The 57,671-nt window shown below is 45.3% G+C and carries 51 protein-coding genes and 1 riboswitch (1 of these 52 only partly in view); of the genes, 46 read left to right on the forward strand and 5 right to left on the reverse strand.

Features of this window, described 5'->3' with window-relative positions:
• A protein-coding gene (locus Ami103574_RS03080) for a 3-phosphoglycerate dehydrogenase family protein (protein ID WP_163065228.1) crosses the window boundary here: on the reverse strand, nt 1–383 show its beginning. 781 nt of this gene lie to the left of the window's left edge; the window shows 383 of its 1,164 coding nt (coding positions 1–383); the start codon lies at nt 381–383; the stop codon falls past the left edge of the window.
• Between the two features lie 186 nt (nt 384–569).
• On the opposite strand from Ami103574_RS03080, the gene serC reads away from it, so the two are divergent.
• The 37 genes from serC to Ami103574_RS03265 all read left to right on the forward strand — a co-directional run bounded on the left by serC (nt 570) and on the right by Ami103574_RS03265 (nt 37,535).
• Nucleotides 570–1,667, forward strand: coding sequence for a 3-phosphoserine/phosphohydroxythreonine transaminase (serC, locus tag Ami103574_RS03085; protein WP_163065229.1), 1,098 nt, complete (start codon nt 570–572; stop codon nt 1,665–1,667).
• Nucleotides 1,668–1,811: 144 nt separating this feature from the next.
• Nucleotides 1,812–3,083: a cofactor-independent phosphoglycerate mutase gene (locus Ami103574_RS03090; RefSeq protein ID WP_163065230.1), complete on the forward strand. Its 1,272-nt coding sequence runs from the start codon at nt 1,812–1,814 to the stop codon at nt 3,081–3,083.
• A gap of 19 nt (nt 3,084–3,102) precedes the next feature.
• Nucleotides 3,103–4,506: a D-alanyl-D-alanine carboxypeptidase family protein gene (locus tag Ami103574_RS03095; protein ID WP_163065231.1), complete on the forward strand. Its 1,404-nt coding sequence runs from the start codon at nt 3,103–3,105 to the stop codon at nt 4,504–4,506.
• A 2-nt stretch (nt 4,507–4,508) separates the two neighbouring features.
• Nucleotides 4,509–6,389: an excinuclease ABC subunit UvrC gene (uvrC, locus tag Ami103574_RS03100; protein ID WP_163065232.1), complete on the forward strand. Its 1,881-nt coding sequence runs from the start codon at nt 4,509–4,511 to the stop codon at nt 6,387–6,389.
• A 99-nt stretch (nt 6,390–6,488) separates the two neighbouring features.
• A complete protein-coding gene (locus Ami103574_RS03105) occupies nt 6,489–6,806 on the forward strand; it encodes a DUF1292 domain-containing protein (RefSeq protein ID WP_163065233.1) in 318 nt (105 codons plus the stop codon).
• 444 nt (nt 6,807–7,250) lie between these two features.
• Nucleotides 7,251–8,636: an NAD(P)/FAD-dependent oxidoreductase gene (locus Ami103574_RS03110; RefSeq protein WP_163065234.1), complete on the forward strand. Its 1,386-nt coding sequence runs from the start codon at nt 7,251–7,253 to the stop codon at nt 8,634–8,636.
• Between the two features lie 273 nt (nt 8,637–8,909).
• Nucleotides 8,910–8,992, forward strand: a riboswitch (cyclic di-GMP riboswitch).
• A gap of 400 nt (nt 8,993–9,392) precedes the next feature.
• Entirely contained in the window at nt 9,393–9,863 is a 471-nt protein-coding gene (gene flgC, locus Ami103574_RS03115; protein ID WP_163065235.1) for a flagellar basal body rod protein FlgC, read from the forward strand.
• A gap of 151 nt (nt 9,864–10,014) precedes the next feature.
• Nucleotides 10,015–10,374 carry a flagellar hook-basal body complex protein FliE gene (fliE, locus tag Ami103574_RS03120; protein WP_246213185.1) on the forward strand — a complete coding sequence of 120 codons (360 nt, stop codon included), beginning with the start codon at nt 10,015–10,017 and terminating at the stop codon, nt 10,372–10,374.
• 22 nt (nt 10,375–10,396) lie between these two features.
• The gene (gene fliF / locus Ami103574_RS03125) at nt 10,397–11,971 is read left to right on the forward strand and encodes a flagellar basal-body MS-ring/collar protein FliF (protein ID WP_163065236.1); all 1,575 of its coding nucleotides are present in this window, start codon (nt 10,397–10,399) and stop codon (nt 11,969–11,971) included.
• On the forward strand, nt 11,964–12,977 hold the full coding sequence (fliG, locus tag Ami103574_RS03130) for a flagellar motor switch protein FliG (RefSeq protein WP_163065237.1): 1,014 nt from the start codon (nt 11,964–11,966) through the stop codon (nt 12,975–12,977). Before fliF ends, fliG begins: the two co-directional genes overlap by 8 nt.
• On the forward strand, nt 12,961–14,460 hold the full coding sequence (locus tag Ami103574_RS03135) for a FliH/SctL family protein (protein ID WP_163065238.1): 1,500 nt from the start codon (nt 12,961–12,963) through the stop codon (nt 14,458–14,460). The genes fliG and Ami103574_RS03135 overlap by 17 nt, the downstream gene beginning before the upstream one ends.
• A gap of 12 nt (nt 14,461–14,472) precedes the next feature.
• Nucleotides 14,473–15,777: a FliI/YscN family ATPase gene (locus Ami103574_RS03140; protein ID WP_163065239.1), complete on the forward strand. Its 1,305-nt coding sequence runs from the start codon at nt 14,473–14,475 to the stop codon at nt 15,775–15,777.
• Nucleotides 15,778–15,817: 40 nt separating this feature from the next.
• The gene (gene fliJ / locus Ami103574_RS03145) at nt 15,818–16,261 is read left to right on the forward strand and encodes a flagellar export protein FliJ (RefSeq protein WP_163065240.1); all 444 of its coding nucleotides are present in this window, start codon (nt 15,818–15,820) and stop codon (nt 16,259–16,261) included.
• Nucleotides 16,262–16,344: 83 nt separating this feature from the next.
• Complete coding sequence (locus Ami103574_RS03150) at nt 16,345–17,562, forward strand: flagellar hook-length control protein FliK (protein WP_163065241.1); 1,218 nt, start codon at nt 16,345–16,347, stop codon at nt 17,560–17,562.
• A 16-nt stretch (nt 17,563–17,578) separates the two neighbouring features.
• The gene (locus Ami103574_RS03155) at nt 17,579–18,139 is read left to right on the forward strand and encodes a flagellar hook capping FlgD N-terminal domain-containing protein (protein WP_163065242.1); all 561 of its coding nucleotides are present in this window, start codon (nt 17,579–17,581) and stop codon (nt 18,137–18,139) included.
• A gap of 45 nt (nt 18,140–18,184) precedes the next feature.
• Nucleotides 18,185–18,613 (forward strand): TIGR02530 family flagellar biosynthesis protein, encoded by a 429-nt coding sequence (locus Ami103574_RS03160; RefSeq protein WP_163065243.1) that lies wholly within the window; start codon nt 18,185–18,187, stop codon nt 18,611–18,613.
• A 133-nt stretch (nt 18,614–18,746) separates the two neighbouring features.
• Nucleotides 18,747–19,748: a flagellar hook-basal body complex protein gene (locus Ami103574_RS03165; protein ID WP_163065244.1), complete on the forward strand. Its 1,002-nt coding sequence runs from the start codon at nt 18,747–18,749 to the stop codon at nt 19,746–19,748.
• 90 nt (nt 19,749–19,838) lie between these two features.
• Nucleotides 19,839–20,060, forward strand: coding sequence for a flagellar FlbD family protein (locus tag Ami103574_RS03170; protein ID WP_163065245.1), 222 nt, complete (start codon nt 19,839–19,841; stop codon nt 20,058–20,060).
• A 194-nt stretch (nt 20,061–20,254) separates the two neighbouring features.
• The gene (fliM, locus tag Ami103574_RS03175; protein ID WP_163065246.1) at nt 20,255–21,256 is read left to right on the forward strand and encodes a flagellar motor switch protein FliM; all 1,002 of its coding nucleotides are present in this window, start codon (nt 20,255–20,257) and stop codon (nt 21,254–21,256) included.
• Between the two features lie 15 nt (nt 21,257–21,271).
• Nucleotides 21,272–22,369: a flagellar motor switch phosphatase FliY gene (fliY, locus tag Ami103574_RS03180; RefSeq protein ID WP_163065247.1), complete on the forward strand. Its 1,098-nt coding sequence runs from the start codon at nt 21,272–21,274 to the stop codon at nt 22,367–22,369.
• A 67-nt stretch (nt 22,370–22,436) separates the two neighbouring features.
• On the forward strand, nt 22,437–22,799 hold the full coding sequence (locus tag Ami103574_RS03185; protein ID WP_163065248.1) for a response regulator: 363 nt from the start codon (nt 22,437–22,439) through the stop codon (nt 22,797–22,799).
• Between the two features lie 6 nt (nt 22,800–22,805).
• On the forward strand, nt 22,806–23,165 hold the full coding sequence (locus Ami103574_RS03190; RefSeq protein WP_163065249.1) for a FliO/MopB family protein: 360 nt from the start codon (nt 22,806–22,808) through the stop codon (nt 23,163–23,165).
• Between the two features lie 12 nt (nt 23,166–23,177).
• Complete coding sequence (gene fliP, locus Ami103574_RS03195) at nt 23,178–23,834, forward strand: flagellar type III secretion system pore protein FliP (protein WP_163065250.1); 657 nt, start codon at nt 23,178–23,180, stop codon at nt 23,832–23,834.
• 54 nt (nt 23,835–23,888) lie between these two features.
• The gene (locus Ami103574_RS03200; RefSeq protein WP_163065251.1) at nt 23,889–24,155 is read left to right on the forward strand and encodes a flagellar biosynthetic protein FliQ; all 267 of its coding nucleotides are present in this window, start codon (nt 23,889–23,891) and stop codon (nt 24,153–24,155) included.
• A gap of 1 nt (nt 24,156) precedes the next feature.
• Nucleotides 24,157–24,933, forward strand: coding sequence for a flagellar biosynthetic protein FliR (locus Ami103574_RS03205; protein ID WP_163065252.1), 777 nt, complete (start codon nt 24,157–24,159; stop codon nt 24,931–24,933).
• A gap of 6 nt (nt 24,934–24,939) precedes the next feature.
• Nucleotides 24,940–26,013 carry a flagellar biosynthesis protein FlhB gene (gene flhB, locus Ami103574_RS03210; protein WP_163065253.1) on the forward strand — a complete coding sequence of 358 codons (1,074 nt, stop codon included), beginning with the start codon at nt 24,940–24,942 and terminating at the stop codon, nt 26,011–26,013.
• Nucleotides 26,014–26,016: 3 nt separating this feature from the next.
• Complete coding sequence (locus Ami103574_RS03215; protein ID WP_163065254.1) at nt 26,017–27,435, forward strand: hypothetical protein; 1,419 nt, start codon at nt 26,017–26,019, stop codon at nt 27,433–27,435.
• Entirely contained in the window at nt 27,422–27,688 is a 267-nt protein-coding gene (locus tag Ami103574_RS03220; protein ID WP_163065255.1) for an EscU/YscU/HrcU family type III secretion system export apparatus switch protein, read from the forward strand. Before Ami103574_RS03215 ends, Ami103574_RS03220 begins: the two co-directional genes overlap by 14 nt.
• A gap of 207 nt (nt 27,689–27,895) precedes the next feature.
• On the forward strand, nt 27,896–28,207 hold the full coding sequence (locus tag Ami103574_RS03225) for a hypothetical protein (RefSeq protein ID WP_163065256.1): 312 nt from the start codon (nt 27,896–27,898) through the stop codon (nt 28,205–28,207).
• Between the two features lie 201 nt (nt 28,208–28,408).
• Nucleotides 28,409–28,909, forward strand: coding sequence for a flagellar export chaperone FlgN (flgN, locus tag Ami103574_RS03230; protein WP_163065257.1), 501 nt, complete (start codon nt 28,409–28,411; stop codon nt 28,907–28,909).
• 18 nt (nt 28,910–28,927) lie between these two features.
• The gene (locus Ami103574_RS03235; protein ID WP_163067905.1) at nt 28,928–31,720 is read left to right on the forward strand and encodes a FlgK family flagellar hook-associated protein; all 2,793 of its coding nucleotides are present in this window, start codon (nt 28,928–28,930) and stop codon (nt 31,718–31,720) included.
• Nucleotides 31,721–31,751: 31 nt separating this feature from the next.
• Complete coding sequence (locus Ami103574_RS03240; RefSeq protein ID WP_163065258.1) at nt 31,752–32,774, forward strand: flagellin N-terminal helical domain-containing protein; 1,023 nt, start codon at nt 31,752–31,754, stop codon at nt 32,772–32,774.
• A 98-nt stretch (nt 32,775–32,872) separates the two neighbouring features.
• Nucleotides 32,873–33,478, forward strand: a complete 606-nt coding sequence (locus tag Ami103574_RS03245; protein ID WP_163065259.1) for a DUF6470 family protein — start codon at nt 32,873–32,875, stop codon at nt 33,476–33,478.
• Between the two features lie 12 nt (nt 33,479–33,490).
• Complete coding sequence (gene fliW / locus Ami103574_RS03250; protein WP_163065260.1) at nt 33,491–33,937, forward strand: flagellar assembly protein FliW; 447 nt, start codon at nt 33,491–33,493, stop codon at nt 33,935–33,937.
• A gap of 3 nt (nt 33,938–33,940) precedes the next feature.
• The gene (locus Ami103574_RS03255; protein ID WP_163065261.1) at nt 33,941–34,192 is read left to right on the forward strand and encodes a carbon storage regulator; all 252 of its coding nucleotides are present in this window, start codon (nt 33,941–33,943) and stop codon (nt 34,190–34,192) included.
• A gap of 162 nt (nt 34,193–34,354) precedes the next feature.
• Complete coding sequence (locus Ami103574_RS03260) at nt 34,355–35,845, forward strand: flagellin N-terminal helical domain-containing protein (RefSeq protein WP_163065262.1); 1,491 nt, start codon at nt 34,355–34,357, stop codon at nt 35,843–35,845.
• 286 nt (nt 35,846–36,131) lie between these two features.
• Nucleotides 36,132–37,535, forward strand: coding sequence for a Kelch repeat-containing protein (locus Ami103574_RS03265; RefSeq protein WP_163065263.1), 1,404 nt, complete (start codon nt 36,132–36,134; stop codon nt 37,533–37,535).
• 96 nt (nt 37,536–37,631) lie between these two features.
• Here the strand turns inward: Ami103574_RS03265 and Ami103574_RS03270 are convergent, their stop codons facing one another.
• The 4 genes from Ami103574_RS03270 to Ami103574_RS03285 are packed head-to-tail and all read right to left on the reverse strand — an operon-like array spanning nt 37,632 to nt 44,533.
• Nucleotides 37,632–39,866 carry a cell division protein FtsA gene (locus Ami103574_RS03270; protein ID WP_163065264.1) on the reverse strand — a complete coding sequence of 745 codons (2,235 nt, stop codon included), beginning with the start codon at nt 39,864–39,866 and terminating at the stop codon, nt 37,632–37,634.
• A 20-nt stretch (nt 39,867–39,886) separates the two neighbouring features.
• On the reverse strand, nt 39,887–41,044 hold the full coding sequence (locus Ami103574_RS03275; protein ID WP_163065265.1) for a protein-glutamate methylesterase/protein-glutamine glutaminase: 1,158 nt from the start codon (nt 41,042–41,044) through the stop codon (nt 39,887–39,889).
• A gap of 12 nt (nt 41,045–41,056) precedes the next feature.
• A complete protein-coding gene (locus tag Ami103574_RS03280) occupies nt 41,057–41,866 on the reverse strand; it encodes a CheR family methyltransferase (protein ID WP_163065266.1) in 810 nt (269 codons plus the stop codon).
• 30 nt (nt 41,867–41,896) lie between these two features.
• The gene (locus Ami103574_RS03285; RefSeq protein WP_163065267.1) at nt 41,897–44,533 is read right to left on the reverse strand and encodes a chemotaxis protein CheW; all 2,637 of its coding nucleotides are present in this window, start codon (nt 44,531–44,533) and stop codon (nt 41,897–41,899) included.
• Nucleotides 44,534–44,877: 344 nt separating this feature from the next.
• On the opposite strand from Ami103574_RS03285, the gene Ami103574_RS03290 reads away from it, so the two are divergent.
• The 9 genes from Ami103574_RS03290 to Ami103574_RS03330 all read left to right on the forward strand — a co-directional run bounded on the left by Ami103574_RS03290 (nt 44,878) and on the right by Ami103574_RS03330 (nt 57,639).
• Complete coding sequence (locus Ami103574_RS03290) at nt 44,878–49,428, forward strand: S-layer homology domain-containing protein (protein ID WP_163065268.1); 4,551 nt, start codon at nt 44,878–44,880, stop codon at nt 49,426–49,428.
• 210 nt (nt 49,429–49,638) lie between these two features.
• Nucleotides 49,639–50,028 (forward strand): flagellar basal body rod protein FlgB, encoded by a 390-nt coding sequence (gene flgB, locus Ami103574_RS03295; protein WP_246213186.1) that lies wholly within the window; start codon nt 49,639–49,641, stop codon nt 50,026–50,028.
• 104 nt (nt 50,029–50,132) lie between these two features.
• Nucleotides 50,133–52,199: a flagellar biosynthesis protein FlhA gene (gene flhA, locus Ami103574_RS03300; RefSeq protein WP_163065269.1), complete on the forward strand. Its 2,067-nt coding sequence runs from the start codon at nt 50,133–50,135 to the stop codon at nt 52,197–52,199.
• Nucleotides 52,200–52,232: 33 nt separating this feature from the next.
• A complete protein-coding gene (locus Ami103574_RS03305) occupies nt 52,233–53,012 on the forward strand; it encodes a sigma-70 family RNA polymerase sigma factor (protein WP_163065270.1) in 780 nt (259 codons plus the stop codon).
• 36 nt (nt 53,013–53,048) lie between these two features.
• A complete protein-coding gene (gene flgF / locus Ami103574_RS03310) occupies nt 53,049–53,807 on the forward strand; it encodes a flagellar basal-body rod protein FlgF (RefSeq protein ID WP_163065271.1) in 759 nt (252 codons plus the stop codon).
• Nucleotides 53,808–53,829: 22 nt separating this feature from the next.
• Nucleotides 53,830–54,546 carry a flagellar hook-basal body protein gene (locus Ami103574_RS03315; protein WP_163065272.1) on the forward strand — a complete coding sequence of 239 codons (717 nt, stop codon included), beginning with the start codon at nt 53,830–53,832 and terminating at the stop codon, nt 54,544–54,546.
• Nucleotides 54,547–54,597: 51 nt separating this feature from the next.
• Complete coding sequence (locus Ami103574_RS03320) at nt 54,598–56,469, forward strand: FapA family protein (RefSeq protein WP_163065273.1); 1,872 nt, start codon at nt 54,598–54,600, stop codon at nt 56,467–56,469.
• 65 nt (nt 56,470–56,534) lie between these two features.
• Nucleotides 56,535–57,161: a chemotaxis protein CheC gene (locus Ami103574_RS03325; RefSeq protein WP_163065274.1), complete on the forward strand. Its 627-nt coding sequence runs from the start codon at nt 56,535–56,537 to the stop codon at nt 57,159–57,161.
• Nucleotides 57,154–57,639 (forward strand): chemotaxis protein CheD, encoded by a 486-nt coding sequence (locus tag Ami103574_RS03330; protein ID WP_163065275.1) that lies wholly within the window; start codon nt 57,154–57,156, stop codon nt 57,637–57,639. The genes Ami103574_RS03325 and Ami103574_RS03330 overlap by 8 nt, the downstream gene beginning before the upstream one ends.
• Nucleotides 57,640–57,671: the final 32 nt, after the last annotated feature.

Genomic DNA, 57,671 nt, shown 5'->3' on the forward strand with positions numbered 1-57,671 from the left:
AATTGGCTCTTGCCCTTTTCTACCGCTTTGGCAGCATCCTCATTGCCTACCAGACCATAGGACCAAGTAATGGCATCCGGAATATTTCGGGAGCCTAGAAAGAGGCCGGCTAAAACCAGTTCCTTTACGGCGTTGGCGTTGGCACCAGGAGTGTTAAATACCACGATGCCTTCTTCTGCGCATCGGTCCACTGGAATATTATTGACACCAGCGCCAGCTCGAGCGATGGCGATCAGATCTTTAGCGAATTCCATGGAAAGCATGTCTTGGCTTCGTACCAACACGCCATGAGAGCCAGCCATGTCTTCTGTAAGAGCATACTGATCAGTCAGGCGATCCAGACCCACGGGAGATATTTTATTTAGCGTTGCAATATTGTACATTTTTGTCACCTCATAACAAATTATATTAGAAAATTTGTGATAAACACATGAAAAATTATCTTGGAGCACATTATATCACTTTACTAGCTGGGAGTAAAGTGGTATAATGACATTTAATTAACATTTAGGCAAAGCTTATATTTTGTTTGCAATAACAAGAAATTAAATGAAAGAGGTGATTTTTTGATGAATCAAAACAATGGCAGGGTATACAACTTTTCAGCAGGACCATCCATGCTGCCTTTAGAAGTTATGGAAAATGTAGCGAAAGAGCTGACGAATTATAAAGGCTGCGGACAGTCCGTTATGGAAATGAGCCACCGTTCTAAAGAGTTTCAGGCAATCATCGACGAAGCAGATAAAAATCTGCGGACTTTGATGAATATTCCAGAAAATTACAAGGTGCTTTTTCTTCAGGGAGGCGGTACCTTACAGTTCTCTATGGTTCCGATGAATCTGCTGAGAAAATCCGGCAAAGCGGATTACCTAGTGACGGGAGCTTGGGCCAAAAAGGCTGCGGCAGAAGCCAAAAAGTTTGGCGATATTAAGATTGTAGCTTCCTCTGAGGAGGCCATATTCTCTTATATTCCGCAAGTAAAGAGAGAAGACTTCCGAGAAGACGCAGACTATGTTCATATTACCTTTAATAACACGATTTACGGAACCCACTTTGGATATATTCCAGACACGGGAGATATTCCGCTGGTAGCAGATATGTCTTCCTGCATTCTTTCCGAGGAAATCGACGTATCTAAGTTTGGGTTGATTTATGCAGGAGCCCAGAAGAACATTGCTCCAGCTGGTGTGACCATTGTCATCATCCGTGAAGACCTGATTGGTTTTGCGGCTAAAGAGATTCCTACTTATTTGGATTATAAGGTTCATGCAGAAAATGGTTCCATGTACAATACTCCGCCATGCTTTACCATCTACGTGGCAGGGGAAGTGTTCAGCCATATTCTAAAAAATGGCGGTATTCCACCCCTTCATCAGCTGGATGTGGAGAAAGCGGATAAGCTGTACAAATATATTGACGAAAGCAAGCTATACAGCTGCCCAGTACAGGAAGACAGCCGTTCTCTGATGAATGTGGTCTTTGTGACGGGAGATGCTGACCTAGATAAAAAGTTCGTGGCGGAAGCGAAGGCGAAGGGTCTGGTGAATCTAGGCGGACATCGGTCTATTGGTGGTATGAGAGCCAGCATCTACAATGCGATGCCGATGGAAGGCGTAGAAACATTAATTGCTTTCATGAAGGCTTTTGAAGCAGAAAATGTAAAATAGAAAAAAACGGAAAAAAATTTCATCACCGAATAAAGAAAAAATATGTTAAAATGTAAAGTGGTAAGGACGGTAGGTTCTTATCACTTTTACGTTTGGTGAAAATTTTAATATTTTAGAAAATAAGGAAAAATGAGGGAGTGTCCTATGAAGTATTTAATCATCGTTCCAGATGGAGCAGGAGATGAAGCCATTGAAGCCTTAGGGGGCAAGACCCCGTTAGAGGCAGCAAACATGCCAATAATCGACGGATTGACGGCCAAGGGAGAAGTAGGCATGGTGCAGACCATACCTGAAGGGGTGGCGCCGGGAAGTGATGCGGCCAACCTGTCTGTTATGGGATATGACCCATCGGTCTACCTGACAGGTCGGTCCCCTTTGGAGGCGGCCAGCATCGGCATCGACATGGCTGATACGGATGTAGCCTTTCGAACTAATATCATCACTTTGGTAGACCCGGCCACAGGTAAACCGGCGGATGCCAGCACCAAGACTGCTTATGAAGACCTAATTATCACGGACCACAGCTCTGGAGATATCACCACTGAAGAAGCAGACCGGCTGATTCAGACCCTTCATGCTGAACTTGGAAATCAGGAAATTCAGTTCTACACCGGGGTCAGTTACCGCCATTGCATGATTGTCAAGGAAGGCTCCACGGACTACCAGCTGACACCGCCCCACGATGTGTTGGGCAAAGCAGTGGGAGCCAACCTGCCAGCGGGAGCAGGCAGCATAGAGGGTGGAGCCGCTCAGCCAGCCAGTTTTATTACCGAGCTGATGAAAAAGAGTTACGACATTCTTCGGGATCATCCTGTAAATCGGGAAAGGCTAGCCAGAGGCTTGAATCCAGCTAATACAGCCTGGATTTGGGGACAAGGAAAGAAGCCTAGCTTATCTTCCTTCTATGATAAGTATCAGATTACCGGCACGGCTATTTCTGCCGTAGACTTGATTAAAGGAATCGCTCTCTGTGCAGGATTGGATTCTGTAGATGTAGAGGGTGCTACCGGCACGCTTCATACCAATTATGAAGGAAAGGCTCAGGCAGCTATCGATGAATTTAAGAAAGGCAAGGATTTCATCTATATGCACTTAGAGGGACCAGATGAATGTTCCCACCAGGGAGACCAGCCGGGAAAAATTCAGTCTTTGGAAGACATCGACAGCCGGATTGCCAAGCCGATTATCGATTACTTGAAGGGTACAGGCGAGGACTTCCGAGTGCTGGTGGTGCCGGATCATCGAACGCCTTTGTGCATTCGAACTCATTCCTCTACCCCGGTGCCGTTCATCCTGTACGATAGCAGGAAGGAACAGGCAGTGGATCAAAGCAGGGCCTTCAACGAGACCTCCGGCATGACAGGCAGTCAGTTTGCCAGTGGATATGAATTAGCAGATTATTTTTTTGAGAAATAGAAATGGGATTTGGGAAAAGATGAAGAAATTAATTACCGTCATGATTTTGCTGGCAGCCCTGACCGGAAATTGGGCACTCAGCGGACTTGTATTTGCTGAAACCAGTGGGAAGGAAACAACGAAGACGTCAGTTATTACAGAAGCGCCATCCATCGTGGGAGAGACAGGGGCTCTCATCGATGCCAAGACTGGCACCGTATTGTACAATAAGGGCATGGACCTCCAGCGGGAACCCGCTAGTACCACGAAAATTATTACGGGTCTGCTGGCCATTGAAAACCTGCCGTTAGACAAGGTGGTCACCATCGATGGGGAGACGCCTTTTACCGATGGCAGCCGAATTTATCTGATAGAGGGAGAACAGATTACAGTGGAAGATTTGCTGTATGCACTCTTTCTTTCCTCTGCCAACGATGCAGCAGTAGCCCTGGCCATTGAAATGGCTGGAAGTGTAGAAGATTTTGCCGTGATGATGAACCAAAAAGCCAAGGAACTGGGGGCTAAGAATACAAATTTTGTAAATCCTAATGGCTTGCATGCAGATGGGCACCTAACCACGTCCTATGACTTGGCTGTGATTGCCAAGGCTGCCATGGAGAATCCTACCTTCCGAAAGTATGTCACCACATATAAGCATACCATTGAGCCGACCAACAAGCAGGAAGAGCCGCGGTATTTGTATAACACCAATCGGCTGCTTTACGACGAAAAGACCAAGGTGTCCGTAAATGGTGTATTGCGCACGGCTAAATATGACGGAGTTACCGGTATCAAAACCGGCTATACGGGTCAGGCCGGGGGTTGTCTGGTGGCGGGGGCCTCCAGGGACGGGACGGAGCTGATTGCCGTAGTTATGAAGTCCACAGATTCAGGGCGCTTTGGGGATTCCATTGCGTTGCTGGATTGGGGATTTGAAAATTATCACACAGTAAAACTCGTGGATAAAGGACAAGAGCTGAGCACTGGCAAAGTAACCAAGGGCGCGGAAAAGACGGTATCTCTGGTGACGGCTAGAGATGGATATGTAACGCTCCCGACCGGTCAGGCTGCGGATCAGATTAAGACGGTCGTTAAAACGGTTGATAAACTGACGGCCCCTTTGGCTAAAGGACAGGAGGCTGGCAGTGCAGACTTTTTTCAGGATGGCGGACTGGTAGGTTCAGTATCCCTGGTATCGGCAGAGGCTGTAAAAGAGGGTGGTCTCTTTACGGGACTGGGGAACTTTGGAAAGGGTCTGGGCAAAGTGGCCGTAGTGGTGCTCATTGCAGCAGCGGCAGTGACTTCAGCAGCAGGGGGGCTTTTGTACATCCGTCATGTGAATATTAAACGGCGGAAACTTCGCAGGCAGCAACGGGCGTTGAGAGCCATGAACCGGGAAAAGGAACAGCTATATTACAATAGAGGAAAATACATGAACAGGTAATTATGTTTGATATAAAAGAGAATCTAAAAAAGCTCCCGGACAGCCCGGGAGTTTATATTCATAAGGATAAGCTGGGGCAGGTAATTTACGTGGGCAAAGCCGTATCGTTAAAAAACCGAGTGCGCCAGTATTTCCAGTCTCCAAAAAACATGCCGGCTAAGGTGCGGGCGATGGTAAGCCACATTGAGGAGTTTGAGTACATTACCACCAACACAGAGATGGAAGCCTTAATCTTGGAATGTACCTTGATTAAACGGTACATGCCGCAGTACAATGTGCTGCTGCGGGACGACAAGACGTATCCCTATATCAAGCTGACTATGAACGAGCCTTATCCAAGATTGGTGAAGACCCGGCGGGTAGAAAAGGATGACGCAAAGTATTTCGGTCCTTACAGCGATGCAGGGGCAGTGAATCAGACTATCGACCTGCTGAACAACATCTTTGTTTTGAAGAGGTGTGCCGTACGGAAGTTCCCGGAAATCGTTAAGCCCTGTCTGAACTATCACATCAATCAGTGCAGAGGGATTTGTACGGGAAAAGTCAGCCGGGAATCCTACATGGAGGATGTGGCTCAGGTGGTGGAGTTTTTAAACGGTAAGATTAAGCCGCTGACGGACCGACTGACCGCTCAGATGATGGAAGAATCGGAGATGCTGAACTTTGAGCGGGCAGCGGAGTTGAGGGATTATATTCAAGCCGCTCAGGTTATCGCAGAGAAACAGCGGGTCGTTCTCTTGGGCGTTAAGGACTTGGACATTGCTCTAGCTATTTCCAGCAGTCAGAAATCTTATGTGGTGCTGTTTTTTGTACGCAATGGTAAGCTGACAGGAAGAGAAAGCTTTGCCATGGAAGGCACGCGGGAGAAGGATGAGCTGGTCAGTGAATTCATCAAGCAGTATTACAGTGAAAATCCCAACATTCCTTATGAAATTTTGGTAGAGCAGGCCTTGGAAGAAGGAGAGCTGATTGAAGGCTTTTTAGGCGATTTAGCAGGCCGACAGGTAAAAATTACTGTACCTAAGCGAGGAGACAAGCGGGACTTATTGCAGTTGGCTCAGAAAGATTCCATTGAGATGTTGAAGACGATCGATGAGCGGGAAAATAACCGCAAAGCCCGCCGGGCAGCACTGTCTAAGGACTTAGGGGATTTGATTCAGCGGATTTTGGGCAGGCTGCCAGAAGAAGAACTTGAACTGACAGAATCGGAGGCGAAAATTCGGGACTATCGAGTAGAGGCCTATGATATTTCTAATACAAATGGGGTGGATTCTGTGGGGGCCATGGTGGTCTTCGATGGATTGAAGCCCAACAAGAAAGAATATCGGCGGTTCCGCATCCGCACCATCGAGGGGCCTAACGATTACGGCAGCATGCAAGAGGTCCTCTATCGGCGGTTTAAGCGGGCGTTGGAAGGGGATTCCGCGTTCAGTACCTTGCCGCAGATTCTGTTTATTGACGGTGGCAAGGGGCAAGTGTCGGCTGTTCAGCAGATTTTGGATGCCATGGGACTGACGGTGGCGGTGGCAGGCATGGCTAAAGATGACAAACATCGGACGAGAGCTTTGGTGTATAAGCCGTATGGTTCTTCGGATTACGAGGAAATTTTGCTGAAAGAGCACCCGTTGTTGTTCAAGTATACGGGTGCAGTTCAGGAAGAAGTGCATCGCTTTGCCATCGATTATCACCGCGGTTTACGGGGGAAGCGGATTCAGGGATCGGCTTTGGATGAGATTGACGGTGTTGGACCTCAAAGGCGCAACTCCCTGCTGGCTCATTTTGGCAGTTTGGAGAAAATCAAGAAGGCAACTGTGGAGGAACTTTCTATGGCCCCGGGCATTACCGAGCAGGTGGCAAAAAATATCCGAGAATATTTTGATTGATAAAGGGAAATGATGGTGGTATAGTATTGGTGACGGTATATGAAAGCTTTATAATACGAAAGATTATGCCAAAACGAATTTTACATGGAGGATTTTAATATGTCAGATAACGAAAAGTGCGCTAGCGGTTGCTGCGGATGCGGCGATCATGACCACGACCACGATCATGACGAAGCAGATTTCTTAACGCTGGAATTTGATGATGGCGTAGAGGTAGAATGCGAAATTATGGGCGTGTTCGATTTTGAAGGAAAAGAGTACATCGCATTAGTTCCGGACGATGAAACGGATGATGTGTATATCTACGGCTATAAGGAAGTTGGCGAAGAAGAGTTTGAGCTGGTGGACATCGATGACGATGCAGAGTTCGAAAAAGTCGTAGCCGAATTCGATAAGCTGACGGCAGAAGAAGAATAAAAGACCGTATAAATTGGGGGGACTGTCCGTAGCGGATGGGGCCCCCAATTTTGATTGGCTCAGCGTAAGAAAAACATTTACGCCAAAAACCAAAAACAGAGAGGAGGCCTCTCTGTTTTTGGTTTTGCTGATTTTTATTTATTTAGGGGAACTTGAAAGGTTGAGTGAATTTTATGGGGATAAAATTCATTCAATTCCCTTAATGGTTTCGAGTATAGTCCTATTAAAAAGCAATGTCAAGAGGCAGTTGCATAATATTGCGGAGGGAAGCTATAAAAACTTATAAATCTGCTATTATCTGACATTACGCAGACATAAATACCAAAAAACATGTATACAATGCGTGAATATCTATATTTAATAGTTGAATTGTCATGTGCTTTCAGCTATAGTAACTATGTGTGGTCTGAATAAGGATCACCAGTTGGAGGAAGTGAAAATAGAATGAAAAAATATGATATTATAATTGCAGGAGCTGGTGCCAGCGGTGTGTTCCTGTCATATGAGCTTACAAAATTAGATAACTCGGCAACGATTTTGATGATGGATAAAGGGGCCCCTTTGGAAAAGAGAGTCTGCCCGATTAAACTGGGAAAGACGGACAACTGCATCAAGTGTGAACCTTGCCACATTATGAATGGCTACGGCGGAGCAGGAACCTTGTCCGACGGAAAATATAATATTACGACGAAGTTCGGCGGCGATCTGCATCGATACATCGGTCAGGATAAGGCTATGAATTTGATGGAATACGTAGATGAAGTGCTTTGCAGTTTTGGAGGCTCTGAAGCTAAGCTGTATTCCACTGGCAACTCCGACCTGAAGACGACGGCCCTGAGAAACAATTTAAATTTGTTGGATGCCAAAGTCCGCCACCTGGGTACTGACCGCAATGTGCAGATTCTTTCAAAAATCTGTAAGCATACAGAAGAGCGAGTGGATATGGAGTTTTACGCTACCATTACAGAAGTGGCACAAGAACCGGATGGAACTTTTATTGTGAAGACCAGCAAGGGGGAGGAATACCAATGTAAAGATTTGGTACTGGCTACTGGACGCTCTGGCTCTAAATGGATTTCTCAGATTTGTCGGCAAATGAAGATTGAACTGGAACAGAATCGGGTGGACATCGGAGTCCGGGTAGAGTTGCCAGCGGAAATTTTCAAACACATTACGGATGAAGTCTATGAGAGTAAGATTGTCTACAAAACGGACAAATATAATGATATGGTGCGGACCTTCTGTATGAATCCATACGGCGAGGTGGTAGCTGAAAATACAAATGGTATTGTTACTGTAAACGGTCACAGCTATGCGGACCCATCCCTGCGAACAGAAAATACCAACTTTGCGTTGTTGGTATCCAATAAACTGACTGCGCCGTTTAAGGATAGTAACGAATATGGCGAATCCATTGCCAAGCTGTCCAACATGCTGGGGGGCGGAGTGCTCATGCAGCGTTTTGGCGACCTGGTAAAGGGGCGGCGGAGCAGTGAGCGGCGTATGGAAAAATGTTTTACCAGACCGACGCTGAAGGCTACGCCGGGCGATTTGAGTTTGGTGCTGCCAAAGAGACAGTTGGACAACATTATCGAGATGATTTATGCCTTGGACAAGATTGCTCCAGGTACAGCCAACGAGGATACCTTGTTGTATGGCGTTGAAGTGAAGTTTTACAATTCCAGAGTGGAGGTAGACGGAAATCTAGAAACCAAGGTGAAGGGCCTGTACGCTTTAGGGGACGGCTCTGGTGTGACTCACTCTCTGTCTCAGGCTTCCGCCAGCGGAATCCACTTGGGCAGGTTACTTGCGGATAAATATAAAAAATAACGAATAATAATTAGGACGGGCAATATACAAATCAAAAAAAGAGGAAGCAAATCAAAAGCAGCCTCTTTTTTTTGCGTGGCTTTATCTATTTTTTCAAAGAAATTCGCCCAAATCGACAAAGAAAACCGGGGAATTTTGTTGAAACTGTGAAAAAATGGTTGATAAAGATAAAAGCTGTGATATAATAAACTAGTTTAATTTTGTTCTTGTATCCGAAAAACCATAATACATTTGTTAAGGTCTTTTGGCAGACAGAACAGAAACCGACTAGAACTAAATCTTGAGCAAAGCAGTTGAAAAGCTGTGACGCAAAGCTATAGGGCCTGAACTCGGAGAGATGGCAGCCAGTTGCACACCTTGAGACTCCTATTATTCTGCACTGGGAGTTTTTTATTGTTGCAGACGCAGCTGCCACCACAACCTCTCTATGAATCTCTCTAAAACTGCGTAGCTTTTCCATATAATTGGTAATTTATAGAAGAATGTGTTTGTACCCCTTGCAATTTCGTAAAAACGCATATTTTTTCTGCGGATAATTTGTGTTTTGTAGGGCAAAGTGATTGCAAAATATGGGGAATCATGTATAATTTAAGAAGAATAAAAAGTGGATAAAAAGATATCCATATTTTTAGAAAAATGGAAATGAATATAAAAAATTGGTAAATAATTTGTAAAAGAATAGTAAAGCAAAAGTTGCTTATATAATCTGTGAAGGAGGAGCTTCTTTACAGCAGAAAAAGAAAGGTGGTATGTACATTGTCATTTTTAAATTCATTGAATATAAGCGCATCTGCTCTGACCGCTCAGCGACAGAGGTTAGATATTATTTCGGAGAACGTGGCTAACATTGACACCACCCGAACAGAAGCCGGGGGTGCGTACCGGAGAAAGCTGGTTGTATTAGAGGATAAGGCCGGCGATTTGTCTTTTAAGGATTCATTGAATCGAGCTGTAGTAGAGAAAGATGCAAATGGCAGGCTGGTTCGGCAGGATTACTCTCCAGGGGTCCGGGTCTCTGCTATTGTGGAGGATCAGAGTGCTCTGAAGACAGAGTACAATCCACAGCATCCAGATGCAGATGCCGATGGATACGTTCAGCGCCCAAATGTAAATATGCTGGAGGAAACCATTGACAGCATGTCAGCTTCTCGGTCCTATCAAGCTAACGTGGTGGTACTCAATGCGGTGAAGCTCATGGCGCAGAAGGCCTTAGAGATCGGCAAATAAAAAAGGTTTTTGCGAGGCGCGCTTCGCTCACATGCGTGCCTGTTTTAATTTGCAGCCTTTTATGATATCGAGAACCTTTTCTTGATATCCTGTCAATATCGCTTTTGGCGATATTTTCTACATAGTAAAAAGCAATATGGAGGGAACTACAATGACGATAGATCCAATTCAGCCGATGCAGGCTATTTCTACCCTTGCAGATGTTACCAAGATTAAAAAGATTGATGGTAATCAACCGAATATTTCTGGGGTAGTGGGTACAGAAGGTACCGAATCGGCTCAGGGTGCCAAAATACCATTTAAATCTTTTTTTGAAGATGCCATTCAGGATGTCATCAGTACGGATCAGCAGGTAAACGTTGATGCGCAGATGCTGGCTACTGGGCAGAGTGACAACTTGCACCAGTACAGCATTGATATTGCAAAAGCCCAGCTATCTATTGACCTATTGGTGGAAATGAGAAACAAGGCGCTTGATTCGTATAGCGAAATTATGCGTATGAGCGTATAGATTAGGATAGGGTGGCAGTACATTGCGAGAACGTATATTAGAACAACTGAAACAAATCCGGGGCAAGCTGGATGAAGTCAATGGTAAGCTTAGCCGAAAGCTGAAGATTATCATCGCTGTGGCAGCGGTGTTGATTATTGCGGTATCCTTTGCGGTAGCTTTGGCTTTAAATACCACCGAGTATGCGGTGCTTTATACGGGCCTGGAAGAATCAGAAGCCATTGAAATTATCAGCGTATTAGATACCCAGCAGGTTCAGTACAAGCATGAAGGCAGCGTGCTCTACGTACCTGATGACATGGTGGACAAGGTGAAGGTAGCCCTGGCGGCAGAAGGTTATCCGAAAAGTGGATTTACCTATGACATATTCAAAGACAACATCGGTCTCATGTCTACGGACTTTGAAAAGTATAAATATGCACAGTTTGAACTGGAAAACCGCATGGCGGCAACAATTAAGCAGTTTGACGGTGTAAAAGACGCTACAGTAGCTATTGCCATGGCGGAGGAACAGAAATACGTTTTGGAAGAAGATAAGACAGATTCTTCTGCTTCTGTAACGGTAACCATGAAAAATGGTGAGTCGCCAAGTGCCAAGCAGGTAAAAGGCATTCAGCGGTTAGTGGCCCGAGGTGTGCCAGGCATGAAGATTGAAAACGTGTCGGTTATTGACGGTAACGGCGTGGAGGTCAGTGCTGATGAGGATCAGACTCAGGAAGGGTCTGCTGCCTTAAAATTGAGTATTGAAAAAGAAATTGAAAATAATATCAAGTCAAGAGTATTGCACGTATTCCAGCCAGTCTTTGGAGAAGACAATATCCGTGTCAGTGTAAACTGCTCGGTGGACCTTGACAAGAAGATTAAGGAGATTATCCAATACATACCTTCTCAGGATAACAAGGGCGTACTGTCCAGCTCCACCTCCTCTTATGAGATACAAGGAGAAGGAGAAGTAACCGCTGGGGTGCCGGGCACGGAAACTAATGCGGATGTTCCGGTCTATCCGGGAGTAACCACAGATGGAAACGACATTTATTTTAAAGATGATAGAGCTCTGGAATACTTAGTAAGTCAAGTAAAAGAACAGGTTCAGAGTGATTCCGCAGAGTTGACGGATACGACGGTCTCTGTGGCAGTGGACAGTGCCAGCTTGACTCCGGCTAAAGCGGGAGAACTGCGGCAAGGGATCGCTATGGCGGCTGGTATCGACCCTGCTTTGGCAGACACGAAGATTGCCATATTCAATGCAGATTTCTACGAACCAGAAACCGAACAGGCATCTGGGCTGGCGGCAGCGTTGGACGCCAATCCAGTGCTGAAAGTTGTCATTCCGGCGGTGCTGGCTTTGCTGATTGCGTTAATTGTGGTGGCGTTGGTCATCATTCGCAAGACCAAAGCGAGAAAACGAGTACAGGAGATGGTAGAGGAGGAAGTGCCGTTGATCGAGGAAATCGAAGATTTGGTACGTTTGGACGAGCTGGGCAAGACGAGAGAAGAAGAACTCAAGAGTCAGATACAGGATTTTACCGATCTCAATCCGGAAATCTCTGCACAGCTGCTTAAGACTTGGTTAAGAGGAGAAGAGGATAATGAGTAAAGACGGAACTGGACTATCTGCCCAGCAGAGAGCGGCAGCGGTCGTCATTTCTTTGGGAGCTGAAAGGGCCTCCAAGATTTATAAATTTTTAGGAGAGGAAGATTTGGAAATCCTCACCCTGGAGATTGCTAAACTGAACCATGTGACCCCTGCTCAGACAGAATCTGCTATGGACGACTTTTATAAGCTCTGCTTAACTCAGAAGGTTATTACAGAAGGGGGCGTAGATTACGCCAAGACCGTGCTGGAAAAGGCTTTTGGACCGCAGACAGCCACCGCTCTTCTGGAGAGGGTGACCCGCAATTTGAAGACCAGAGCATTTGAATTTATTCGTAAGACGGACAGCAAGAATCTATTTGCCATCATTCAACACGAACGGCCACAGACGATTGCATTAATCCTGTCTTATGCGAAGCCAGAGCAGGCCTCGGAAATCATTACGGAGCTGCCAAAAGAAAAACAAGTTCGAGTAGTAGAGTGCATTGCTAGAATGGATAGTGCTTCTCCAGAAACCATCAAAATCGTGGAAAATATCTTGGAGAAAAAATTTGCTTCCGTTCTTTCCTTGGATTTTGCTCAGGTGGGCGGTGTAGATTATATTGCTGAGGTTATGAACAGCATTGACCGCAGCAATGAAAAGTATATCTTTGACGAGCTGAGCAAGAAGGACATTCGCTTGGCAGACGACATTCGAAACAAAATGTTTGTATTCGAAGATATTACCTTACTGGATGACAGAAGTATACAGGAATTCTTGCGCGAAGTTGAGACACAGGATATTGTATACGCCTTGAAGGGCGCCACTCAGGAAGTGGCCAATATGATCTTCTCTAATATGTCCAACCGTATGACGGAAACCGTTAAGAGTGAGTTGGAATTCACTTATAACGTTCGTCTGAAGGACGTAGAAGAAGCGCAGCAGAGAATTGTTGGTATCATTAGGCGTCTGGAAGAGGAAGGCCGCCTGATGATTAATAAGGGCGGAAAGGATGAGATCATTGCGTAAATCCTATGAGACCTTGCAGTTGCAAAGCTCCTTGGAAATGGCGGAAAAGCGGCTCGAAGAAGCTATCGAAGGGCTAAAGAAGGAAAGCAAGTATCAAAATGCCAGAGAGCGAGAACTTCAGCGAGCTGTAGAAGATGCTATGTCGGAGGTGAAAAAGGTTGTTCTGCGAGATAAGCAGGACGATGAAGCCGAAGAAGTTAAGGGGATTAAACCTCTTTATGGATTTGGACCGGAGTTTTCCGGTCGCAGCAAGATTGAAAATACCCTGAAGGACATCGATGAGGAACAAAAAAATCTGGTGGCTAGTATTTTGGGTGAACAAGCTGTGGAAGAAGCAGAGTTGGCAGCTGAAAGGGCTAAGGCGGAGGACTTTTACGAGGGTTTGCTCAGCGAGGAGTTTCATGATGGATATGAAGCGTTGGACCGAATAGCAAAATGGAATCAAGGGATAAATGCTAAGCGGACACAATCACCAGAAGAGCAAATTCTAAGCGAGAGTGAAGAATATGAAATGAAGGCCTTTAACGAAAAAAACGTATTTGACGATGAGACGTATCAATACGAAGCAGATGACATTATGCCTACGAATTTTTATTTGTCTTCTTTTGACGAAGAAGAATCGGAGGCTATTCAGCCCTATGACATAAACGAAGCCTTGGTTTTGGGAGAGGTTATTCCGCCACCCCATGTGGAAGAAGAGCTGTCTGATTTACCGGAACAGGAACTTAGACTGGCGGCAGCGGAGGAGGTTAATCCACCGGCAGAGGCAGACAATGAATTGTCCCTGCTGGATGAAGCCAAGCTGGAAGAGGAACGGGCGGCCATTTTGGCAGAAGCCCGTCAACAAGCAGAGGAACTTTTAGAAGAAGCTTTCAGAGACAGAGAGAAAATTTTAATCGATGCTCAAGCAGAGGCGGATCGAATCCTTCAGGAGACGGTTCAAAAAGCCGAGGAAGAAGCTGCCGAAAAGGGCTATGCTGCAGGCTATGAAAAGGGAAACAACGAAGGCTTCATGGCGGCAGAAAATGCTGTCAACGAAGCGATGATACAGGAAGCCGCCGAGTTTCGCAAGGAATTGGCGGAGGCTATAGAGGATTTTAATACTCAAAAAGATCGGCTGCTGCAGGAAAATCTGGTGGACTTGACGGATTTAGCCGTCAATGTGGCAGAAAAGGTCATCAAGATTACGCTGAAGTCTAGTAAAGATGTTGTGACGAAGATGATTGTAGCTGCAGCAGAAGACTGCCGAGATAAACAGTGGGCTAAGGTTTACATTTCTCACGAAGAAAAAGTCATTGCTATGAACTTGGAGAAAGAACTAATTGATGCGTTGAATCAGATATCCTCTAACGTGAAAGTGGTGGTCATGGAAGCAGAGCCTTCTGGAACCTGCATCATCGAATCGCCAGACCAGATTGTGGATGCCAGTGTCAACACACAGATGGATAATATTCGACAGTTGGTCAGTGACAACAGAAATTAGGAGGAAACAACCTTGCGTTTACAGGAATTATCGGAGCTTATAAAAAATTCGGAAACCTCCGAGCACATTGGCAAGATTGAAAATATCGTTGGTATGAGCATAGAGGCTTCAGGCATCAAAGCGAGTATTGGCGACATCAATGTGATTACCTCTAAGGATGGCAAGCGCAAGGTTAAATCGGAGGTAGTAGGCTTTAAAGGTGAGAAGACCATCCTGATGCCCTATGATTTTATTGAAGGCATGGGCTCTGGCGATTTTGTCCGGAGCACGAAAAGGCGCCTGCGCATTCCGGTGGGTGATTTCTTATGTGGGCGGACCATTAACGCTATGGGGGAGCCTATAGATGGCTTGGGTCCTGTCGACCAATCGGTCATGTGCAGCGTTGAGAATAATTACATCAACCCCTTGAGCAGACCACCTATCGTGGAGCGGATTCATTTCGGTATTAAAGCGTTAGATGGATTTCTCACGGTAGGAAAAGGTCAGCGTATTGGTATATTCGCTGGTAGTGGCGTGGGCAAGAGTACTTTGTTAGGGATGATTGCCAAACAGGCCTCAGCAGATATTAATGTTATCGCTTTAGTAGGGGAACGAGGCCGAGAGGTAAAGGAATTTATTGAACGAGACTTAGGCCCGGAGGGCATGGCTCGTTCTGTGCTGGTGGTGGCAACCTCTGATCAGCCTGCGGTACAGCGGGCCAAGTGCCCGATTGTGGCCACAGCCATTGCGGAATATTTCAAGGATCAGGGAAAGGATGTGCTGCTGATGATGGATTCCCTAACCCGTTTTGCTATGGCACAGCGGGAAATCGGCCTAGCGGTAGGAGAACCTCCTGTGGCTAGAGGCTATACGCCTTCCATCTACGCGGAGATGCCTAAGCTCCTAGAACGGAGCGGGAACTTTGAAAACGGATCCATTACAGGAATATACACGGTTCTGGTAGAGGGAGATGATACCAACGAACCCATTGCCGACACCGTGCGAGGTATTTTGGATGGGCATGTGATTCTCTCCAGAAAGCTGGCAGCTCGGAATCACTTCCCAGCCATTGAGATTGGTGGCAGCATCTCTCGACTGATGGCAGCTATTGTAGATGAAAACCACAAGGCGATGGCTTCAAAGCTGCGGGATATGTTGGCGGTATACGAAGAAAATGCGGACTTGATTTCTATTGGGGCCTATAAAGCTGGGGCCAACGCTAAACTAGATACAGCGGTGGCCAAAATTGATGGGATTAACAACTTTTTAAAGCAGAAAACCAGCGAATTTTTTACCTACGATGAGGAACTGGAGGGAATGACTAGAATTTTGGAATAAGCGTTGAAAAATTAGGGAAAAAGGTATAAAATAAGATATCATGGCGAAGTTTAAGTTTTCTTTAAAATCAGTAGAAAAATATAGAAATATTACGTTGGACGAAGCCAAGGCGCACTATGCTAAAGCGGTAGCTGATGTGGGCCGCCAAGAGCAGGTTATCTCAAAGATTAACGAGGAAATTGCCAATATAAACAGGGAACTCAATGAAAAAAACAGCCAAGGGATTACGATTCTGGAGTACCAGGGATACAAGGTTTATATAAAGATTCAGGAAAACAACTTGAAAAATGAAGAAGAAAAGTTGAAAGGCCTGAAGAAAATTGAGAACAGGCGGAGGCGAGAGCTGATTACAGCTAAGACCGATGTTATGTCTATCGAAAAGCTCCGAGAAAAGCGCTTTGAGGAACATAGGAAGGAAGAGGGCAAGAAGGAAGCGCTGGCCACGGAGGAGTTCATTTCAAATCAGTTATCTAGCCGCAAATAGCGGTTTGATATATAGAGCCTTTTTCTCAAGGCTCAACAAAAATCATAGAACCTTTAAAACTAAATAAGAAAGGAGGTCCTTGAATGAATGCAGGAGTGTATTTTCAAACCATGAACAGCAGTCCTACAGCAAAGATTGCGAGCAGCGGAAGTGCGCAGATGTCTTCTGGAAACAAGTACTCAGGCGAATCTTTTAAAAAAGAGATGGACAAGGCTTTTGACAAACAGCCGAGCAGAGCCGGAGAGTTGGAGAAGGGACATGCGGCGGACAAACGCAATGACAAGGTACAGCAGAAGGAAGAACCACAGAAGCCTGAAGTGGAAGAGGTGACGCCAAAGCAGGAAAGCCCTCAGGAGGAGGTGTCTCCGCCCGCGGAGGTTTTGGCAGCAGTTCAGATGCAACAGACCATTGCTCCGGTTTCTCAGCCAGTTTTGACTATGGCTCAGCCGGATCAGGAACTTCAGTCCAAAGCTGGCATGGTGGCGGCAACTGCGGATTCCAGCGATTTGCTGATGAAGGAGGCCGATAGCACCACGTCCCAGTCCAATGCAGGAGAAAAAGGGGAGATTAAACTGCCGTTTCAGAACAGTGCTGATTTAGTGAAATCCGCTATGCTGCAAAACAGCAAAGAAGGAACACAGGAGGGACTGGCTCAGCGATTTGCTGAAAATCTGAACCAGGAGCAGTTGAATCCATTGCAGGACATGCAAGAAGAGACGGAAGTACAGAAAGTTCCAACCTTCCAGTCAGCGGATACGGCTACCGATGAAACCGGTACCGACGCCAGCGAGCAAGTACTAGAAAACTTGCTTTTGAAAAACAATCAGCTGGACCCGGCTAAGGTAAACATCAAAGTGGCAGAAGCACCAGTTGATACCACCAGAGCAGATGCAGCACAGCAGCTTGCAGACAAGATTACTTACAAGCTCAGTCAAGGTAAGCAGGAGTTTGATTTGGAGCTGAATCCGAGGAACTTAGGCAAGGTCAATATCAAAATGATATTCCAAAATGGCACAGCTGAACTGATTATGACTACATCCAATGCTAAAGCTCATCAACTGCTGGCATCCCATGCTGATACGCTGAGAAGCATCTTAGAGGCCAATACGGGACTGGATAGCACGATTAACCTGAAAGAAGCGGAGAGCAACGACGGTCAGTTTGATCGAGATAATTTCCAGCAGCAGAAGGAAAATCAGCAGCAACAGCAAGAACAGCAGAAAAAGACTGCAACAGAAGGCTTATCCTTTGTAGATCGGTTGAGACTAGGTCTAGTAGAGGATATGGAAGAAGCCGTTTAAGAAAGGAGGAACAAACTTGGCAGATACAACTATCAATGATCAAATACTAAAGTCCTTAAAGTCGTTGACTGCCGATAAGAGCGCCAGCAAATCCCTTCAGAGCAATATTGACTTGCAGACGGTAAATTGGCTGAACCTTTTAGTGGCCCAACTGAAAAACCAGGATATGTATAATCAGACCGACAATGCGGAGATGATGAACCAAATGGCACAGTATTCCCAGATACAAGCGACACAAAGCATGGTAGACATGCAGGAAGACTTGTATGCCATGAACACCACATCCTATGCAACATCCCTTTTGGGGCAAAATGTGACTGCCGCATCCATTGAGACTACTACCGATTCCACAGGAAAGACAGAAAAGCTGGTCACCACCGTAGGGACGGTAACCGGGGTAACCTTGTTTGAAGGAGAACCTGTTGTCTATATCGGAGATAAAGCTTTTTCTCTAAGCCAAATCATGATTGTAGGGAAAGTGGAAACCGGTAAGGAAACCGACAACGGTGGAGACACAGACACAGATCCCGATACGGATGACAATAAAGATGATGGTGCTGTGAACGGGGGCGAATAAGGTTTAACAAGCCATAGATCAATCTGATAGAAAAGGAGGTGCAACATGGCAGACATTAAAGTTGGGACGAACTATCAGAATATTAATCAGCTAGTAGGCAGCAGGAATGTGAATAACCCAGGGCAGGTGACACAAAATACTGGCGTAACTAAAATTGGCGCAGATTTTGGTACTCTTTTGCAGGAACAGCTGGATAAGAACAGCGGAGCTGATAAACGACAAGGTATTCAATTTTCTAAGCATGCTCAGGAACGAGTGCTTCAACGAGGCATTGAATTGACCCCAGAGCTGATGGACGACTTAAACTCAGCAGTGAAAAAAGCAGATGCCAAGGGGGCTAAAGACGTGGTTATTTTCGATTCACTAAACGCCTTTATCGTCAATGTACCAAACAAAACAGTAGTGACCACTATGAGCGGCAACGAGATGCGAGATAATGTGTTCACGAACATCGACGGGGCAGTAATACTGTAAATCGTCAATAGACAATTTAATAAAATGAAATAACTTATTGAAATAAACCGTGACAAAATAACTGGACCATTTATGGAGGTTATGAAATCTGTGGACTGACAGATTTCCTCACGGCACTGAAAGGAGAAAATAAATGGTTAAATCAATGTTCGCTGCGGTAGCAGGTCTGCGGGCTCATCAGGCTAAAATGGACGTTATCGGCAACAATATTGCCAACGTAAACACGTACGGTTACAAAGCAGCCAGAGCTACTTTCCGTGATGTATTCTACGCTACGTCCAGCGGTGCAGGCAACGCTGGTACCGTGTACGGCGGTACCAACCCTTCCCAAGTGGGTTACGGATCTAAGCTAGGCTCTATCGATTCCCTGATGACCAGTGGTGGTACAGCTACTACCGACAGCCCTCTGGACTGCATGATTGTAGGCAACGGTTTCTTTCTGGTTGGACAGATGCCGGAAGAAGCTGCTGGGGTGAGAGAAGGAATCGATGTGGAAAGCGGTTATGAGGATGATGGTTCGAAGAAAGATAATGCGAAGCTGGGTGAAGTAGATCAGACAAAAGTCAGTGCTTTAAGCCTTACCCGCGTGGGCATTTTCAACTTTGACGGTGACGGCAACTTAGTAGATTCCAACGGCCGTCTGGTATATGGATTTGCCAGCGAATATAAGACCGATGGCGGCACAGACGGTAAAACAGCGGGCTACGAATTAAATATGAATGAGATTACAGCTATTCGGCTGCCGAATGCCAGCACAGAGGCAGGGACATACGAGCCTATGACCTTGAAGAAAATTACGGTTGGCCAAGACGGCGGCATAACTGGTACCAACGATAAAGGGGAATCCATCTTGATTGCCAAGATTGCCATCGCCAATGTACCGAACCCAAATGCGCTGGAAAGAGGAGAAAACTCTTACTACACCGCTAAAGCCAACACGGGCACGATTACGGTTAACCCGTCAGGACAGAACTCTACTGGTGAGATTCAGTCAGGTTGTCTGGAAATGTCCAACGTGGACTTGTCCAGAGAATTCACAGATATGATTACCACAGAGAGAGGCTTTCAAGCCAACACAAGAATTATCACTGTGACAGACTCCATGCTGGAAGAGTTGGTAAACTTAAAGAGATAAAGAACACACAAAAGCGTATAAGGTAATATAATATGAGGTATGGAGGAGCTGGCGAGGCCCTCCATACCGTATGATAAAGTGAGTGAACATATGATTAAGCTTACAAAATTAAACGGTACAACATTTCTTCTGAATCATCAACTGATACAGATTATTGAAAAGATACCGGAATCTAAGATTGTCTTGAACAACAAAGAATATTATCTCGTTCAGGAATCCCTTGAGGAAATCCTCGAAAGGATTATCCAATTCGATGCCAAAGTGGCAAATCGACTGGAAGATTTAAAGGAAACATTTAGACAGCATCCATAACGTTGGATATTCATTTTGGGCTTTTAGGCTGGCTCTCTTGGAGGAAAGGCCTGATTGCCTAAAATTTATATAGATAGGCCAGTTGACTTTCGACAGGCATCCCATTACTATTGCATAACAAATCCCCCAAGGGGAGGATTATAGGTTGTTTTAGAACTGAGAAATTAAAAAGAAGGAAACAATAGGAGACTTAGATGGCTGATGTATTATCACAAAGTCAAATAGACGCCCTGCTCAATTCCCTCAACACCTCTTCTGATGAAGAAGAGAAATTGATTGATGAGGAGGAAAATAAAAAAGTAAAGAAGTATGACTTTAAGACTCCTAAAAAATTCACCAGAGACCGGTTAAAGCTAATTTTCAGTGTATATGAAAATTTTGCACGAGTTATGTCGTCCTACCTGACCAGCATGATGCGCCTTTCCTGCCAAGTGGAAATGGTGGACATTGAAGAACAGAAATATTTTGAGTTTAACAATGCGTTGTCGGAAAACGACATCGTAGCCATGGTAGACGGTTCTGTCAACAACGGGAAAGGTGATACGGAGACCTTAATGGCCCAGATGAGCAATGAGGTGATTTATGCCTTGATTGATCGAATGCTGGGAGGAGGCGGAGACGTAGAAGGAGTGGACTCTGACGGGAGTTTTACAGATGTGGAAATTTCTCTCTTTGAAAACGTCATGGTTCGGCTGCTGCCTATCATGGAGGAGTCCTGGCAAAGCTATTTTGATGTGGGGTTTCGCTTTGATAAGATTGAGACCAATCCCCGGCTGATTCAGAGCATTCAGGCGGATGAAGTGGTGGTCATCGTGGTGTTAAATGTGGAAATTAAGGATACCACCGGTACCTTTAATATTTGCATACCGGGCAGCCTCATGGAAGACGTATTTAAGCTGGTAGATCAGACTAACCTGGCTGGCAAGAGAAGGGAGCATACCACGGAGATTGCCAGAGAGGAGATTCTGGAGAGCTTGCGGGATTCTCAGCTGGAGGTACGGGCCTTCCTGGGAGAAGCGAATATGCTTCTGGAAGACGTGTATTCGTTGAAGCCAGGTGATGTAATTAACTTAAGAAAGCCTAAAGACTCAGATGTGGCTATATACGTGGAGGATAAACCATGGTATAAGGGACGTCTGGGTGAGAAAAAAGGCAGTGTTGCAGTTAAGATAACGGGTACGACCATAACCCGATAATAGCAGAGGTGATATATGAACGATAACAATACTTATTTTACCCCCATGGAGATCGATGGTATCGGTGAAATCCTAAACATCAGCTTAGGATCATCGGCCACGGCCATGTCTGATATGTTGGGGAGAAAGGTGACCATCACCACGCCTAACGTGCAGATTCGGGGTTATGATGAATTTGAAATCAGCGAGGTTGAGCCTGCTGTAGGTGTAGAGATTACCTACGTGACTGGTTTAGATGGCAACAATTTGATGCTGCTCAAACGAGATGATGTCCGTAAAATTCTAGAAATCCTTATGTATACGGAGATTGACCCGGATACCTTCGAATTGGATGAACTTTCTTTGAGCGCCGTCTGTGAGCTGATGAATCAGATGATGGGGGCATCCGCTACCGCGATGGCCGATGTCATTGGCACGGTGGTCAATATCTCCACGCCGGTAGCTTTCGAAGTGGAGAATGCGGAAACCTTTAAACAGAAATATTTTAAGTCAGATGAGCCTATGGTGGAAGTGTACTTTAATATTGAGATTGAAGATACTTTTTCCAGTAAGTTTATCACTATGCTGTCGATGGATCTCTGCAAGAAACTGATTGCTTCTTTTGGATTTATGGATGGAAATGAAAAGTCTGAGGGAGAAGCTGCACCAGCACCGATTCCGGACATGGCATCAGCGGCAGCTGCTCCGGCCGCACCAGCACCGATGCCGCAAATGCAGAGTCAGATGGCTCAGCCAGCGCAGATGATGCCGCAAGGCTATCCGCCGCAGATGTATGGACAGCCATACCCGGCAGACCCAAGGCTGATTAACGTGCAGCCGATTTACCACAATTATGAGGTCTCCCCCGCTGAGGCAGGGACGAATCTGGACTTGATTATGAAGGTACCACTGCAGGTATCCGTAGAAATTGGCCGCACAAAGAAGCTGGTGAAGGATATTCTGGAACTGGGACAAGGATCTTTGGTGGTGCTGGATAAGCTGGCAGGAGATCAGGTGGACGTATATGTAAACGGTCAATGCATCGCAAAGGGCGATGTGGTAGTTGTTGATGATAACTTCGGTGTCAGAATCACAGAAGTAATCAAAAAGACTGATATCATTAACAGTCTATAGATGTAAAAATAAGCGTGAAGAGAGAATAATCGGTTTTTCAGGAGCTATTAAAGAAAGAGGTAAAAAGATGGCAAAAATTTTATTAGTTGATGATGCAGCATTTATGCGTATGATGATCAAGGATACTTTGTCCAAGAATGGATACACGGATTTATATGAAGCTGGGGATGGTGCGCAGGCTGTGGAGAAGTACGACGAGATTAAACCAGACTTAGTAATCATGGATATCACCATGCCAAATATGGATGGCCTAGAGGCTTTAAAGGCTATTACAGGCAAGTACCCTGATGCCAAAGTTGTTATGTGCTCTGCCATGGGTCAGGAAGCTATGGTTATTGAAGCTATCAAGCTGGGTGCCAAAGATTTCATTGTAAAGCCGTTCAAGCCGGACCGGATATTGAAGACGGTATCTGCAGTCCTGCCACAGTAAGAGGTGATGAAGATTTTAAGTTCGATTATACCTTTGATGCTGGCTCTGATGGCAGTGGTCGGTGTCATCTATTTAAGCTATGTATTCAGCAAATATGTAGCTCTAGGTGCCAGCAAGATGAGTGGTACCAAGTATATGCGGGTGGTGGATCGGATGCTCTTAGGGCAGGATAAGATGATGATGATCGTCCAGATTGGCGAAAGCTATTATCTAACCGGTGTGACCTCTCAGAATGTCCAGATTATCAAGGAGTTGTCAGAAGACGAATTGGTGGAGATGGAAGGTTCCGCTTCACCGATGGGTCTTCAGCAGATGATGACTTTTAAAAGTGCTCTGCAGAAGCATTTGAATAAAAATAAGGAATAAGGTAATAGGCACATGACTGATTCAATTCTTTCAATAAATGGGACCGGCATGCAGACATTGGAGATTCTGGTCCTTCTGACCTTGATTGCCCTGCTGCCTTCCATTTTAATTATGATGACGTCTTTTACCAGAATCGTCATCGTCTTATCGCTTTTGCGAAATGCTATGGGGTTACAACAGACCCCGCCTAATACAGTTATTATAGGCATCGCCCTGTTTTTATCGCTGTTTATCATGCAGCCAGTCATCACAGACATTAATGAACAAGCGTATCAGCCCTATAAGGCAGATCAAATCACCCAGGAGCAGGCCATCGATACGGCCTCTGTTCCCCTCAAGGAATTCATGCTGAAACAAACGAAGGTAGAATCCTTGAACGTATTTTTAAACTTTGCAGGCCTAGATCGGCCGGAGAATTTAACGGACGTTCCCATGCACGTAGTGATTCCGGCCTTCATGACCAGTGAGTTGAGCCGGGCGTTTCTCATGGGATTTTTGTTATATATCCCTTTTTTAGTCATTGATATCATCGTCGCCAGCGTGCTTATGTCCATGGGTATGGTCATGCTGCCGCCATCTATGATATCTATGCCGTTTAAGTTGTTGCTTTTCGTAGTAGTCAATGGCTGGGAACTGCTCTTCACCACCTTGGTGAGCAGCTTTAACTAAGCCGGGCCGTGAAGGACATCTTTCGCAAGCCAGGCCAAGGGAAAGTGAGGAGAAATGGAAACCTATTCACCTATATTTGATGTACTGCATACAGCTGTGTTGGTTGCAGCAGAGGTGGCATCGCCCATACTTCTGGTCAGTATGGCGGTGGGGCTAATTATTGCCATCTTTCAGGCGGCTACGTCTATACAGGAACAGACCATTACCTTTGTGCCAAAGCTGTTTATCATTGGTATCATCCTGGTGGTGACCGGTTCCTGGATTTTATCCACTCTGGTGGATTTTACAAAGATGATTTTCGATACCATGCTGGAGTTATAACATGCAGTCCTTTTTAGCAATTAATAATTTGACGGTCTTCGGGCTGATTTTGATGAGAATGGTGGGGTGCATTGCCTTAAACCCTATATTGGGAAGAAAAAATGTTCCGCCGATGATGAAAGCAGGCATCTCTTTAATGCTGGCCATCCTAGTTTTCTCGTATACAGATATCTCCACCATAGAGGTTATCGATTCCACGGTTGAATATATCGTCATCGGGGTTAAAGAGTTGGTGGTGGGCTTCGTGGTAGGTTTTGCGGTCAGTTTATTCACTTATGTAATTATACTGGGTGGTGAGGTCATCGACATGCAGATGGGCCTATCGATGTCTAAAGTTTACGATCCAGCCAGCAACGTATCCCTGTCCTTGAATGCAACGTTTTATAATATTTTATTTATTTTTATGTTCTTTCACGTGCAAGGGCATTTGACTTTATTTAAGCTATTTTTAGAGCTGTCGAAGGCTGTTCCTTATGGGCAGACCTTGTTTGGGGAAGACCTAGCCACAGGGATGATTTCTGTATTCTGCCAGTGTACGATTTTGGGTATTAAGCTGGCTATGCCAATGATTGCCCTCCAGTTTTTCGTGGAGATGGCCTTCGGCATCTTAATGAGGAATATACCACAGATTAATGTGATTATGATAAATATACAGGCAAAAATTTTTGCAGGACTGGTCTTTTTGCTCATTCTCTTTACGCCTACTTTGAGTTTCGTGGAGAGTCTGATTGATCAATTATTCAGTGCCATCGTGCAGTTGGCCAAGTTAATGGGGTGATGAGGTTTGTCGCAATCAAAAACTGAAAAAGCCACCTCGAAAAAACGAAAAGACGAACGGAAAAAGGGTAATGTACCTCAAAGTAAAGACGTAACCAGCGTCATCTCTTTGTTAGTCATCTTCTCTGTACTAAAGAAACTTTTTCCCTACATGTATGAGACGTTTGGTTCCTTTTTCTCGTTTATCATGGGAAAGATGGTCAGCGTGGACGTATTCAGCGACGCAGCCAGAACAGAAGTTACTGTAGAAGCTGTTAAGGCTATGGTCATATCCACCTTGCCTCTGTTGTTAATCAGTGCGGGCATTGCCATCCTCTCCACAGGAGCTCAGACCAAGTTTCTGTTTTCTTCAGAAGCCATGAAGCCTAAGTTGAGCAAGTTTAACCCGATCAACGGTATTTCCCGCATGTTCTCCGTGCGCAGCGGAGTAGAACTGATTAAAAACCTGATTAAAATTACTATTATTGTGGTGATTTTGTATAAATTTATTTATGCCCGCTTTACAGAAATGGCGAGGATGCTTTTCTTGGATCCCATGCAGTCTTCTGTTTATGTGCTGGGGGCGGTGGTGAAGATGGCCTATATGGTCTGCATCATTTTCGTCTTTGTAGCCGGTTTAGACTATCTGTATCAACGCTGGGAATACGAGCGCAAGATTAAGATGAGCAAGCAGGAAATCAAGGAAGAATTCAAGCAGACAGAAGGAGATCCTCAGATTAAGGGTAAGATTAAGCAGAAGCAGCGTGAGATGGCCACTTCCAGAATGATGCAGGCCGTTCCCACTGCCGATGTGGTTATCCGAAACCCGACACACTTCGCTGTGGCACTCAAGTATGATTCGGAAACGGACCAGGCTCCGGTGGTCGTGGCCAAGGGCCAGGATGAGCTGGCTTTGCGAATTGTGGCCATCGCGGAACAAAATGGAGTCTATATCTTGGAGGATAGGCCCTTGGCCCGGGCTATTTACGCTACTGCTGAGTTGAAAATGGAGATTCCCTATGCGTATTACAGTGCCATAGCAGAAGTCTTTGCTTTGGTGTATAGCATAAAGAAGAATGATAAGGATATAAAGAGGAACTAGCTTATGGCAGATATACTTCGCGTGACCACTCCCCTGAACGGCCAAGATGCCGCCAGCCGGGTGCGTCCTAATACCAATCAGGATCCCACCACCAACATCAACAATACCATTAACCCCAGTCGGGTGCCCGGTAATGATCGTAAAGACCTGAACAATGATCAGGATACCAATAAATTTTCACCTCATCTGAAATCTAATTTTGATTCCTTTCTAAACAAGCTAGCCAGTACGCCAGGTATGTCTGCGGAGACGGCTAGGCTATTCTTCACCCGGTATGGAAGTATCGTCAGTTCTGGTATGAGCGGCGGTATTGCAGCGGAAATGGCAAAGTACCTGCAAATGATGAAGGTCACGGATGCCGAGCTTTTAAACCTGCTAAAAGGGATGCAAGGCTCTTCTGTAAAATTTACTGGCAGCTTCTTCGACATTATAAGGGATTTGATGAGCAATAAAAATGTGTCTGGGGATGCAAAGGCCCTGATGTTGGAGTTCCTTCGGCGGTATGATGCCATCACGGCCAACGATCACGCCTTGAAAAATATCTTATCTAACTTGAATAATATTGCAGATCGGATGATGAAATCCTCTGGTGATAAGCTGCGGGAGATGGCTGCGAACATCGATACCACTGCAGGAAAAGGTAATGTGTCTGGAAATCTAGCCTTCATGAGGGAAAACCTTATCCCCCTGCTGTCTAATTACATAGCCCAGACCAAAGATTACGGCAGTGTTCGGGATAATATCAGCTTATTCATCCTCAATTTTGCTCGTTATGAGATGGGCGGCAAAGAAGCCTTCTCGGAAGCATTAAACTCCCTGCTAGGCATTCCAGAAATCAGCAGTAAGGTCTCCAACAGCTTGATTGCAGAATTGGCTGACAGTATTTTTGCTGGAGCAAAAGGAGACAAGGCTCATTTGCTTCAGGATCAGCTGGTAAACATTCTGACAAAGGGTCTGGATGGACAGGCTGGATATCAGAATACCCAGGTGTTCCAGAATATTCTCCAGTCTGCCCTACTGAACGAAAGTGTTTACATGCCCCTGCTTCACATGATGTTTCCAGTGGAATACAACGGGCGGCAGATGTTTTCCGAGGTGTGGGTAGATCCGGACAGCGATGAAAGGAATGAAAAAGAGGCCGGCACGGCAGTCAAACTTCTGGTTAAATTTGATATCAAAGACTTAGGTTTCTTCGAGATGATTCTGTTGGTGCAGAATAGCAAGGTAGACATGCAATTTTTCTATCCCGAGGGGCTGGAGCCCATGAAAGGCCAGATAAAAGATAGCATTTTTGCCATCATGGAGAGAAATGAATTGAAGTTCCGTTCGTATATGGCGGATAAGTGCGCCCAGCCAAAGGCGATTTCCGATGTGTTCCATAAGCTCTTTGAAGGGAGGAATATGGTCAATGTCACAGCATAGCGGTTCCAGACAACGGGCGGTAGCCCTGAAATACGACGAAAAGCAAGGCGCGGCTCCAGTTATCGTCGCTTCCGGCTTAGGACACATGGCGGAGAAGATTGTGGAGGTAGCCAACCACATGGATGTGCCGGTATATGAGGATACGTCTCTGGCTACCGTGTTATCCCAGCTGGAGCTGGGGGCCCAGATTCCAGAGGAAGTATATCGGGCGGTGGTAGAAATCTATATTTACTTTTTGAATTTTAAACAATAAATATCCATTTGTTTAAGCTAAAAATTAAAGTGAAAGCTGGATTATATAACCTAAATTTGATTATTTAAGGTGCTATTCATGTTTAACATGGGTGGCATTTTTTCATTTCCTACAAAAAAATAAAAATAATATTAAAGCTTTTAAAGCCCGCAGCCGATATATACTATAAGGTTTTATGAATTCAGATGAAACAAAGAGGTGTGTGTTATGAAAATTACGGGAAATTATTTCAATACCCAGATTAATAAAAAGAATACTCAGGGTTCTGCTGAGGCAACGAAGCCAGTGTATAAACAGTCGGTGCAAAATAGGGATTCTATTACGATTAATGCTTCCAAGGAGCAGATTGCTGAAGCGCAGTTTGCCAACTCGCTGAAGAGTCAGATTGCTGCTGAGGTGAGAACGAGTGCCTCCGCTGAAAAGCTGGATGGCTTAGCTCAGCAGATTTCCAGAGGCGAATACGAGATTAATGCTAACGACATCGTTAAAAAGCTGCTAATGACAGAAGCAGATTTCTAGTCAGGGGCTGATTCCTAACGGAGGTCAGAGCTTAAGCCTTTCAACGAAACACCAGTTTAGATGGATAGGGATATCCCCATAGACAACGAACCAATGTGGCGAAACAGGCCGCAGATAGATACAATACACCGCCAGATGAACCCTACCGCAGGATGCGACTGACAGGAATCCAGATGGCAAGAGACGTAGGAGGAAACGCATATGAACAAGTACATGCAGATTAAAGACATCATGGACGACTACATCTCCTTGATGGATGAGCTGATTCGCTTCGAACAGGATAAGCTGAAAGCCGTAGAGAATAAAAACATTGAACATCTGAACAGCTTTTTAAAAGCGGAGCAGGTTTATCTGCTCCAACTGAGAGGACTAGACACCAAACGGGAAGCCGCTATGAAAGCCGTAGGTTTGGAAGGATTGACCTACCGACAGATTATCAACGGCATAGACCCGTCCGAGGGCAGTATTCGCAGTGAATTGGAGAGCTCTTATGAGGAGCTGTCTATTAAAACAAATCAATTCCGAGAGATTATACAGACGTTAAAGACTCATATTGATCTAAGACTTCACACCATTGAGACGTTTATGAATAAATTTGGCGGACAACCGTCAACACCTGCAGAGTTGGGCATTTATGACAAGATTGCGCAGCAACAGGAAGGCGGCAGTGCGGCTGGCCGATTCAAACCTACTAAAGCTTAGGATACGGAGGAAAACCCAATGCTACGATCTACATTTTATTCGTTTACAACAGCCCTTAGAGGGATGACCACGGCCCAAAAGCAGTTAGATGTAACAGGCCAAAATATTTCCAATGTCAGCACTACAGGCTACACGAGGCAGCGGGCTGATGTATACTCTGCTGCTGCCGCAGGTTCGGCAGACCAGTACAGTACCCGGACCTCCACCCAAGTGGGACAAGGCTCTGTGGTAGGCAGTATTTCTCAGATTAGGGACTCCTTTCTGGATGTGCGCTTTCGTAGAGAGGCAGCCAACCTAGGAGAGCAGGAGGCTAAGTTAGACACCCTGAAAGACTTATCTATGGTTTTTGACGAGATTGAAAACGGTGGTCTTATGGATAGTTTTAGCAAATTTGTTACGCAATTACAAGCCTTTGCTTCCAATGCTAACAGTTCCGAGTTTGACAGTATTGTGAGGGATGCTGCATCTACCTTAGTAAAACAGTTCAATCAGTATGCATCTCAAATCTCTATTGTGCGGGAGGAAAAGGAATACAACCTTAAGGAAGTAACTGAAAAGACGCTGAATGATTTAATGGGCAATATTGCCGAGTTGAATAAAAGTATCCGAGAGGTACAGAGCGGCGGCGGACAGGCTTTGGAGTTGAAAGACGAGCGGAACCTGCTGTTAGATCAGCTGGCAGAATACATGAAGATTGACGTAAAGTATTCACCAAAAGAGATGGCGGGCGGGATTGTCGTAGATGATGTAACCATCAGTATGGTGGGAGAAGACGGTTCTAAGCAGCCGCTGATACACAATGATAGTGCGTCTAGTTTTACCGTGAAGACGCAGGGGGATGACGGCTTGGATAAGGCGACCGTCACGATTGATAATTCCGCCATTGCGGCCAAGCAAATGGTGACCGATATCAATAACCTGTTAAAGGCGATGTCCACCGCCAACGCTGGATTGCAAAACATCAACAGCGAGTTGGCAAAATCGTATCCAAGCGATCCAGACGCTGACCCGGCAGGCTCTGCTTTAGATTACACCAGGTTGGCTGAAAAGCTGACGACCATAGCAGAATCTATCACTGGCTCAGGAGGCTATGATGAACAGATTGAGACGGCTAAAACGGCTGTTTCTGATGCTCAGACTGCCGTAAACAACGCATTGAAAGCTGATCCGAAGCCTAGCGAGGATGATATGAAAGCCCTGTACAAGACTTTAAATGATGCAGTCAGCAATAGGGCTACTTTGATAAACGCCAGAACAGCTGCCCTCAAGGAACAGGAAACTCTGGAAAAATACCAGTCTAAGTCTGCCAAGTATGCCGCCTCAGCAGTTAGCTGTGATGCAAAGATTAAGTCTGAATTAGCAGCTTACGGAATCACGGCTACTCAGATGTATACGCCGGGGGACTTCACTACCTGCTACTATACCTTTACCGATGCTGACGGCAACCCAGTGACAGATAAAAACGGTAATGCTGTCAAGTGGAATGCGGGAGCTACCTCGACCACTGTAGATCGGAGCAAGCTAGAATCCATAGGCATTTCCTTTGAAAGCACTTTTGATGCGGAAGAGTTGGCATCACCAGGAGCCTTGAAAGGTGCTTTGGAGATGCTTAACAGCGAAGGGGTATTCGACTATGAGGCCAACGAAGTTCGAGGAATCGGTTATTACGAGAAAATGCTGGACTCCTTGGCTAATCAGTTGGCAACTACTTTAAATAAACTGAACGATAACCCAAAGACCACTGGGGTGGTGGAAGATCTTTTCCAGACTTCTGATGGCGCCAGTGTTTTCACTGCTGAAAACCTGAGAATCTCTGATGGCTGGAAAAATGGTAAATATGGTATTACACCAAGTAAGACCACACAAGTAGGATCTGGAAGCAACTCCGGCCAGAGCGATAATATCCTGCTGATGATTTCTACCATTTCTACTAAAATGACCTATTCTACCGGTCCAGTGGCGAACAAGGACGTGAATGGCAATTACCTGAAGACTGCTGCTGACGGAACTACAAGTATTGGTGCCAATGGCAGGGATGGAAACGGAAATTATACTTTGGATGGGGCGTTAGTGGCGAATAAGGATATGGTCAACTATAAGTCCATAAATTTGACTAAAATTGATGATAACAATTATACAGATGGTACAAATACGTATACGAAGACAGCCGACAATGTATTTACTTACACGGACGGAACAAATACCACGGCCGTAAACAGTGACGGTATTATCTACAAAGGCGATGGAAGTACTGGTCAGTATCAGTTGGATGCCCAGACTCTTAGTCCATCTACGACCACTACTGGAGAATACGTGGGGCCAGACGGCACTACTGTAGTAGCCAACGGACAGGATGATGACGGCAACTATACTATGACCACCACCGATGCTGACGGGAAGAAGACTGTGGTTACTGTAGCCAATGCCGATGGCGTAATGTATAAGACTAACCCAGATGGCTCTATTGCAAAGGATAAGGAAGGTAAACCAATCTTAGACGCGGCGGAGAGCAAGCTGGATTATAGAAGTGAAAGTTTTCTATACAATGGTACTTTCCAGGAATATTTGGCTAATGTCAGCAATGTGGTATCTTTGGACATCAGTTCCATCAGCAATATGGCAGCTAACCATGAGACCATATTAGGAGAAATTCAGACGTCTAGAGATGCTATTTCCAGTGTTTCCCTAGATGAAGAAGGAGTCAACATCATGCAGTATCAAAAGGCTTACAATGCTTCGGCTCGGTTGATGACTGCTTTGGATGAGTGTTTGGAACGAATTATAAACCAGATGGGCAAAGCTGGACTGTAATTATAGAGAGGAATAGAGAGGTGAACATGCCATGAGAGTAACTCAGACGATGATGTCGCGCCAGTATACCACAAGAGTGAGTGGTGCGTTAAGCGACTTAAGCTATGTAAATAAACAGGTGGGCTCTGGACGAAAGTTTTTTAAGGGCTCTGAGAATCCCAGCGGAGCGGCAAAGGCTTATCAGCTGCGTCGCCAGGCAATCCAGGCCGATGATTACATGACTAACGTAACGGACGCTCAGTCGACACTGTCTACCAAAGAAAGTGCAATGACTCAGGTGAGCAAAGCCTTGGAAGATGTGTATAGCAGCTTGCTCTCCATTATGGATGGAACGAAGAATACAGCAGAAGATAAGGCTATCGTGGCTCAGCAGTTTCGCAGTGTTCAGGAGACGATTGTCAAAGATATGAATACGAAGTATGGGGATAAATTTTTGTTCGGAGGCAGCAACTTGGAGGATGTTCCTTTCGAGCTGAAAGAAAATGTACTTACCTATCGGGGCGTAGATGTCAGCGGTAACACCGATTATGTGTGGCCGGATGGGACTGCTACAGATAGCAATGCCCTTCTTTCGCAACTGGCTGGAGATACGCTGTACACGGACTTGGGCTTTGGATTGGAGTTTAAGGACGGAGAGGTAATCAGCAGCAGCGCCTACAATACGGCTACGGCGGGAATCAATGTCATCGGGTACGGTACAGACGACAATGGCTTAGCCAACAACATGGTGGTGCTCATCGGTGATATGGCGGCGATGCTGGACAGCGATTGTGAACAATCGGAATTGGGGGATTACCTAACTAAATTTAAGCAACTCAAGCAAAACGTGCTCAATGCCACTACCCAGACGGGCAGCGACAGCATGTTTCTGCAGTATACCCAGTCTAGGCTGGAAGATCTGCAGGACAACATTGCCGATAAAATCAGTGATGTGGAATACATTGATTCGGAGGAAGCCATCATGAGTTTAAACTCCGTGGATTATATGTATCAGGCCTTGTTAAAGACCGGACAGAACATTTTGTCGAACTCCTTCATCGACTTTATGTCCTAATTCATCTTTTTAAGGGCATTTATCGGTATAATAAATAGGTGTGTAATCGCGTTATGACAGGGAAGTTTTAAAGCGTGTATATTCAAGGAGGAATAATTATGCAGCAATTAATAGAAATTAAAACAGTCCCTATTTCTATTGAATATAGGGTTACGGACTGCGAATATAAGCCAGCCAAGTCCACTGTTGAAGTAGAGATGTCGACCGAAAAAGGCGGCTTGCATATGAAAAGCCGTCCCATCAAGTTAAATATTGATACCTTTGAAGCTCGGCGCAGTGTGAATCCTACGGTGAAGGATTCTATGACTAATTATGCCAATAAAGGAAAGCAGGCAGCTTATGAGGCTACTGCCAGGTATGCGGAAGAGGGGCAGATTTATATGGATGTGAAGTTTACCGATGAAGCCCTGCGCCAGATATCGGAACTGCGGCTGGGAAATAACCAGCATCAGACTCCGAACATCCGTTGGATTCCAGATCATCCGGCAGACATCTCTTGGGAGCCTGGAGACTTGAGTATTCGCTATGAGATGGATAAGCTGAACTTTGACTTTAAGCAAAACAAGCAGCCATTAGAATTTACGCCGGGAGATATTGAACTGGTTGTCACTCAGTGGCCAGACGTCATCATCAACTACATTGGCGGTCCGCTCTATGTGCCGCCAAGTGCAGATCCGAGCTACGTAGGGTCGGAGGAAAAGTAAGAGGAAGTGTACATGAAGACAAAATATTTTGGCATGGTAAAGGTTCCGGAGGAACGGATTATTACCTTCCCTTCTGGTCTCTTCGGCTTTGAGAAACAGACCCGGTATGTGCTGCTGGGGTTTGCAGAAGATCACTTGGATACGGGGGACGATTGGCTGCTCTGTTTGCAGTCAGCAGAAGACCCAGAGCTGGCCCTGATGGTTTTAAACCCTTACTACATCTGTGCGGACTATAATCCTTACCAGATGCCGGAAAAGCACTTGTCCGAGATTAAGCTAGGTCAGGAAACGAAGCATACAGTTTGTTGTATAGCGGTGATTCGGGATAAGTTTGAAGAGTCCACTGTGAACCTTAAGTGTCCAATTATTTTCAACCTAGAAAATAGGCTGGCGAAACAGTTTATTTTGGAGGATTCTGACTATTCCATGCGGCAGCCTATGGTGCCGAAGGAGGGTTAACGTATGCTGATACTTACGAGAAAGCAGGGAGAAGCTTTCCTGATAGGCGAGAATATCGAAATCTCCATTTCAGAGATTAATGGAGACCGGGTACGTATTGCCATCGAAGCGCCGAAGGAGGTTAAAATCTTGCGGAAGGAACTGAAGGATGCTGGGGATTTGAATATTGAAGCTGCAGGAACGGCCATGTTGCCTACGGCGGAGAACTTATCTAACTTTGCCAATTTAGTACGAAAACAAGCGGAAAAAAAATAAAATATTTTGGAAAAAAGCCTTATGTTTTCGGGAGATGACACGATATATAAAACATGAAGATTACAGCTGGGATTGCGTACGAATCTTAGCTGTATCTAATATAAAACATCATTATTATGAGAGCAACGGATTGCTCGAGTGAACTTTCAAGGAGGAAATAAAATGAGAATACAACATAATATAGCTGCACAGAACTCTTACAGACAGTTAAGCGGCAACAACAGTGCATTAGGAAAGAACCTGGAAAAATTATCTTCTGGATACAGAATCAACAGAGCTGGCGACGACGCTGCTGGATTGGCTATTTCCGAAAAGATGAGAGCTCAGATTACTGGTCTGCAGAAGGCTCAGGACAATGCAAACGACGGTATCTCCCTAGTGCAGACTGCTGAAGGTGCTTTAACAGAAGTACACAGCATGCTGAACAGAATGACCGAGCTGGCTACCCAGTCTGCTAACGGTACCTTTGACGAGACTACAGACAGAGCAAACCTGCAGAAGGAAGTAGATTCTCTGCTTTCCGAAGTAGATCGTATCGCAGAATCCACTAACTTTAATGGCATCAAGCTTCTGGACGGAACCATGGGCGACAAGATCTCCGCTAAGGGTGCAATTATTGGTGGTGCAACGGCAGCTACTGCAGATCTTGCTGCTACAGCTTCCAAGTTTAAGAGCGATGCTATCGGAGCGGGTACTGCTGGTGATCAGAAGCTCACGGTTACGTATACCGACAGCGATGGAACTTCCAAAAATTTGAAAGTTGACTATACTGGGTCTACTACTGATTCTGAGAATCTAAACGCAATGAAGGAAGCCCTGTCTAAGGATGAAGCCGTTTCCAAGCTATTCAATGTATCCACAGATACTGGCAAGCTGGTTCTGGAAAGCAAGGCAACTGGGGCAAAAGCAGCTACTGTTACCGGTCTGGCAACAGATGATACGGAAGCTACTGCATTAGGTGATGCAGACAATGCAACAAGCGTTGTAGGTGCTGGTGCTGGTAAGGCCTTTACTGGTGTTCTTGAGGCTGACGATAGCATCTCCATCGGCGGTAAGACCTTTAGCTTCAGAGCAAGTGGTAGTACTACGCCTGTACCGGAAGGCACTATTGGCGTAACCCTAGGTGCAGATGATGCGGAAACTACGGCTAATCTGCAGCAGGCTCTGAAAGATAATGGCATCGACAATGTTGCTGTGGCATATGATTCTACAGCTAATTCAGGTGCTGGTCAATTAGATGTAACTTCCAACGGCAAGGGCTTAACCCTGCAGATTGGTGATACAGCAGAAAGCTTCAACAAGCTGACTGTAGGTGTAGGTTCTATGAGCGCTAGCTCCTTAGGAATCGCTGACATCGATATCAGCACACAGGATGGGGCTGCAAATGCACTGGACAAGATTAAGAATGCTATCAACTCCGTATCCTCCACAAGAGGTGACTTGGGTGCTATCCAGAACAGACTGGAACATACTATCAACAACCTGGGTGTAACAGAAGAGAACATGACTTCTGCTGAATCCAGAATCCGTGACGTTGACATGGCTAAGGAAATGATGGCTTACACGAAGAACAACATCTTAGTACAGGCTTCACAGTCTATGTTGGCTCAGGCTAACCAGCTGCCTCAGGGTGTGCTGCAGTTATTACAGTAAGTGCAGATTCGCTGAACGAGTAGTGATTCACTATTTGTATAAGTCAGAACCAAAAATGGTGGGCATATTGCCCACCATTTTTGGTTCTGTTATAAGTATTTTGGTATTTAAGAAGTCCTATAATAAGGGCTTTTTTATTTAATGAAATAAGAATCTTTGTCTGGATTGATGGCATAACACTTCATTCTACATGAGATATGTATATAATTCAATAATTGTAATTATATTGAAAATATGAAATAATATTGGTAAAATATTTATTAAATAAAAGAAAGAAGGAAACAACATGAAACGACTTATAGCAATTTTTATGACAATGTGCCTAGTATTAGGGTTATCCAGTGTGGGTGTATGGGCAGCTGAGGATGCTACTTGGCAGACGAAAACACCCATGCTTACAGCAAGATATTATGCAGCTTCTTCAGCAGTAGGAAATAAAATATATATTCTTGGTGGTACTGGCATTATCGGCGCTAAAACAGGTAAGCTAGATAGTGTAGAAGTTTATGATGCACAAACGGATACTTGGACTACAGGTAAATCCATGCCTACGGCAAGGGCTGGTTTAACATCTTCAGTAGTAAGAAATAAAATATATGCTATTGGAGGTGCCAATGATTCAGGTAATCTAGCGGCCGTAGAAATCTATGATACGCAAACAGATACTTGGACTACAGGTAAATCCATGCCTACAGCAAGAGAGGGTGCAGCATCTTCAGTAGTAGGAAATAAAATATATGTCATGGGTGGTGTTAGCATTATCGGCACTAATCCAAGGATAATAGAGACCGTAGAAATTTATGATACGGAAACAGATACTTGGACTACAGGTAAATCAATGCCTACAGCAAGGTCCCTTTTAACATCTTCAGTCGTAGGAAATAAAATATATGCTATTGGGGGTGGCAATAATTCACAGAGACTGTCGACCGTAGAAATCTATGATACGCAAACAGATACTTGGACTATAGGTAAATCAATGCCTGCAGTGAGATACTGCTTAACATCTTCAGCAGTAGGAAATAAAATATATGCTATTGGAGGTCACGATCGTTTAAATCTGGTAGATCGCGTAGAAATTTATGATACGCAAACAGATATTTGGACTCCTGGTAAATCTATACCTACAGTCAGTTTTTATTTAGCTTCTGCAGTAGTTAATGGCACAATTTATGTCATGGGTGGTTATGGCGAAGGTGCAATATTAGATAGTGTATATTTACTAGATGTAAACTCTATAGGCACCACTACACTAGCTGCTTTACTTAACGAAGGTGAAACCGTTCAGCTTAGCACTTCCTACAACTTAGCCAACAACGCTAATTACACATGGTCTTCCACTAACGAAGCAGTCGCCACAGTAGACGGTAATGGAAAAGTCACGGCGGTGGCTATAGGGGAAGCAAATATCTATGCGGAAAGTGCAGATGGTATATTCAAAGAATTTATCCCTGTAAAGGTGGTAGAAAATGCTGACGAACTCAGATTAGCGGTACATCTGAAATCAGGAGAAAAGGCGCAATTATATCTAACCGATGATGCAAGTCAAGTTATATGGAGTTCCATGGATGAAAATATAGCGACAATATCGCCGGAGGGTAAGATTACTGGGGTAAAGAAAGGTTTAGCTATTGTGCAGGCTAAACTGGATGAAGAAACATATCAAATCTATGTCCGTGTAAACGGATAAATAATGAAAGAGTAGGGCGAACCAACCTCCCATCCGTTAGTTTCTTGGTCTAACTTTTGGGGGCCGGTTTACCCTACTCTTCTTTTCATTTACCTATCAATCTTCACTCCATTTGATGATGACTACATCGTGGTCGTGGAGGGGATCGGCATAGTTGGCTTCCTGGCCGTTAAGCTTCATCAGCAAGTCACCTCTTGGGTTTGATGGGTCTAAGTCCACATATTTAAGCAAATGCATGACAATCAGCGGCTCATCTGTTTCCTGAACCAGATGGATAGAATTGCCGTTTAAGGTCAACTTTATTTCAGAACGTGGACCCCCCGTTACTAGAGGTGTTTCTTCCGGCACGAGAGGCTCAGGATCTTTTTCCTGAGTTGACTGGGCGGAGGTTGTTGCAGGTAAAGCGGTCTGGAGGGCTATCCTCTGAGTTTCGGCAGGTATTTCAGTTGCATCTGGTGATGGTGCGTCTGTTTCTGCCTCGTTATCTTCTTCTTCATATCCATCGTCGGTTTCTGCCAGTAGCAGAGATACGCGAGGGGACGTGAGATCGCGGGAGTAGATTTTATTAATTTCTACAGCTAATTCGCTTAATTCGCTAGGATTTAATACATCGTTTAATGGCTGTACATCCGCCTTTGAAGCCTGTTCGGACTGTGTTTCCGCTGGAGGCGCTGTCTGGGCTTCTACTTCGGTTGTTTCCGTTGGAACAGGTGCCAGTTCGTATGGTTCCGGAACTACAATCTGATCCATATAGCTGATCTTCCGTTCATTTAACGTATCTCCCTGATGAATGTCAACGGGGATATCATTAATGAGTACATAGCGGATGGAAGAGAGCAAGAACTCCGATAAGGCTTCCCCTAGGGACAGCACTGGAGTTTTGCCATTTTGAGCCGGAATCGCGGTGATTTCATCTCCTTGGCGGATTTCTGTTTCCACTGTGGCAGGAGCACCATTTACCAGTAGTTCTCCAGGTATTCCAGGAATACTTTTGGCGATTCTTCGTTTACCATTTAAAGTATAGCTCAGGTGTGGTGGTGTCAGACTGATGAGCCCCGCAGGCTTGACCCCGGAAAAGAGCAGGGCATCAATGACCTTGATACTCTGCTGATTAAACATCATAATCCGTTTGCCGTTAACTGTAATCGTAAAGAAGTCGCAGCCTCTATAGAGAGAGGAGACGATACCAATGCCAATTGGCGTGACGAAAGTCGGATTGTACAGGCTGTCGCTGAATAAGGTCAAGTTGGTATCGGTGTTCACTACTCCTATAGCTACCCGATTTTCTATCATGCCCAGCTTTTCTGCCATAAGCTGGCAGAGACCGCGAATCTGGCTGCCCCCGCCGACTAGAAAGACGGCAGCAGGGGCGGTTCCATTAATCAATAGAATTCGCTGGCTGATGGCTTCGGCCAGGGTGTGGATAGCATCCTGAACGGCTGCAAAGGCCTCATCTGGTGTCAGCTCTATGGAGTTCCCTAAGATATCTTTGAAAGAGATGCTCTCTTCACCGTTCAACATCAGTTTTATGCGCTCAGCAGTGGCAAAATTGGTTAGATAATGCCGCATGAGCGCTTCGGTAATTTCATCGCCGGCGGTGGTCACCATATCGTAAGCCACTACGCTGCCATCCTTAGAAATGGCAATATCGGAGGTTCCACCGCCGATATCTACCAAGGCGATATTGAGGAAACGCACATCGTCAGGAACAACAGCGTGAATGGCTGCAATTGGTTCCAGAGTTAGATTGTCCACCTCCAGGCCGCATTGAGCTGTCACCGCATAGAGGCTGATCAGCACGCTGGAAGGCAGAAAGGCGGCGATAATATTCACTGTGGCTTTAGAGCCTTTTTGGCCTTCTAAATTCTTTATCTTATAATCATCCAGCAGGTAATCTTTAACGCTGTAGCCTACGCAATAATAGTTGCTCAGGGAGCCTTCCTGCTCGGGTGTATCCGCCAAAAAAGATTCCTGAGCCTGCTGAATGGCGGAATATTCTATGTGTTGAAGTATTTTTGGTGTAATAGGCTCATTGGAAATTAAATCCAATGAAAAAGAAGCAGCCGCTGTACGCAATGCACGGCCCGCAGCTGCAATAGAAACTTTCGTAAATATTTGACCGGTGCGCTGTTCTAGCTTGGCTTTTACTCTGCTAGCTACTTGCGCCACCATATCGATGTCTTCAATTTGACCGTCGCGCATGGCTCGTTTTTCATGGAATTCTTGTTCATAATCCAAGATATTGAAATTGCCATCCTGGAGAGAGCCGACAACCCCTACTACAGAGCGGGTGCCGATATCCAGCGCAAAAATAATCTTTTTATCGTCCATATAGAAATTAAACTCCTTTGCTATCCCAAGGTGTTGAGGTGTCTCATCAGAATGGTGGGGATTTCCTTATTAGTTGCTTGAATTTGTACGGCCCCAATCTTTTGGGCGACCATAGGCATCCCGTAAACCACGCAGGATTCCGGGCTCTCGCCGATCGTGTAAGCCCCCTTTTTTCGCATTTCCAATAGCCCGGCAGCTCCATCCTTACCCATACCTGTTAGGATGATGCCTACATTGTGCAGGGAAGATTCGTTGGCCACAGATTCAAAGAGCACGTCCACGGACGGACAGTGACCGCTGACCTTGTCGGTACCTTGGCAGCGCAATTTGTATAAGCTGCCCATCTTCACCAACCGCATCTGCCGATCTCCCGGAGCGATATACACCTGACCAGGCTTGAGTACATCGTTGTCTTCTGCCTCCTTGACACCCATGGCACACAGTTTATCTAATCTTTCAGCATACAGTCGGGTAAAGACAATCGGCATATGCTGAACAATGAGGATTGGCGGGATTTTAGCCGGCAGACGCTTAAGAACCTCGTAAGTAGCTTCTGTGCCTCCAGTGGAAGCCCCTAAAGCAATGATAGTGGAATTGCAGACTTTATCAGAGCAGTCCTTTAAGGTAGTGCCCAGTATGCTGGCCACAGAAGCGGAAGCTGAAGCTGCTGTTTTGATGCTGTCCACAGTACTGGTTTTGATTCCGGCACTGCTGGGTGGGATGGATACGGCAGCTCGCTGCACCGATTCCAGCGGTTTGACAGGGGGATGCTTGGAAACCCTGGCGATGGAGGCAATCTGGATCTTGTTAATTAAATCCCCGATAAAAGCTTCCGGGGAAATAGTCCGATGAGAATCCGGCTTACGGACGAAATCTACCGCACCGGCTTGCAGCGCATCAAACACACTGATATTGGCTGAACTAACCAGAATAATAGGCATCGGTGCAGTAGACATCAGCTTTTTCGTCAGCTCAATACCCGTCATTTTAGGCATTTCCACATCTAATACCAACACGTCTGGCTGGAGTTGGGCAATCTTATCCTGTGCATCATAAGCATCGACACTTATTCCTACCACTTCTATGCCTGCTTTACCGGACATGGAGGTGGAAATTAAGGTTCGGTATACCGCAGAGTCGTCAACTATCAACACACGTATCTTTTTATTCTGATCCATAAGACTACCTCCTTAAAGCGGTTTTCGGTAGGTCGCAGGCATGATGTAAGTAAAGTTGGATTCTTCCCTGTCTACCGTTTCCGAATGCCCAATCATTAAATAACCGCCCGGATTGAGTGCATCATAATATCTCTGTATTAAAGCAGCCTTGGTCGGCTTATCAAAATAAATCATTACATTCCGGCAGAAAATCACATCAAACTTATTTTTAAAACAGATCGGGTCCATCAGATTAAAGGTTCGAAAAATCACATTTTTTCGCAATTCATCGGTCACTTGATAGCCGTTTTCTTTTTTAGCAAAATAGGCCTGCTTCCAAGGAGTTGGAAGGGCCTTCAGGGAATCTTCGTTATAAAATCCTTTGGCTGCCTTGCCCAGGGCATTTTGTGAAATGTCCGTGGCTAAAAGACGCGTATCCCACTTGACTGGCTTTGACTTAAAGTATTCCTTCATGATGATGGAAAGCGTATAAGGTTCTTCGCCAGAAGAACAACCTGCACTCCAAATGCTGAGGCTGTGGTTCTTGTTCGTCTCCTCAATATAAGGCAGAATCACTTCGTTAAAAAACGAAAAATGCTTTTCCTCTCGCATAAAGAAGGTATGATTGGTGGTCAGCTTGTTAAGCATGATTTCAATATCGGCATTGTTTTTAGTCGTCGTGATGTAGTCCACATATTCCGCAAAGGAGCTGTAACCCTTGGAGGAAAGGTAGTTGGACAACCTTCCCTCGATTAACACCTTTTTAGCCTTTAAGTTAATTCCATAATTTTTAATAATGAAATCCGTCAAGCGGACAAAGTCATTTTGTGAAATTGAAAGCATAAATGGGACTCCTTCTGAGTAAATTCACATTTAAGCTACTTTTGTAAGAGAGGACAGGTCGAAGATCAAATGTATCATCTCTTCGATTTCCACGATGCCCGTAATCAGATCGTGTTTGTTGTTGGACGGAGGTGGAGCAACTGCTGATTTCTCCACGTCTGCCACCAGGAAGACCTCGTCTACTAAGATACCCAATGTGGTTGAGTTAACCTCCAGGATAATGATGCAGGACTTGTTGCTGGAGGTGTCTACAGCCTGGTTGTTGCCAAGCTTCAAACGCATATCTAAAACAGGAATAATCTGTCCCCGGACATTGGTTACGCCCTTAATAAAATCTGGAAGCATTGGGAACTGAGTGATAGAGAAGACATTGATGATTTCCGTCACATAATCCGTATTGATGGCAAAGGACTTGTCTCCTACAGTAAAGGTCAAGAGCTTCAACATGCTGTTGTCCGTCTTATCTTCCAGAATGTAATCGTTTACATCAGTCTCTTCGCCATTTTCCTTTTGAACATTCTTTCGATCTTCCAATTGCCCTGTGGCAAAGTTAAAGATATTTGGCACATCTAAAATGATACTGATATTACCATCGCCTAAGATAGTACAACCGGTAATGCCGAAGTTGCGCAGGCTGTAAGCGCCGAAGTACAGAGGAAGCGGTTTGACTACTACCTGGTGCTGTCCGATGAGCTCATCAACCATCAGGCAGTATGAGGAGCCAGCAAATTCCACCCACATGATGATTCCGTCTTCGATGTCTTGAATCCCGCCGTCAATCTTGTATAGGTTATTCAACCGAACCAGGGTAATAAATTCATCCCCTCGCTGAATCATCTCGCCTCTGGCGGCATCGTAGACAATATCTTCTTTTGTAGCCTTAAAAGACTGGCGGATATTGGCGATTGGAATGGTGAACTGGTAGCCGCTGACACGGCACTCCATACCGTCGATGATGGCTAAAGTCAATGGAATCTTAAAAGTGGTCACCGTGCCTTCTCCTACTTCCGAGGATATGTATACATTGCCGCCTACCTTTTCAATATTTTTCGTTACTACATCCATGCCTACGCCTCTGCCGGAGAATTCTGTCACCAATTCCTTGGTAGAGAAGCCTGGCAGCAATGTCAGCTGAAGGATTTCTTTCTTAGTATATTCACTTTCCGGCTTAGTCAGCAGGCCTTTTTCTTTGGCGGAAGCCAAAATTTTGTCAGGGTCCATGCCTCGGCCGTCATCCGAAATGGTGATAATCACTTCGCTGCCGGTGTGCTCTGCTTTTAAGGTGATGGTGCCTTTTTCTGGTTTGCCGAGAGCAATACGATCCTTGACATCCGGCTCGATACCGTGGTCCATGGAATTTCGTACAATATGCATCAATGGATCCTGAATGCTGTCTACAATGGTTTTATCAATTTCTGTATCATTTCCTACGGTTACCAGCTGTACGTCCTTGCCCAGCGTATGACTCATATCCCGGACGATTCGGTGCATCTTTTGGAATACGCCGGCAACGGGCACCATCCGCACAGACATGACGATGTCCTGGAGCTCGGTGGTGAGCTTTCTTAGCTGTCTGGCATCCTTGGTGAAGTTGTCCAGCTTCAAATCTTTTAAATCAGAGGAAGAGGTTACCATGGATTGGGTAATAACCAATTCGCCTACCAGAGCCATAAGGGAGTCCAACTTGGACAGATTGACGTTAATCAAGTTGGTTTTATTGTTGCTATTCGTATTGGTGGTCGGCTGTTTTGCAGAATCGACTTTCTCGTCCTTCCCTTTCTTTGCATCCTTCGTTTCATTGCTGTTCTCGGATACAGTTGGGGTGAGCACTTTCTCTTCCATAAGTTGAGCCTCCTTTGTTTCCACAGGAATGACAGCATCGTTTAGAGAAGCTTTGTTGTCGGTAACTAAAAGCTCATAATTATCTACATATATGTCCTGCTTGATAATCTCTAGGCCATTGACAAAATCTTGGTCACAGCCAAACGTAATCAGCAGTCCGTTTTCAATCAGTTCCTGGGTGATTTCAGTGGTAGCTTCGATACCAGAAGGCGTGGTGACGATTTCATCGACGCAGACTTCGGCGATGTTTTTCAGCAACATCAGAGCGCGAAGACTTTCCATGCCGCTGCCTTGATCAAAGTATAGTTTGACAGACAGGTCTAGATTGACATGAGCCTTGTCGGAGGCGGCAGCAATCTGGTCTGTTGGGGCAGCTGCTGTGGTTTTAGCTTGGGCTGCAACCGGCTGATCTTCGGCTTGTCCTTTCATAACGGCCAGCAAGTGCTCGATTTCACCAACGATGTCATCGGCGCTTTCGTCTGTTTGCTGACCCCCTTCAATAAGAGAGATCTGAGCTTTTAAAAAGTCACTGGACTTAAACATCAGATTAAATAACCGTTGGCTGTATTGCTCTTCTACTGCACCGTTTTCACGTATGACAAAAAACATATCTTCTATTCTGTGAGCAACAGTCATTAAAGAATTGAACTGCATCATGGCAGAGGAACCCTTGATTGTGTGCATGATTCTAAAAATTTCATTAATCTGGTCTGCTGAAAAACAATCGGCGTTTTCCGCATCCATTAGCAGTTCATCCAACTGCTCCAAAAGAGTATTTGTTTCAAACAAATACATGTCTAACATATTGTCTAAACCATTATCCATAACATGAACACCACCTTCAATAGATGCTAAATTTGCATAAACTTATATACTTTATATATTAACACAGTATTTTTAAATTAGAAACAGAAATTTGTCAAAATATGAAAGAAAAAAAGGCGTACATTAAGGCATTTGTAAGTATTTTGGGTATAAAGAGATAAGGTTTTAGGTGACGGAGCACTTCTCATGAGAACCAGTTAAAATAAAGGAGGGATTGATTGAAAAAACACCATTAAAAATATTTTTGGTCCAAGGGGAATTTTTTCTAATAAATATTAAGAAAAAGCCTTTTCTGTCGAAATATAAAACAGCGATATTACTATATACTGAAAGGGGCGCAAGATATGAAAAGAATTTTGACGATATGGCTGTGCGGCGTGCTTGTATGCATCGGTGCGTACTTCACCACGGGCGAAAGCTACGCGGCCCACTGGGCAGACCAATATCTGAACAATTTAGTCTCACAGCAGGTCATGCGTGGAGATGAAAATGGCAACTTGTATCCAAATGACTCTATCACCAGAGCGGAATTCGTGGCTATGGTAAACCGGGCGTTTGGATATAGTCAGAGAGGAAGCATGCCATTTAATGACGTAGCCCAGGAGGCCTGGTACTATGATGACATCAGTGTAGCTAAGAAGCAGGGCTACTTTACAGGCATTTACCCAGATACGGCGGGACCGGACACCCCTTTAAAGAGGGAAGAAGCCGTAACTCTGCTCTGCCGCGCCCTGAAAATAGAGGGGGTTCCCTTTGATTCTCTTCAGTTTGCGGACAGCAGAAATTTCAGCAGCTGGAGTAAGGATTACATCAATGCTGCCGTGGGAAAGCGGTTTTTGACGGGTTATCCGGACAACACCTTTAAACCAGCAGACTATATGACCAGGGGAGAAATGGCCAAGGTTTTGTCTGAAGTGGCAGGTGAAATTGTCAAAGAAAAAGGTGCCAATTATATCGGCTACGCCAACGGAAACGTCTCCGTGGTAGAGACGGGCGCTAATTTGAGGAATACTATTGTTCCTGGGGATTTATACATAACAGCTGGTATGGGCACGGGTTTCACAGAACTGGAAAACCTGACCGTAGGTGGTGACCTAATTATCAGCGGGACGGGAAATGCCCAGAGCGGGCAGGTCAGCGTTGTTTTGGTTGACTGCGATATCAATCATCTGGTTATTGATTCCAGTGATTCGAAGGTCCCTATGAGCGTTCGGGCGGAGGGCGGCAGCGTCATTCACACGACTACGGTGAAAAGTAGTGCTTATCTGGAAGAGGATGGTTCCAGCACGGCCTTTGAAGATGTAGTGCTCAATGGACCTAGCGGCACCACATTGAATCTGTCAGGAGATTTTGAAAATGTGATGGTAAAGGCTCCAGACAACAAGATTAGTGTAGATAAGGGCTCGGTAGATTCTTTGACAGTGGATGAGGATGCGGTTAAAGGATCGGTGTTCATTCAGAAGAATGCTATCGTCAATTCCCTATTTTGCGATACAGCTACGACGGTGACAGGCACTGGCGAGATTGATGAAGTGTCTATCTCAGCTAATGGAACCAATATTTCCATGCTGCCGGAGCACATCTATATCCGCCCTGGTGTAACTGCTGTCATCAACGGACAGACTATGACCAGCGTGGATGCGGAAGCCAGCAATGCCAGTCCGGAATTCATGGACGATTACCCAAAATATGAGGAATTGAAAGCCACCAGTGTTAAGCTGCTGGCGAAGACAAATAAGCCCGGCAAGGTATATTGGGCTGTCAAGAACACCGATTTGATTCAGTCAGGTATGTCTGAAGAGGATGTTATGACTCCAGATTCCCGTTATGTAGTGAAGTCTGGAAATGTCAGCGTGGTGGGCGAAAAAGAAGTGACTATCAACGTGACAGGCCTGATTAGCGGTGTTCATTACGAATATTACATGGTCTTTGAGGACTTTAAAGAAGACACGACCAATGTAGAAGACGAACCCTTTACCACGGTAGACGTGGTTGCACCGACATTTTTAAATGGTACACCGAAGGTTCAGACTGCATCAAAGGACAAGTTTGCTATGGTGGTTATGCCTTCTAAGAATGTAAAACTTCATTGGGCTGTGCTGCCGAGCAAGTCGGTTCCGCCTACGGCAGAATCCTTGGCGGAGATGAAAGTCTCTGGCGCCTTGGGTCTAGGGACGGAATATGGACTGGGAATGAATGACCAGAAGGAAGTCATTGTGCAAGGTACGGGCGAAAAGGTTTTAGATGAAAGCGTTACCTACGATATATATATGGTTTTAGAGGATGAAAGCGAGAACTTGTCTCGGCTGGCTAAAGTAACGGCTGCCACCTCAGACGAGACGCCTCCGGCCTTTATGAGTGGTTATCCGTGGAATGCGCCAAGTTCGGCTACGGCCTTGAACATTCGTCATATGTCCACGGAGGCAGGTACGTTGTATTGGGCAGCCTATACTTTTGATTCGCCATTCCCACCGGTAGATGACTACGAGTCCATCACGGACGGAGCGATTCAAAAAGAACTGAAAATACGGGCTATCACGACCGGACAGAAAGCAGAGAAGAGCGGCAAAGTAACTGTAGCAGAAAAGACCGATGCCAACTTGAGTATTTCCGGGTTGGGCAAGGAAACCCCATATGATGTATATTTTGTGCTCATGGATAAGGCCGGAAATTACTCAGAGCCTGCGGCATTGCTGGGACTGAAAACCCTAGATAAAACGGCGCCAGTAGGCACTATGGAGTTTGATAAGGTGCTGGAAGGAAATCCAATGGTCAGCTCCAATATCAGCGTGGCTTTTAACGAGATTGTTTATTACGATGGCACGGAAAAAGATATTCGTTTAACTCAGGTTCCGGCAGAACAGAAAGCCACGATTTTGGCAAGTATGTTCTCGGTTCACGATCTTCTGTCAGTTTCTAAGCCGGATTATATTACTGGTATTGATTATACAAAAGTGCAGGTAGGTGAGAAAAATGGCAAGACTGTGGTCACCTTCCCTCCGGAAGCTTTTGGCGGTGGCGCCGGATTGAACAGCGGCGGACATTATCAATTTGAACTGAATAACGTGGTGGATTCTGATGGAAACGCCATGAGTCAGGCTACGTTGCTGTCAGCCTTTAAGGTGGTGGCCCCTCAGGTCTACATGACCAGATACAATGGCACGGAGATTTTAAAAGACAATGAAATTGGCTTTAGCTTAAAGAAAGCTGATGGCATCAATAGTGACAAACGTTTTGATGTAATTATTCAAGCGGATCAGACCATCACATTTGATTTGTATATTGACAACGGCGGTACGCCATCCGCTGTACCATATGCTTCTGGTCTGCGATTAGAAGCAGGTCAGGCTAGAAGCATAGCAGCTATGCAGCCAACGTGGGGCTATGAACAATTCATGAATGTAAGCAACAAGAATTATCGGTTAAATATTACCAGCTTTAAAGGGATGGAGGCTGGCAGGCTGACCTCTTGGAATGGTACGTTGAATATTTCTGCTATGGCGGTCATTGGAGAACCTCACAATCTAACCAACTTGGGTACGGACATCCTGAACAAGAGTAACCCGTTGGATATTGTCAAGAAAAACGCAGACACACTCATTGTCAGCAATCCGGAAGTATTTACAGTAAAACGGGTTTATGCAGATACGGCTCAGCCGAAACTCATAGGTGATATTCAGTATGATGTTTATGACACGGCGGTGAATATTGTCACCATGACGGACAAAGCTGCAAAGATGTACTACGTTATCGTACCGACAGCCACGGTCAATGGTAAGGTGCCGCCGACGGTAGATCAAGTCCTTAACGGATTGCCATCTTACATCAACAGCAAGTCTGGCACGATCAACATGGCTGACGGACAGATTCAGTATGAAAAGCTGGTAGATGGGCTTATACCGAACACTGGATATAAATTTTTCTACGTGCTGAAGGGTATTTTCTCTGATAACCTGGAGGTTGTTAATGCCCAGTTCACTTCACCGGGCTATATCTATGCAGATGACTTCAAGACTTCCCCTGAGATTACCCCGGAACTCACAGAAGGGCCATATCCGACAGGGATTTCCACAGAGAAGACGGCAGAGATGGGCGGAGTGGCTAACACAGCTGTAAAGGTATACTGGGTTATGTACACAGGTGGTACCTATACAGATAAGGATGGAAAGACCGCTCTAACACCAGAGCAGGTAATCCGACTGAGCAATTCCGATGGTACAGTAGTAGATTCTGGAAATTTTTCAGCGATGAAGGCTACACCATTTACCTTTATTGCCAAGAATATGGAAGCGACGAAGACTTATGACGTCTTTGTAGCCCTTCAGAGTGAATATTCGGGGATGATATCTGATAAGGTATATGTATATAAGAATGTGCGGTCTAAGGATACCGTGCCACCGTATATCTTTGAAAATCCGAAGACTACCATTATCAAAGTAAAATCAGAGACGGATCCTAGCAGCGGCGTTAAGGTCAACACCTTTGCCGGCACCATAACGGTTCGATTCAGTGAACCATTGTACTTCAAGAATGCTTTGGCTGGTGATGTCATGGAGCCGCTGACGGCAGAACGGCTGGTAAACGGACGGCAGCCGCTGCCGACCGCAGATGGAGGCTTGTTTATGTATGACAGGACCAACATGGCTGTGCTGGCTGACATCTATTCCACCGAAGACGGCGATGTGTCGGGCAAGAAGCCGATTACTGCTATCAGTTTTGAGTTCAGCGGAGTGCAGGATGGCAGTACTATCGCCATTAATGCTGAAATTTATGATAGAGGTGGCTGGCGTGCAGGACAGTTCGTTATGGAATTTGTAGAAAATACGACGGTGGAGAAGGGCGAAACCGTACCAGATCTAAAGAAGTCTTATTTTGTACCAAGGTTCGTACAATAAAGAATAAAATAAAAGTTACCTTAAGGGACCCCATCACGGAAAGTTTTTTCGAGATGGGGTCCTTTGCATTTCGGAGGCCTTTGCTTTTTTTGTCAAATATTATTGTTAAAGCTTGAAAAAAAATGTATAATGAAGAAAACTATTAGTAGAAGATATACGAATGTAAAAAGCTTGAAAATATAGAAATATATTCGCGGAAAGGAAAGTGATATGAGCTGGATTGATAACAACAATATTTTACTATCCCAGAAGAGCTTAGATTACCTATGGGAGAAACAGCGGATTATCTCAGAGAACATCGCTAACAATGATACTCCGGGCTACAAGGCCAAGATGATTTCCTTTGAGGATGAGTTAAACAGCAATTTGAACACTTTTGCAAATCGCCTCAATCCCAAGCGGGAAGATATCCGTCAGGCTATCTTGGAATCCAAGATGAGAGTCGATGTCAGCTCAGAAGAGAGCAGCCGGCTGGATGGTAATAACGTCAACGTGGACGTAGAAGAGATTGAACTGGCCAGAGCAGAGCTTCAGTATCAGTATCAAATATACCAGATTAATGACCAGTTCAGCAGAATCAGATCAGCCATCGGCAAATAATCGAAGGCTGATATCTTTTCATATGGGAAACCACAAAAAAATAAAGGAAAAGGCAAGAGAGAAAATTGACAAGAAAAAAAGACAAGAGTAAAAGAGGATTTTAAATGAAAAAGCTGTTAAATCACGTCGTGGCGTTATTCGTTCTGATGGTTGTTATACTGCTGATCGTACCATTGCCTGCATTCCTTTTGGATATGATGTTTGTCATCAATATTACAGTTTCACTGATAATCCTGCTTACTACCATGTACATAAGAGAAGCACTGGAATTTTCCATATTTCCTTCGTTGCTTCTGATTACCACTTTATATCGATTGTCCCTAAATATTTCATCCACCCGATTGATTTTGACTAATCAAGGGGAAGCAGGCCAAGTAATCAAGACCTTTGGAGAATTTGTACTCCAAGGAAATATCGTTGTTGGTGTGCTTATCTTCATCATCTTGGTATTGGTTCAATTTATTGTTATCACCAAGGGTGCGGAACGTGTGGCTGAAGTTGCAGCTAGATTTACGCTGGATGCGATGCCGGGCAAGCAGATGGCTATTGATGCGGACTTGAGTTCGGGATTGATTAACGAAGAAGAAGCAAGACTTAGAAGAAGCAAGGTTCAGCGGGAATCGGATTTCTACGGGGCTATGGATGGTGCCACCAAAATCGTTAAAGGCGATGCCATCATGTCCATTATCATCGCTTTGGTCAACTTTATAGCAGGAACTATCATCGGCGTAGTGCAGAGTGGTCTGCCCTTCTCCGAGGTACTTCATATTTATTCCATCGCCACCATCGGCGACGGTCTGGTATCGCAGATACCAGCATTGCTTATTTCCACCGCTACGGGCATGATTGTGACCCGGTCGGTGGCTGAGGGCACCCTGAATGAGGATGTGATGAAACAGTTCACTTCTCAGCCAAAGGTGTTATTTGTTTCCGGTGCTATCATCCTGCTGATGAACTTGATTCCAGGGGCGCCGCATACCCAGCCTACGGTGCTGGGCGTTTTCCTGATTGTTTTAGGATTGCGGCTGTCCAAGAAAGCAGAGATTCAAGAGTTGTCGGATAGTATGGCGGCAGCGGCAGAAGAGGAAAGCTATCCAGAAGAGCAGTTTGACGAAAACGCTTATTTTAAAGATATCAACAACATCTACTCGCTAATTAATGTAGAACCTATTGAGATGGAATTTGGCTACAGCTTGATTCCTTTGGTGGATGAAAGCAGCGGAGGAAATCTGATCAACCGGATTGTCATATTCCGCAGACAGTTTGCTCAAGAGATGGGTTTTGTGGTTCCTTCGGTTAGACTGAGGGACAGTGCAGCACTAAATGCTAATCAGTATGTGATTAAACTCAAAGGTGAAGAAATCGCCAAAGGAGAGCTGCTGGTAGATTATTACCTGGCTTTGGAGCCGCCTAATCCAGCAGGAGATATCGATGGTATTGAGACCATTGAGCCGGCTTATGGCATACCTAGTAAGTGGATTACGCCGGAAAAACGGGATATGGCGGAAGTGTATGGGTATACCGTCATCGACCCATTGTCCGTTATGCTTACCCATTTGTCGGAAACCATTCGCCGCCATGTCCACGAACTTCTCAACCGGGCTGAGGTCATTCAGATTATGGAGAACACCAAGAAGACATCTCCAGAATTGGTGGAGGAGGCCGTACCGAACATTATCGCTTACGGCACGTTGCAAAAAGTATTGTACAATCTCTTAAAAGAAGGAATTCCAGTTAAAGATATGGTAACTATCTTGGAGAGTTTGTTGGATTCTGCTCAAAGTACCAACGATATTGACGTTATGACCGAAAATGTGCGCGGTGCGTTGAAACGAACCATCACTAGACGGTTCTGCGAAAGCGGCCAGCTGAAAGTCATTACTTTGGATGGGGAAGTTGAAAAAGCTGTCCTCTCCAGTCTGACCAGAAGTGAACAAGGCATTTATTTAGCCTTAAGCCCAGAGTTAATTCAGAAGATTGTCACTCAGTTGGGTGAGAATTTGAGCAAATTTAAGGACTTGAACACTGTTCCTGTCATCTTGACCAGCAATGTAATACGAGTTTATTTTTACCGGCTGATTGAACAGTTTTTCCCAAATGTGTATGTACTGGCCTTCAATGAAATTGCCAACAACGTGCAGATTCAAGCGCTGGGTAACATCAGCATGTAAGTATATAGGTACAGCAAGAGGAATGCAAAGAAGATGGATGAGAACTTGTTACAATCGAAATCGACAGAAGAGCTGTTCCAGCTATACCGCCAGTCCGGCGATATCCATCTGAAGCAGGAGATTGTTCTGCGCTATAGTGGCATGGTTAAGACCATTGCCATACAGCTTCGAGGAGTATACGTCAGCTTTACGGATATGGATGATATCATCAACGAGGGCATCATTACCCTGATGCAGGCTGTAGATCGGTTTGACCCAGAAAAGAATGTCAAGTTTGAGAGTTATGCCTCCCTGCGTATTCGAGGGGCTGTCGTAGACTTGGCCAGAAAGCAGGACTGGGTGCCTCGCAATGTGCGTAAGTTGGGGAAATCTATAGATCAGACTTTTTCTGAGCTATATTTTAAACTAGGCCGCTATCCTGTCGATGAAGAGGTGGCGGAATGCTTGGGCATCAGCTTGGAGAAGTATTACAAGGCGTTGAGTGAAACGAACTTGTTCAATATCCTTTCCCTTGATGCGCTGGTAGATGGACTTCAGGAAGATGGCCCTAACGAAAAATTTTTAAAAGATGCCAATGCGGAGATTATGCCGGCCAAAAGTTTGGAAAAGAAGGAACTTCACAGCCTCTTGAAGGATTCTGTGGAGGGCTTGAGGCAAAATGAGCAGATTGTCATCTCCTTGTATTATAAAGAAGAGTTGAATATGAAAGAGATTGCTCAGGTTATGGGCATTAGTGAGCCTAGAGTGTCTCAGCTCCACTCGGCAGCTTTGAAGAAACTCCGGGTAAACCTGGAAGGTTATTATGCCGGATAGACAAAAGCCGGAAGGATGGAAGTAAGGAGAAAAAACATGTTTAAAGGGTTTTATATGGCTACTTCGGGTATGTTGACCCAGTCAAGAGTATTAAACAATATCAGTAATAATATGTCCAACGTATCTACGCCAGGTTACAAAGGGGATACGCTGGCTACAGCTACATTTGAGGATATGCTGATTCACCGGACGGGAAACAAAGATAAAAGTGTTTCTACGCCTCTCAATACCTCTTCCATGATTAAGACGGCGGACGAGTTGGTGACCAATTATTCCGATGGCATGTTAGAGTTTACCGAGAGACCTTTGGATGTAGCGGTACAGGGAAAGGGATTCTTTCAAATTCAAACAGCAGAAGGGGATACATTGTACACCAGAAACGGATCCTTCAATGTGGATAATGAAGGCTATTTGTGCTTACAGCACATTGGCCGGGTGCTGGGCACAGACGGTCCGATACAGTTGGGCACGGATAAGATTAATATTCAAGAAGATGGATCTATTACGCAGTCGGACACCGGGGAGACGTTGGGAAAGTTGAACTTGATGGATTTTGCGGATTATGCGCAGCTGCAAAAGACAGGAGAGGGGATGTTCCGAAACACGGATGCAGCCAATCAGACAGCAGCCGGGGGATCTGTGACCCAAGGGGCTATTGAGCGATCTAATGTTGTTGCCATGGATGAAATGTTAAGTATGATGACCAGCCAAAGAGCATTCCAGAGTGCCGGGCAGATTGCTAAAATTTACGATGAATTGATGGGACGAGCTATTGAGCTTGCTTCCCTGTCCTGATAGATAAGAGAGGAGGCTGGAAATGGATATATCATTTTACACCGCAGGGGTAGGAGCTAAGGCCCAGCAGGCAAAAATGGACGTGCTGGGGAATAATATGGCTAACGTAAATACGGCCGGATATAAAAGGCAAAGCGCAGGCTTTGTAGACCTGCTGTATTCCAATATCCGGGAACCGGAGGCAACCGACACCCAGCTAAAAGTAGGCAGCGGGACGCGCATGGAGAAGACCGATATCAAATTTACCAGCAGCGGCTTGCAGTCTACGGACAATCCGACGGATTATGCCATCACGGGAGAAGGGTTCTTTGCTGTTCAGGACCCGGCGAACAACCAAATTTACTACACCAGAGACGGGAGTTTTCAAAGCTCGCTGAGAGCGGACGGCGAATTTTACCTGGTGACGGGCGGCGGCCAGCTGGTTCTGGATAAAGAAGTCCAGCCCATCAAGCTGGGGAAGGACAATGCCGGGACGGAAAAACTTCCGGGGATTTTTGATTTCCAGTTGAAGGACGGGATGCTTCTGCAAGGAAACAATCTGTTTTCACCGGTAGCTAAAAACGGTCCACCTATCCTGATGGAGGATGCCCAGCCGACGAGCGGGTATTTGGAAATGTCCAACGCAGAAGTCGGTGACGAGATGGTAAAGCTGATTGAGACCCAGAGAGCGTATTCCATGAATTTGAAAATGATACAGACAGCAGATCAGATTGAGGAGATTATCAATAACCTGAGATAAAGAGTTATCACTTTTTTCAATTTTTTTCTTCGTTATGCCGGGAGGGATAAGATGGATAAAGCAACGCGCAAAGCCAAAGACAAGAAAGATGGATTAGAATGGAAGATGGGAAACTTGTATCAGAAAGCGGTAGATGCCTTGAATCGGGGCAAGACCGTTTCTGAAGAAGAATTTGTGGAAAAGCCACCTGCTCAGACTCAACCGAGCCAAGTTCCCCCTGATCCGCAGGTGGAACAACCACCTATTCAGCCTGTCATCCAGTCCGCTTCAGCAGATCCAAAGCCACCGAAAGACGAGGCTAAAAGTATGGATGGCGCTGCTTTCAGCAAGCACGATGCTCAGAATATCCCTGCTCCAGAAGAATTGGAAGAGGATCTTAGTCAACTGAAAAGCCTTCAGGATATGGATAGCCAGCAGAAGAAGCCGGAAGCATCTGTACCGAAGCTCAGTGAGGAAGAGGTATTCCAGCGAAACCGGAGTACCATTACTTTCAACCTGTTCTTTTCTGCAGATAAGATGAATGCCTATATCCGAGCTCAGAATTATCAGAAGGGCAGTGATGCGGATAACCGTATCCCAACCGAAGTGATATATGATCTGCTGAAAGGCAAAGGGGTAACCTTTGGTATTGACCACAGTGGTATTGAAGAATACTGCAAGGGGCGAACTTTTTATAAAGATTTTCAGGCAGCAATTGGCTCTAGGCCAGAAAACGGTCAGAACGGTACGGTGGAATATCTGTTTTCTTTAGATATGACCTATGCACCAAAAGAACGAGATGACGGCACGGTAGACTACAAGGAATTGGACCTGATTCGTAATGTAGCCGTTGGAGACGCTCTTTGCCGGGTGCATCAGCCTACGGATGGCGTGGACGGCATGGATGTATTTGGTACGTTGGTTAAGGCCCAGGCTGGTCAGTCAGTAGAAGTGAACGCCGGAAAGGGCGTAGAACTATCGGAAGATGGCATTACCTATGTGGCGTCTATTTCTGGCATGGTAGAATTGAACAAAGGTGTCTTGGAGGTCAAGGATGTATATACCATTAACGGTGATGTGGGGCCGGCTACGGGAAATATTCGTTTTGGTGGAGCAGTAGTCGTCAAGGGCAGTGTGCTCTCCGATTACGCCATCTACGCCGGTGGAGACATTCTGATAAACGGTTATGTGGAATCCAGCATTCTCAATTCTTCTGGCAATATTGTTATTAAAAATGGCATTAGCGGCACCAAGAAAGGCCTGCTGAAAGCCGATGGTGACGTGACTGTTCGTTTTGCGGAGATGGCCAGAATTGTGGCGGGGGGCAGTTTTCGATTTGATTACTGCATCAACTGCGACGTACGAGTGAGAGAAGATATCATCGGTAAAGGCAAGCGTGCTTCTTTGCTGGGGGGTAATTATATCGCCGGACGTAAAATTGATGTCAATGTTATTGGCAGTGACTTAAATATTCCCATGGATGCTCAGATTATCCCTAATTGGCAGGAGGTCACCAATCTAAAGGTAAAGCCGGAGGAACGACTCCGGGAAAATAAAGAATTAGCGCATCAGTTTGAGCAGGATTATAACGCTTTGAAGCGCAAATTTGAACGGATTGAGACGGATGTAGCCCGGCTGGCTCGAAAGAACAGCATGGACACAAAAGAAGAGGCGGAAAGCAAGCAGAAGAAAGTTCTGGTGCTCATGCGTCAAAAGGCGGCCATTCGGGAGCAAATGAGCTATATTGATGAAAAAAGAGAGAAGCTGAAGAGACTGTCAGCTAATGAGGAATCCATGATTGTGGTACGGAAAATAGTTCACGTAGGTGTGCGGCTAACTATCGGAAACGCCATGATGTGGGTCAACGATCCAACAGATCACCAGACCTTTATAAATGATCAAGGCCTAATTGAAGGTCATGGTATTACACCGGGTTCCGTATAAATTAGAAGTCTAAGTAAATATAGAAGAAGGAAGTAAAAGAAGAAACATAGAGAGGGAGAAGAAGAATGGCTATAAAGAGCTACGAAGATTTGGACAGCATGCAGCTTGACGCGTTGAGAGAGATTGGCAACATTGGCGCTGGAAATGCAGCTACTGCATTATCAGGAACCATCGGCAAGCCGGTGAATATTGATATTCCTACGGTAAAAATTTTAGATATTAATGAGGCTGTGGAGGCCTTGGGCGGAGCCGAAAAGATTGTGGCTGGCATTATGGTCAAACTGGAGGAAGGTATCCACGGGGCGATGATGAGTATCCAAACGCTGGATGTAATCAATCTTATGCTGGACAGCCTGCTGGGAACCAAGGTAGACAGCTATGAAGAATTGGATGAAATGCATGTGTCGGCGGTATGCGAGATTGCCAATATTCTTATGGGCTCCTACGTGAACGCTATCTCCGATATGACAGGAATGCCAGTAAATATATCTGTACCAGCCATCTCTATCAATATGCTGGGTGCTTTGGTTGCGGTCCCTATGGCCACTTACTGCTACGAGGCGGATAAGATTATGATTATCGAAGGGAAGTTTTCTTTTGACGGTATGATGCACAAGCACAATTTAATGTTGATTCCAGACGTAGATTCGTTGAAGAGAGTTTTAACAAGACTAGGAGTATATAATGAGTAGTGTGGCCACTGTAGGCATTGCTGAAATGGGAGTGGTTCGAGGTGAAGACCAACTGATTACCTATGCCTTAGGCTCTTGCATCGGCGTTTGTATCTACGATAAAAATGCAAAGATTGCAGGCATGGTTCACATCATGCTGCCTACTGCCCCTACAGACGGGAGCGGTAAGTCTGTGTGCCGATATGCGGATTCTGGTGTGCCTGCTCTCGTGAATAAAATGGAAAGTATAGGAGCTCGGAGGGGGCTTTTGACCGCCAAGATCGCTGGAGGGGCCAGAATGTTTAATATTCCAGGAGATTCGGTAGTGGGAAACATAGGGGACAGGAACACCGATGCAGTAAAAAAGATTTTGTCGGATTTGCGTATCCCCATTGTAGGCCACGATGTAGGTCAAGACTATGCTAGGACGATGAGTTTCAATGCTTGTGATGGCATGGTTACTATCAAAGCTTTTTCTAAAGGGATTACCACGTGGTGATGGTTAGCCCGTTTGAGGGCTCATTGGGTTTG

The sequence above is a fragment of the Aminipila butyrica genome (genome assembly GCF_010669305.1).
In the GTDB taxonomy this organism is placed as follows: domain Bacteria; phylum Bacillota; class Clostridia; order Peptostreptococcales; family Anaerovoracaceae; genus Aminipila; species Aminipila butyrica.

Bases quoted from the DNA above. Each gene is read 5' to 3' on its own strand.
- Ami103574_RS03110 (WP_163065234.1), top strand. From the start codon at position 7,251: ATGAAAAAATATGATATTATAATTGCAGGAGCTGGTGCCAGCGGTGTG.
- fliP (WP_163065250.1), top strand. From the start codon at position 23,178: ATGACTGATTCAATTCTTTCAATAAATGGGACCGGCATGCAGACATTG.
- Ami103574_RS03280 (WP_163065266.1), bottom strand. From the start codon at position 41,866: ATGCTTTCAATTTCACAAAATGACTTTGTCCGCTTGACGGATTTCATT.
- Ami103574_RS03265 (WP_163065263.1), top strand. From the start codon at position 36,132: ATGAAACGACTTATAGCAATTTTTATGACAATGTGCCTAGTATTAGGG.
- Ami103574_RS03270 (WP_163065264.1), bottom strand. From the start codon at position 39,866: ATGGACGATAAAAAGATTATTTTTGCGCTGGATATCGGCACCCGCTCT.
- fliJ (WP_163065240.1), top strand. From the start codon at position 15,818: ATGGCGAAGTTTAAGTTTTCTTTAAAATCAGTAGAAAAATATAGAAAT.
- Ami103574_RS03165 (WP_163065244.1), top strand. From the start codon at position 18,747: ATGGTTAAATCAATGTTCGCTGCGGTAGCAGGTCTGCGGGCTCATCAG.
- flhA (WP_163065269.1), top strand. From the start codon at position 50,133: ATGAAAAAGCTGTTAAATCACGTCGTGGCGTTATTCGTTCTGATGGTT.
- Ami103574_RS03305 (WP_163065270.1), top strand. From the start codon at position 52,233: ATGGATGAGAACTTGTTACAATCGAAATCGACAGAAGAGCTGTTCCAG.
- flgF (WP_163065271.1), top strand. From the start codon at position 53,049: ATGTTTAAAGGGTTTTATATGGCTACTTCGGGTATGTTGACCCAGTCA.
- Ami103574_RS03325 (WP_163065274.1), top strand. From the start codon at position 56,535: ATGGCTATAAAGAGCTACGAAGATTTGGACAGCATGCAGCTTGACGCG.
- Ami103574_RS03225 (WP_163065256.1), top strand. From the start codon at position 27,896: ATGAAAATTACGGGAAATTATTTCAATACCCAGATTAATAAAAAGAAT.
- Ami103574_RS03205 (WP_163065252.1), top strand. From the start codon at position 24,157: ATGCAGTCCTTTTTAGCAATTAATAATTTGACGGTCTTCGGGCTGATT.
- Ami103574_RS03170 (WP_163065245.1), top strand. From the start codon at position 19,839: ATGATTAAGCTTACAAAATTAAACGGTACAACATTTCTTCTGAATCAT.
- Ami103574_RS03190 (WP_163065249.1), top strand. From the start codon at position 22,806: ATGAAGATTTTAAGTTCGATTATACCTTTGATGCTGGCTCTGATGGCA.
- serC (WP_163065229.1), top strand. From the start codon at position 570: ATGAATCAAAACAATGGCAGGGTATACAACTTTTCAGCAGGACCATCC.
- Ami103574_RS03290 (WP_163065268.1), top strand. From the start codon at position 44,878: ATGAAAAGAATTTTGACGATATGGCTGTGCGGCGTGCTTGTATGCATC.
- Ami103574_RS03260 (WP_163065262.1), top strand. From the start codon at position 34,355: ATGAGAATACAACATAATATAGCTGCACAGAACTCTTACAGACAGTTA.
- fliY (WP_163065247.1), top strand. From the start codon at position 21,272: ATGAACGATAACAATACTTATTTTACCCCCATGGAGATCGATGGTATC.
- Ami103574_RS03150 (WP_163065241.1), top strand. From the start codon at position 16,345: ATGAATGCAGGAGTGTATTTTCAAACCATGAACAGCAGTCCTACAGCA.
- Ami103574_RS03105 (WP_163065233.1), top strand. From the start codon at position 6,489: ATGTCAGATAACGAAAAGTGCGCTAGCGGTTGCTGCGGATGCGGCGAT.
- Ami103574_RS03090 (WP_163065230.1), top strand. From the start codon at position 1,812: ATGAAGTATTTAATCATCGTTCCAGATGGAGCAGGAGATGAAGCCATT.
- Ami103574_RS03095 (WP_163065231.1), top strand. From the start codon at position 3,103: ATGAAGAAATTAATTACCGTCATGATTTTGCTGGCAGCCCTGACCGGA.
- Ami103574_RS03315 (WP_163065272.1), top strand. From the start codon at position 53,830: ATGGATATATCATTTTACACCGCAGGGGTAGGAGCTAAGGCCCAGCAG.
- Ami103574_RS03160 (WP_163065243.1), top strand. From the start codon at position 18,185: ATGGCAGACATTAAAGTTGGGACGAACTATCAGAATATTAATCAGCTA.
- Ami103574_RS03200 (WP_163065251.1), top strand. From the start codon at position 23,889: ATGGAAACCTATTCACCTATATTTGATGTACTGCATACAGCTGTGTTG.
- Ami103574_RS03220 (WP_163065255.1), top strand. From the start codon at position 27,422: ATGTCACAGCATAGCGGTTCCAGACAACGGGCGGTAGCCCTGAAATAC.
- uvrC (WP_163065232.1), top strand. From the start codon at position 4,509: ATGTTTGATATAAAAGAGAATCTAAAAAAGCTCCCGGACAGCCCGGGA.
- Ami103574_RS03275 (WP_163065265.1), bottom strand. From the start codon at position 41,044: ATGGATCAGAATAAAAAGATACGTGTGTTGATAGTTGACGACTCTGCG.
- Ami103574_RS03235 (WP_163067905.1), top strand. From the start codon at position 28,928: ATGCTACGATCTACATTTTATTCGTTTACAACAGCCCTTAGAGGGATG.
- Ami103574_RS03320 (WP_163065273.1), top strand. From the start codon at position 54,598: ATGGATAAAGCAACGCGCAAAGCCAAAGACAAGAAAGATGGATTAGAA.
- Ami103574_RS03255 (WP_163065261.1), top strand. From the start codon at position 33,941: ATGCTGATACTTACGAGAAAGCAGGGAGAAGCTTTCCTGATAGGCGAG.
- fliM (WP_163065246.1), top strand. From the start codon at position 20,255: ATGGCTGATGTATTATCACAAAGTCAAATAGACGCCCTGCTCAATTCC.
- fliE (WP_246213185.1), top strand. From the start codon at position 10,015: ATGACGATAGATCCAATTCAGCCGATGCAGGCTATTTCTACCCTTGCA.
- flgN (WP_163065257.1), top strand. From the start codon at position 28,409: ATGAACAAGTACATGCAGATTAAAGACATCATGGACGACTACATCTCC.
- flgB (WP_246213186.1), top strand. From the start codon at position 49,639: ATGAGCTGGATTGATAACAACAATATTTTACTATCCCAGAAGAGCTTA.
- Ami103574_RS03135 (WP_163065238.1), top strand. From the start codon at position 12,961: ATGAGATCATTGCGTAAATCCTATGAGACCTTGCAGTTGCAAAGCTCC.
- fliG (WP_163065237.1), top strand. From the start codon at position 11,964: ATGAGTAAAGACGGAACTGGACTATCTGCCCAGCAGAGAGCGGCAGCG.
- Ami103574_RS03330 (WP_163065275.1), top strand. From the start codon at position 57,154: ATGAGTAGTGTGGCCACTGTAGGCATTGCTGAAATGGGAGTGGTTCGA.
- Ami103574_RS03185 (WP_163065248.1), top strand. From the start codon at position 22,437: ATGGCAAAAATTTTATTAGTTGATGATGCAGCATTTATGCGTATGATG.
- fliW (WP_163065260.1), top strand. From the start codon at position 33,491: ATGAAGACAAAATATTTTGGCATGGTAAAGGTTCCGGAGGAACGGATT.
- Ami103574_RS03245 (WP_163065259.1), top strand. From the start codon at position 32,873: ATGCAGCAATTAATAGAAATTAAAACAGTCCCTATTTCTATTGAATAT.
- Ami103574_RS03240 (WP_163065258.1), top strand. From the start codon at position 31,752: ATGAGAGTAACTCAGACGATGATGTCGCGCCAGTATACCACAAGAGTG.
- Ami103574_RS03285 (WP_163065267.1), bottom strand. From the start codon at position 44,533: ATGGATAATGGTTTAGACAATATGTTAGACATGTATTTGTTTGAAACA.
- Ami103574_RS03215 (WP_163065254.1), top strand. From the start codon at position 26,017: ATGGCAGATATACTTCGCGTGACCACTCCCCTGAACGGCCAAGATGCC.